This window comes from Pseudomonas sp. FP1762 (assembly GCF_030687105.1).
GTDB lineage: Bacteria > Pseudomonadota > Gammaproteobacteria > Pseudomonadales > Pseudomonadaceae > Aquipseudomonas > Aquipseudomonas siliginis.
The window spans coordinates 3087439-3142451 of sequence record NZ_CP117458.1 but is presented as its reverse complement, the minus strand read 5'-3'; the positions used below and the strand labels follow the sequence as shown (position 1 = coordinate 3142451).

The window sequence follows — 55013 nt, the reverse complement described above, 5'->3', positions numbered from 1 at the left end:
CGGTTCGAAGCGCGGCAGGCCGAAGCCGTCGTTGGCTTGCAGGTAAAAGGAGCGGATCTGCGGACTCTCATCGACCACCCGCGTGACGTGCAGCGCGCGCCATTGATTGCGCAGCGCCTCGGCCTGCAAACGCTCGCGGGTCTGCTCCCAGCTGCCGGTCATTTGCGAATTGGGCGAATCGCCTTGCGGCTGCTCGGCCCAGCGTAGTGGCAATGCGGCCTGACGGTAAACGATGCGCTGCGGCTTGAAGCGCCACAGACGCTCGGCGCCCTGGAACGCGGCGATTTGCGGATCGTCGAGCAGCACTTCTGCGCTGCCGGTCATCTGCAACAGATCGCCGCTTTCAAAATCGATGAAGGTCAGCCCGGCGCGCGGGTTGAGCAGGATGTTGCCCAAGGTGTTGAAGAACAGATTGCCGGAGAAATCCGGGATGGTCAGGGTGCCGTCCTCGTCCATATGGACGAAACCGGATTTGCCGCCGCGATGGGACACATCGACTTGCCGCTCACCGTCGCGCACCACGTAAGTGGCCACGTAGAACGAATCGGCGGCGGTGATCATGTCGCGCACCAAGGGTTCGCTGACAGGCAGGTCGAGCGCGGTGTCGGTGGTTTCGTCGACGAACGCGTAATGGCGCAGATTGATGTAGCGCGGGCAGTTGCCGTAAGCCTGGGTCACGCCGATCTCAAGAATGTTGTCATCGCGGCGGCTGATGTTGCCGTTCATGCGATTGCGCCGACGGGTGTGCAGCTCGATGCCGAGCATGCCGATCGCGTCGCCGGGCTGCAGGCCTTGATTGGCCGGGTCATTGGGCTGGGCGTCAAGTTTGATCTTCAGAACCTGTGGTGACGGCGAATCCATGAACCCCGGTTGACCGGTGCGCAGCGTCGCCCACGGGTCGCCCTGGCCATCAACGGCGCCGAGCACGACGAAGGGCAGTTGCGCATAGAACTCGCGGTGCTGATCCGGCATCCAGTCGCGGGCCAGTTGCCGCTGGCCGACACCGACCATCATCTCCACCGCGCCGACGGCACGTTGCAGGGTCAGCTCACCTTCATGCCAGGGCGAGGGCTGCGGTTTCGACGCTGTGTCCATTTCGATTCTCCTCGGGTGCAAACGGGCCGGTGAGCCGCCAGGGGCTGAAGCTCAAGTGGGCTCATGTTCGCCCTCGGCCGGTTGCGAGGGAATGGCCAGAAACTGCAATCCACTGTTTCACGCGGTGAAATGATCCCTACGCGCGCCTAAGGACGAGGATGATTATTTCACTGGCTGAAATGCTCGATTGTATTTGCTGAGGATTCCGCGATTTGCGGCAGGGGAGCAGGATGAGCCCATCGACACGATCAGCGGGTCGACCTCAAATAATCCAGGAGCACGTCATGTCTCAGTCAGCCGTCAAACTGTATCGCCATCCGTTGTCCGGCCACTCGCATCGCGTCGAGTTGATGCTGTCCCTGCTGAATGTTCCGACCGAACTGGTGTTCGTCGACCTGATGAAGGGCGCACACAAAACCCCTGAATTCCTCGCCCTCAACCGTTTCGGCCAGGTGCCGGTGATTGATGACAACGGCACGGTGCTCGCGGATTCCAACGGCATTCTGGTTTATCTGGCGAGCAAATACGGCAACGGCCAGTGGCTGCCGAGCGATCCGGTCGAGCAAGCCAAGGTGCAACGCTGGTTATCGGTAGCTGCCGGGCAGATCAGCTCCGGCCCGGCCACGGCGCGCTTGATCACGGTGTTCGGCGCCGGTTACGACGCGGCTGATGCGATCAAGCGTTCCCACGCTTTATTGCAAGTGATGGAAGACGAGTTGGCCAACAGCGCATTCCTTGCCGGCGACAAGGCAACCGTCGCCGATGTGGCCGCCTACACTTACGTCGCCCACGCACCGGAAGGCAATGTCTCGCTGGACGAATATCCGAATGTTCGGGCGTGGCTGGAACGGGTCGAGGCGCTGCCGAAATTCGTCGGCATGCAGCGCACAGCGGTGGGCCTGCAAAGCGCTTGATATCAGCACACGCCAAAAAACCTTGTGGGAGCAGGCTTGCCCGCGATAGCGGTGGGTCATTCAACGGTGATGTTGACTGACAGAATGCCTTCGCGAGCAGGCTCGCTCCCACGGGTTTGGCGTCAGCTGTCCCATCCATGCATTGGAAGACACTGTCTCGCTGGAGGAATATCCGAATGTGCGGGCGTACTGGCGGGAGTTGAAGCATTGCCCAAATTTAACTGTGTACACCAAACCCTGTGGGAGCGAGCCTGCTCGCGAAAGCGGTGTGTCATGCAACGGTGATGTTGACTGACGGAAAGCTTTCGCGAGCAGGCTCGCTCCCACATGATTTCACTGTGTTTTCGAGGTTTTTTACAGGTCCCCAGCTATGGATCGTTTTCAGGAAATGCGCATGTTCCTGGCCGTGGCCGAGGAGGGCGGCTTTGCGGCGGCGGCCCGGCGCTTGAACACCTCGCCCCCCAGCGTCACCCGCGCCATTGCCGCGCTGGAACAACGCATCGGCACGCGTCTGTTGTCGCGCACCACGCGCAGCCTGCACCTGACCGAAGCCGGGCATCGTTATCTGGACGATTGCCGAAGAATTCTGTGCGACGTCGACGAAGCCGAAGAGGCCGCTGCCGGCAGTTATCGGGTGCCGTGCGGGCACTTGAGCGTGACCGCGTCGGTGTTGTTTGGCGAGTTGTTCATCGCGCCGTTGCTGGCGCAATACGTCGATGCGTTTCCTTCGGTGCATCTGAAGGCTTTGCTGGTTGATCGCGTGGTGAACATGGCGGAAGAGGGTATCGATGTCGCCGTGCGCATCGGCCATTTGCACGAGAACAATCAGCATGCAATCAAGGTCGGCGAGGTCCGCCAAGTGATCTGCGGCACCCCCGATTACTTCGCCCGCTATGGCCGACCGCAACATCCGAACGAGCTGAGCCGCGCCAATATCGTCATGTCGTCCGCCAGTCATTTGCTCAGCGATTGGCAATTCGCCCATGCCGACGGGCCGTTGAGTTTTCGCTTCGAGCCGCGTCTGGTGGTCACCGCGAATCAGGCGGCGATCAACATCGCCAGTTCCGGTTGGGGCATTACCCGGGTGCTGTCTTATCAAGTCGCCAGCCAGGTTGCGGCCGGTGAACTGGAATTGGTGTTGCAGGCCTATGAGCCGCCGGCGTTACCGGTGCAACTGGTCTATCTGAAACATCCGCGCGTACCGGCGAAGGTTCGCACGTTTGTCGATTTCCTCAGCGAACGTCTACAACATCATCCAGCGCTGAAAGCCGTGAACAGGGTTCACGGCTAAGGCTTCAAGGGTTCAACTCAGCGCTGGATCACTTCGCGGCCGCAGCGGTTTCGATCAGGCTGGCAACGGCTTTCGGGTTCGACACCATCACCACGTGCGACGCGCCTTTGACCACGACGGTCTGCTTGGAGTGCGCGCGCTCGGCCATGAACGCCAGGGCTTGCGCCGGGATGTTCTTGTCCTGGTCCCCGTAGACGAAGTACGACGGCACGGTTTTCCATGCAGGCTCGGTGGCGGCTTCGTTGAGCGCGGCGACGGTCACCGGGCGCTGGGTGGCGGCCATCAACTTCGCATCTGCCGGGGAAACATCAGCTGCGAACTGCTCATGGAATTTGTCCTGCTGGATGTACAAATCCTTGCCACCATCGGCCAGCTCAACCGGGGCCGACAGGGTCGGGCCAAGAGTGCTGCCAGGGAAGCGGCCGGACAATTCGGCTGCGGTTTCACCCTTTTCCGGAGCGAACGCAGCGACGTACACCAGCGCTTTGACATTGGCATTGCCGTAAGCGGCTTCGCTGATCACCGGGCCACCGTAAGAGTGGCCGACCAACACCACCGGAGTTTTCACGCTGGCCAGCACATCCGCCACCGATTGCGCATCACTCTTGACCGAGCGCAGCGGGTTGGCCGCAGCGATCACCGGATAGCCATCCTTCTCGAGAATCTTGACCACGCCGTTCCAGCTGCTCGAATCGGCGAATGCGCCGTGTACCAGCACCACGGTAGGTTTGACCGGTGCGGCGAACGCGGCGGTGGCGCCAAACATGGCAGCGGTGAGGGCGAGGGTAGCGAAGACTTTGTTCATGGTGATGTCCTGTCGATTGATTAAGGTAGGAATGGAAGCGACAGGGGTATTTAGCGCGCTAAATGTGTCAGTTGTGTGTGCGCACGGCCGAACTTCGCATGCGTGTGTATCTGTGTCGGCAAATGCTACACGCTGATACAAAGCGACCCATCCGCTCAGATCGCGCGGCGGATCTTGCCCGGGGTCTCGCCGTAGGTTTCCTTGAATTTCTTGCTGAATGCAGCTTGCGACTGGTAGCCGACCTGCACGGCAATGTCATTCAGGCCCAGATGCGAACGGCTGAGCAGACTGAACGCCAGCTCCATGCGCAACTGGGTCAGCAACACCCACGGCGATACGCCAGCCACCCTGGCGAAGGTGCGCATGAACGTTGCACGGGACATGTTCGCGGTGTCGGCCATGGCTTCGATAGTCCATTCGTGCGCCGGGTCGGCCAATATCGCCTGACAGGTGCGGCCGAGGCGCTGGTCGCCGAGGAGCGCCAGGGTACTTTTGTCGTGATCGGCACGCGCCAGGTGCGCACGCAGGATCAAGGTGAACAACGCTTGGGACAGTGAATCGAGGAGGAACCGCGCGCCCGGCTGTTCGCTGTCGGCTTCGCTGCGCAACAGCGCAATCAGGGCGGTCAGCGGCTGATCGACCGGCAGGCCATCGTTGGCAATCAACAGGTAATCGGGGAGGGCAGCGAACAGCATCGATGCGCGGTTGTAATGAAAGCCACCGCAGAGCATGTCCAGATCGGCGCTCGCGCCACCCAGCCGATAGATCGGCAACACCCCGCCGGGAATCAGCGTTGGCAGCATTGGCGCTACATCTTTACCGCCGCTGTGCAGCACATGCGGCGTGCCCCGTGGCAACAACAGAATATCGCCGGCGCGCATCGCCAGGCGTTGTCCGCTGGCCAGTTCTACCCGGCACTCACCTTTGAGCACGACGTGATAGGGCGCCTTGCCCAAGGCTTCCTGTTGATGATCGCGCGCCCAGTCGCCCTGGAACTGGCAGCGCAGATCAAGACTGCCGCGCACGTTGGCCAGGCTGATGAGCTTATCGAGCGAGTTCATTGGCACCCATCACGAAGGAATCCCCAAAGTTGAGACGATTGAGCAAGACGTTGAGCATGACCGACAAAAGCGCGATTCGATAGCACCGCAGACTGACTCCACTTTCATTGATCTGGAGACGTCGCATGTTCACCTCAATCAACGCCGGACTACAACAGCTCGGCAAACTCGATCGCCTCGGCATCCCGCTGATGCGCGTGGCCATCGCCATCGTATTCCTGTGGATCGGCGCGTTGAAATTCGTCCCGTACGAAGCCGACAGCATTACGCCTTTCGTCGCCAACAGTCCGGTGATGTCGTTCTTCTACGAGCACCCGCAGGAATACAAGGCGCACCTGACCCATGAGGGCGAGCTGAACGCCGACAAGCGCGCCTGGCAGACCGCGAACAACACCTACGGTTTTTCCACCGGGCTTGGCGTGGTGGAAATTCTCATCGGTCTGCTGGTCCTGTCCAACCCGCTTTCCCGCCGCACCGGCCTGCTCGGTGGCGCGCTGGCGTTCGCTACGCCGCTGGTGACCCTGAGCTTTCTGGTCACCACGCCTGAAGCCTGGGTCGCTGCGCTGGGCGATGGTCAGCATGGCTTTCCCTATCTGTCCGGTGCCGGACGACTGGTGCTCAAAGACGTCCTGATGCTCGCCGGAGCGCTGCCGGTCATGGCCGATTCCGCGCGCCAATTGCTGACTGAACGTCAGGCCTGAATTCCTCATCCTTTATAGAGAGATCACACGATGAAAACGTTTATTGCTTTGACCCTGGCCATCCTCGCCGGCAACGTGTTCGCTGCCACCGAAACTGTGCAGACCGGCGTGCCACTGGATATCGCCAAAACCATCAGCATCACCGACACCAGCGCCGCCTGCGGAATTGTTCCGGTGGAGGTCGTCTATGAAGACAGCCACGGTCAGCGGCATGTCGCCACTTACAGCGTTTTAGGCGATGGCTGCGGTGGCGATTAGCTCAGGTTTGGCCCATAACTGCAGCGGACTCGAATTGCTCAGTCCGCTGCAGCGTTTCCGGAACGCCGATCAATAGCAGCAGAAACGCTGCCCCTGCAATTGCGGCAAGGGTCAGGAATGCCGCGCTGTAACCGGCGGCCTCGACGACAAATCCGGCCAGCCCATTGCTCAGCGCCGCGCCAAGGCCAAATGCTGTGGTCAGCGCGCCGAGGCTGACATTGAAATGCCCGGAGCCGAGGGTGAGATCCTTGACCATTACCGGGAACAGCGCGCCGAACAAACCAGCGCCGACACCGTCGAGCAACTGCACGGCGACCAGCCAGTACGGATCATCCGAGAAGGTGTAGAGCAAGCCACGCAGCGGGAGGATCAGAAAACCCGCCAGCAATAACGGTTTGCGCCCCCAGACATCGGCTTTCGCGCCGGCCAGCAACGCCATTGGCACCATGACCAGTTGCGCGGCTACGATGCACGCTGACGTCAGCGGTGTGGCCAGGTGCAAATTGGCTTGGGCGAGTTTCTGGCTCACCAGCGGCAGCATCGCCGCGTTGGCCAAGTGGAACAGCGCGCAGCACAGGGCAAACATCAGAAGCGGGCGATTGCTCAGCAGTACCTTGAAGCCGGACGGCTGATGGCTTCGATCGCCAGGCTGCAAACCGCGCGCGACGTCGTGATCTATCGCTTCTGCCGAGACGAACAGCACGGCAATCACGCTGGCCAGCGCCATGACCGCCATCAGATAAAACACCGCCACCGGACCGAACAAATAGGCAAACAAGCCGGCCAATAACGCCGCGCACGCGTTGCCGGCGTGGTTGAACGTCTCGTTGCGACCGGTACGCCGGGTGAATGCTCGCGGGCCGGTGATGCCCAGGGTGATCGCGGAGATGGCCGGGGCAAAAATAGATGCTGCCGCCGCGCTCAAGGCTTGGGTCAACGCCACCAGACTGAATGAAGTAATGAACGGCAGCACCAGGCAACTCGCCGTCACCAACAGCGCGGCGATGATGATCAGCGCCCGTTTCGCCCGGCTGCTGTCAACCAGCGCACCGGCCGGTGTCTGCGTGACCAGCGCGGCGATACCGGCGAGGGTCATGACTACACCGATGCTGGCCGGGTCCCAGTGGTGCACGGCGAGCAAGTAGATGGCGAGGTACGGCCCGAGGCCGTCGCGGACATCGGCGAGAAAGAAATTCAGACTGTCCAGCGAGCGGTTGTTGCGGCGATCGAGATGGCTGATCACGGGGGGCAGTCTCTTGAAAGTGAGGTCTGCGTAAATGTATCAACCTCGGCAAACCTAATGACCGAAGCGGCGGGGGATTAGTTGCAGGACGGCGGAGCAGTTGCTGCTCCGCAGATATTCAAGCGTCAGGCGTTTGCAGTACTTCGATCCATAACGCGCCTTTGCCGGAGGCCGCTTCACCGACACGCTTCAGCGCGCCATCCTTGCTCACCGCGTACGTACCGACCTTGGCGCTTTTCTCGCCCGTCACCAGCAGCCAGCGGCCATCGGGGGAGAAGGCGATATTGCGTGGTTGTTGTTCCTGCACTGAGTAGTTATCGAGGAACTTCAGTCCTCCGGTTGCCGGATCCACGGTAAATGCCGAAACGCTGCTGCTGGTGCGCTCACTCATCAGCAGCAGTTTTCCATCCGGCGACATGCGCAGGTCGGCAGCCCAGATGCGCGGGGTCGGATCGTCTTTCAAATCGTTGTTGCGCGCATCCCGAACTTCGCCGTGGGCCAGTTGCAAACGCTCGGGAATGCCGTTGGCCACAGCGATTTGCGTTAACGCGCCGCTGGCGTCGTTGATTGAAAACGCAGTCACGGTGCCGCTCATTTCACCGACCACGTAAAGGAATTTGCCGTTCGGCGAGAACGCCAGGTGCCGAGGGCCGGTGTTGTCCGGGACGCTGACCGAGCCGTTGCCGATCGGGCTGAGTTCGCCAGTCTTGGCATCCAGGCGATATTGCAGCACCTTGTCGGTGCCCAGGTTGCCGGCATAGGCAAAGCGATTGCTCGGCTCGGTGCGAATTGAATGGGCGTGCAGGCCGGTCGGATAACGCAGGATGTTGGCGGAAGGTTGCTGATCCTCGCCGATCTTTTGAACGCTGAGCGCATCGGCGCCGTAGGACGCGGCGAGCAGGTACCGACCTTTTCGATCGGTCGACAGGTAGGCCATGCTCTCTGCCAGGGGCGCTTGGGTGAATTTTGTCAGGCGACCGCTTTGGCGATCGATCCGGTAACCCAGCACCTGAAAGGGTTTGACGCGCAAGGCTGCAAACAGCACCTTGCCATCCGGGGAGAGAGCCATGGGATTGACCTGATCACCGGCCTGAATCTGCTCAACGAGGGTGAGCGCGCCATTGCTCTGATCAAGGCGATACTGCGAGATCAGACCGTCACCGGGGCTTGAGATGTAGGCATAGGTGGCGGCATTGGCCGTCACGCTCAACGTGGAGGCGAGCGCAGCAATCAAGAGCGTTCTGTTCATCATTTTAGCCTTATTGTTGTTGTGATCAGTCATCCTATGAGTGATTGGCGAAGGCTTCAATGTCTATTTCATGGAGCTGGAACGTCGCCTAGCCTGGTTTTATAGACGCGTATTAGAGGATGTTGATCAGCAGAAATGATCGAGCAGCACGGTAATCAGCGAGTTGTGAAACATTTTTACATACTCTCCTGTTAGCCTTGTTGTACGACATCCTACCTAATGTGCGCACTGCATCAATTCTCACAAAAACAATAACGGAGATACCCCTATGACGAGCATGGCTCCACTCGATCATCAGGCCGCTGCGAAACCGCAAAACCTGTTCCTGCGAACGCTGAAACTGCTCGGCCCCGGCATTATCGCCGTGCTGTCGTGGCTCGGTGCGGGTGACCTGATCACATCCTCCGTGGCCGGTGCGAACTACGGCTACGCCATGATGTGGGTGCTGGCGGTCTCGCTGTTGCTCAGGTACCTGATCGTCAACATCATTGCCCGGTTCCAGCTGTGCAATAACCAAGGCATGACCATTCTGCAGGGCTACGCCCAGCTCAACCCGGTGTTCGCCTGGTTCATGCTGGTTTATGCCCTGTTGATGGGGCACTTGATGAACGCCTACATGATCAAGGGGGCAGGGGAGTCACTGGCGATGCTGTTCAAGATCGATCAGCCATTGCTGTGCTCGGTGGCGGTGGTGCTGGCGGTCTGGATGCTGGTCGGGCGCAACATCTACACGATGATCGAAGGCGTAATGAAGCTGCTGCTGGCGATCATGACCCTGGCGTTCATCGCTTTGGCGGTGATGTCCGGCCCGGATGTCAGCGGCATCATCAAAGGCACCATCGGCTTCAGCATTCCGCCGGACGAAGGCGTGCATGGCGCGTTGCTGGTGGCGGTCTCGGTAATCGGCGCGGTCGCCGGCTCGATCGCCAACTTCGTGCACCCCTATGTCATGCGCCAGAAAGGCTGGACCGGGCCGCAGCACAAGCGCATTCAGCGTAACGATCTGCTGTTTGCGGTGTTCGTCGGGATCATCATCAACCTGGCGATCTGGATCGTCGGTGCGGAAATCCTGCGGCCCAACGGCATCGAGGTGAAAACCTTGGGCGATCTGGGCAAGGCGCTGGAAATCTTCTTCGGCCCGATCGGCTGGTACGTGTTCTTCATCGGTGTGTTCGCGACCCTGTTTGCCAGTATTTCAGGCAAGACCACGGCGTTTCCGATGCTGATCACCGATGCCTTCCAGCATGTTCGTCCTGAGCGTCGCGAGAAGTACGGCAAAGAGTTTCATCATGACCCGATGCACAAGTGGTTCATGCTGTTCATCCTGGTCACGCCGCTGATCTGGTCGATGCCGGGCATGCCGGATTTCGTCACCCTGACCATTGGTGTCAGCGCATTGAACATCATTGGTTTGCCGGTGATTTCCCTAGGCTTGCTGATCATGTCCAACCAGAAATCGTTGCTGGACAAGCAATATCGCAACAACCTGTTTGAAAACATCGCGCTGCTTTTCGCTACCGGGCTGGCGCTCTGGGTAGCGTTTCAGTTGGGCGTTGATCTGTTCACTTGATGACGAAAAGTCGAGGGGGCACACGCCCCCTCGAATCGCCGCTTACAACGGCACATCCATTTCGATTCTGCGCCAGGCGGCTTCGGAAAAGCTGTATACCGAGAAGGCGATCAGCCCCAAGGCCATCAGCATCAACAGCACGCCGCCTGCCGGCAGATGCTGCAAAGCATCCAGTGCTTCCTTCATGCCGGGTGGATTGGTCGCTTGGTAAACCGAGCCGCTGACCGCCATCAACACTGCAATCTCGATAAACACCACGCCTCGGGCGATCAAGCCAAAGCGCGACACCGGGCGCACGTAACGCATCACTTCGTCATCCGCTTCGAAGTACTTCTCGAACGAGGCCTTCCAGCCTTTGATGATGTGGGCGATACCGACACCGAGCGGGATCAGCGCGATCAGGTAGATCAACAGGTTCGAATGCTCGAATGACAGCAGCTGCGCGAGCAGATCCTTGGTCTTGCCATCGCCGGAACCGCCGGAACTCCTGAGGCCACTCACCAACAGACCCAAGGCAAAGAAGGCCAGCGCCGCGTTGACCAGACCGCCGGCGAGCAAACCTGCGCGAATGACCAGGCCTTTGAACTCGCTGCCGTGGTGGTCGACATCGCGGATCGCTTGCAGCGCACGCCAGGCGGCGAAGGCCAGCAGGCCGGCGACCACAACACCGATCAGCACGTAGCCGAAGGGCTGGCTGAGCAACGCTTCGAGGCTTTTGTGACTGTCTTTCGGTTTGGTGGAGTCGTGCGCCGCCAGCAGCGCGAAGATGCCGATGATCAGATACAGAACGCCGCGCGCGGCGTATCCGCCTCGGGCAAGCAGGACAAGTGTGTGTTGAGTGGACATGGGATTTACTTCCAGGGAATCGATGTGAAGCAGACCCGTGGACGGAGCAGGGGTTCGATAAATGCGTCGCCGGTGGGCGACGCGCGCTTTATCAGCCTGCCATTCAGCGCTCGCCTTGCTTCGGCGTCATAACGGCGTGGTCAGCGAAAACGGAATGCGCAGCTCTTCGACCGGCCCTGAATCCCGGCCGCACATTTCGTCGTGCACGCATTGCTGCACCAGCACGCAGGGAAACGCCGGCACGGTTTGCAGCAAGTCGCGAAGGTGGGTGATTGAACGCAGGTGCATTGGCTTGGCCGCGTCATCGAGCAAGGTGAACTGGCCCTGATCTACGCGAATTCTCGCCAGATAAAATCCACCTTCGAGTGACAGCAGCTCCAGTTCGCGAACTTCACTGTTGGCCGCACGTTCGGTGAGGGTTTGCAGATTCATGCTTCACTCCTTGCCTACCAGGGCAGGCGTTCTCCATCGTAGGCGAAGAAATGGCCGCTATCGGCCGGCGTCAGCGTGTCAATCAGACTCAGTAATTGCGCAGCGGCAATGTCTGCCGGGCGGGCGCTTGCGGCTCCGCGAAAAGGTTGCGACAACGGCGAGACCACCGTGCCCGGGTGCAGGCTGAGCAAGCGACTCTGCGGTCGCGTGCGCGAAAGCTCGATGGCGGCGGTCTTGATCAGCATGTTCAGCGCAGCCTTGGAGGCGCGATAGGCGTACCAGCCGCCCAAACGGTTGTCGCCGATGCTGCCGACTTTTGCCGAAAGCATCGCCATCGCGCCTTGAGGTGCAAGCAATGGCAGAAAGTCGCGCAGCAGCAATGCAGGCCCCAGCGTGTTGACTTGAAACACGGCCTGCAGCGACTCGGCTTCGATTGCGCTGTAGCTTTTTTCCGGCTTGATCCGGTCACGATGGAGGAGGCCGGCCGCGTGAATGATCAGGTGAAAGGGCGCTTCGCCTGCCAGTTCGGCGGCGGCGCTGGCGATCGTTTCGGGCTGCTCGAGGTCGAGCTTCGGCACAGTTTTGCGTCCCAGCGTACGGACGCTGGCGCAGCGTGGATCCTGCTTCAAATGTTGGCAAAACGCCGTGCCGAGGGCGCCACTGGCGCCGATCACCAAGGCGCGATAACCGTCGCCGAACGAGGCCAGGGTCAACCCACTGCTCATGGGTTCGCTCCAGCGTTCTGGCGCCGGAAGAACACCGTCACCTGACCGACTTCGAAACCCCACTTGGACATACGGGTGCGGTTGATCAACGTGTCTTCGTCGACCAGGTACATCCAGTCGTCCATGCTCATCTCGTAGGTCGAATCATCAACTGGCAGGTTCAGGCGATAACGCCAGTGGAAGGTGTTGCCTGCGATCTGGCCCTGAGCAACTCCGACCACATCATGCGCGCGACCGCTCCACTGACCATTGCCCCCGGGAGTGAGGGTCCAGACTCGGCGTTCACGGGTGCCGTCGCTGTAACGGAAGCGCTCGTCGAGGATCAGGTTTTCACCTTCACGACGGCTGGCGATATCAACCTCGAAACGCTTGACCACTTCGCCGTTGCGTTTCTGAAACATCCCCCAGGCTTTGACGGGCTGGCTGAAGAACTGCTCCAGACTCAATGCCGGTTGCTGATCCGCATAACGAGCAACATCGACACTGCCGCAGCTTGCAATGCTGAGCGCCAGTCCTAACAGCAGCAGAAATCGGGTCATCTTCCTACTCCTTGTGCTTGTACAGTTAACAGGCTGTGTATAGGCCTAGCGCCGGCCGATGAGCTGGAGAAATTCCTGCCGCGTCGTCGAGCTGTCGCGAAAGGCACCGAGCATGACCGAGGAGGTCATGATCGAATTCTGCTTCTCGACACCGCGCATCATCATGCACATGTGCCTGGCTTCAATAACCACCGCGACACCGGCAGCATCGGTGATCTGCTGGATCGCCTGAGCAATCTGCCGAGTAAGGTTTTCCTGGATCTGCAGGCGCCGCGCGAACATGTCGACCACCCGCGCCACCTTCGAAAGCCCCAACACCCGGCCAGTGGGGATATACGCCACATGCGCCTTGCCGATAAACGGCAGCATATGGTGCTCACACAGCGAATAGAGCTCGATGTCGCTGACGATCACCATCTCATCGCCCTGCGACTCGAACAGCGCACCGTTGGTGACGTCTTCCAGGCTCATCGCGTAACCGTTGCACAGGTATTGCATCGCCTTGGCGGCGCGCTGGGGCGTGTCCAGCAAACCCTCGCGTTCCGGGTTCTCACCGACGCCAACGAGGATTTCACGGTAATGGCTGGCTAGTAGTGGGCTCATTCGGGTTACTCGTGGCGGTGCGGGTTAAGGACACAGTCGGGTGAAAAGGTTGTACGCATACAGGTTGGCTGTATAGGTTTTATTCAAGATAGGCCGAAAAAAATCAACTGACAATGAATCGGTGATTTTTTTGTGCGGGTTTGGGATTTCAGGCAGGACAAACCTGGGGTCAGGTTTGGTGAGCGGCTTGCGTGGCGCCGATGTGCGGGCGTCTCAGCTCATAGCTGCCGGTGGCGGATGGCAGCTATCGGCCAGAGCGTACGCCCAGCGAACTTTTTTCAACCCAAAGCGCTCGTCATCATGTTCAAGTATTATTGCGTCGATGCTCGGACTATTCATAGGTAGGTTGATGCATGGCCAGAAGCATTAGGCTTCAACAGAAACTTCATTCAAAGTATCTCATTGAGGTAGCGGGAGAGGTGGTGCTTGATGACTGCCTTGTTGAAAAGCTATGGGCGCTCAACAGAGGTGACAGGTTTGAGTTGAACTCACGCTCCATCGGTTTTGGACCTGTTCAAAAATACCGCTTGGAATACGCGATAACGAGAGGCCCCATTCCTGGGCATTGGCTCTACAAAGAATTTGACCCAAAGGAACTGACATTATTTTTTACGGCAAAAGACTTTGCCGGCATTTGCCATGGCTGGACCTTGTTTGACGAGTGACCATTCACGGTTCGCTGCCTGGGAGGCAGCTTCCGGCCAAAAACAGTCATTCAGGTATGCCGATAAAACCATAATCGGCCATACGTAGATGGATGGAAATTTATTGCCTCAGCGAGCTTGCAAGAGCGAGCCAACCAGCGAGCCTTTGACCTATCGAGTACTCGACACGCTAGCTTGTCTGGACGGGTTTTAAGGTTGTCAGAGTTCTTGGGTTGCCATAATCGGATGCACGAGAATCGGCCACGCGAGTGATGAACTCACGTACCCATTTGAAGCCGGCGTGCCCATCCGACCGCTCATGCCAGAACAAGCCAATCGCAAAACCTTCCACCGGCAAGGGAGGGGCTACGCACAGCAGTTGCTCGCTGCGACCGTCTACAAGACGACTTGGAACCAGGGCCACACAATCCGACTGCGCGACCAACTCCGGTACTGGAAGAAATGACGACGCTGAATGAACGACGTTACGCCGCAGCCCGTGCGCTACCAAGGCGTGATCCACCGAGGTAGAGAAGCCTCCGCCGCGCAGTGACACCACGACATGTTCCAGCTGCGCGAACTCATCCACGGTCAGGCCCGCGCGCAGGCTTGGATGCCCACGACGCCCGATCAGCACGTAACTCTCATCATAGAGGTGTTGCGAGTGCAGTGCGGGCGGAACCCCGTTCATGTTTATCACGGCCAGATCCACCTCGCCGCGGGTCATCTGCAGCTCCAGCTGTGGTACGTCCAGGACGCGCAGTGCGATGCGGACACCCGGCGCTTCGCGTCGCATGGCGACAACGAGATGTTTGATCAAAACCGCCTGCACGTAATCCGTGCAGGCGATTGATACCGTCAGGCTCGCCGTCGCGGGCTCGAAATTCAGATGAGTAGTGACGGTCGCCCTTACCTGGTCAAGTGCCTGGCGAAGCGGCACGAGCAGCTCCAAGGCTTTGACGGTGGGCGTCATTCCACGCTGCGCGGGGATCAGAAGAGGGTCGTTGAAGACGTCGCGCAGACGGCTCAACTGAGCGCTGACTGCTGGCTGGCTCAAATGCAGACGAGCGGCAGCCCGGGTCACGTTCTGCTCAATGAGAAGGGCCTCCAACGTCACAAGCAGATTTAGATCAAGGCGTCTGGTATCCATCGATCTTATGTTAGCAGCAAAATTTTGCGATTTCACAGATGGCCCGAGCCCCGCGACACTCCTTCGAAATCACAGCGGAGCCGTCCTTCATGTCGAAAAAAGTACTGATCATCTATGCCCATCCCGAGCCTTCGTCGCTAACGCGGCAACTGGTGGATGTGTCTGTTGAATGCTTGACTGCGCAAGGACACGAGGTCCTGCAATCCGATCTATACGCCATGGGCTGGAAAGCGATATTCGACGAGCACGACTTTCCTCAGCGGGCCAACCCTCAGCGGCTCTCGTTCGGAGCAGAGTCCGCCCACGCCTATCGTCATCGCAGCCAAAGCCCTGACGTGGCGGCGGAGCAAGACAAGGTTCTAGCGGCAGACGTAGTCATCTTCCAGTTTCCGCTCTGGTGGTACGGCATGCCTGCCATCATGAAGGGATGGATAGATCGCGTCTGGGCAGCCGGACTCGCCCACGGCTACAAGGACGCTGGCAACGCCTACCGCTATGGTGACGGCGCTTTCAAAGGCAAGCGGGCCATGTTGTCAGTCGCTGTCGGCGGCCCCGCAGAAGACTACTCGCCGCGCGGCATCAACGGACCACTCGAGCAATTGCTGTTTCCGATCACGCACGGCTCGCTCTACTTTCCTGGGTTCGATGTGCTGCCGACGTTCGCCATATACGGCACTGGCAACTTGACCGCCGCAGATGCCGTCGCAGCTAAAGAGGCTTGGCGCACCCGACTCGAGGATTTGTTCACAGATGCGCCAATACCCTTCCGGCCCCAAAACGGTGGGGACTACACTCCCCGCAATGAGCTTAAACCGAATGTGGCCGTGGGCCAGAGCGGCATAATGGCGCACGTTGCTTATGGTGAAACAATCCAGCGCAAGCAGCTGAAAACGGAGGAGGTGACATGAAAACCTTCGTGATTCTGACTCGCCGTGCTGATGGAGCGGCAGAAGACTTCAAGCGGCTGGCGAAACCGGAGGTAGTGCACGTTTGGCAAGGCTTCGCTGGCGGTATCGTGCGCGCAGTTCATGGGCTGGCCGATGGTCCCGGTGCCGCGTTTGAACTGGAGTCCGTCACCTTCGAAGAGGCGCGTGATTACATCGAGGCGCTGCCTTACGTCAAAGGGAATCTGCTACACGTGCAGTACTGCGCGCTCAAGCCCTTCTCTGATTACGAGAAACTCGTTTCCTCCTGATGAGCGATCAGCGCAGATCAACTCCCGTTTGCACGGCGCTGCATGCTGCAGCCAGATTTTACGCGCAACATGCAGCGTCAGGCCGGGACTCGTTTGATGCGAAGAGGGCTGGCACTGGCGGCTTCTGCCGTTTCCGGCCTGTTGCGAAGGCCTGTAATTGACTCATAGCCACGCTTTGACTCCCGCAGCCTGACTGATTGCAGGTCAAAATTTTACGGAGAATTTACGCAGTCTTTATTGAGGGCATCCGATACTGCGCGGCGCTAATTTGGAACGGTATCGTGATGTCCCTCGCAGCAATTCGGCTTATCGGCTTCATTTTGGGTATTTTTTTGATCACCCTGGCGGTAAGCATGGCTATACCCATGATGACGCTGGTGATCTATGAGCATAGCGACGAACTGTCGGCCTTTCTCTGGTCGAGTCTGATTACCTTCATCTGTGGTCTGCTGTTGATCGTGCGAGGGCGTCCGGAGACTGGCAATCTTCGGCCCAGGGACATGTACCTGTTGACTACCGCTAGCTGGGTTGTTGTGTGCGCCTTCGCAGCGTTACCCATGGTTTTCATCAGTGATATCAGCTACACCGATGCGTTCTTTGAAACGATGTCGGGCATCACCACCACTGGCTCGACGGTACTCACCGGTCTGGATATCGCCTCTCCCGGCTTGTTGATCTGGCGTTCCATGCTGCACTGGTTAGGCGGCATCGGTTTTATCGGAATGGCTGTCGCGATTCTTCCGCTCTTGCGAGTCGGCGGCATGCGTCTTTTTCAGACAGAGTCCTCGGACTGGTCGGAGAAAGTGACACCACGTTCTCATGTCGCAGCCAAGTACATTCTTTTGCTCTATCTGGGCCTGACGGGTATCGGCACTTTGGCGCTCTGGCTCGCAGGAATGACCCCATTCGAAGCGATCAACCACGCAATGTCGTTGATCTCTACCGGCGGGTTCTCGACGTCGGACTCCTCCCTCGGGCACTGGGAGCAGCCAGCAATCCACTGGGTGGCGGTAGTCATCATGATCCTGGGCAGCCTGCCATTCACCTTGTACGTCGCAACCTGTCGGGGCAATCGGCGTGCGCTGATCAGGGACCACCAGGTACGCGGGTTTATTGGATTCCTGCTCGTCACATCGTTGGCAGTAGGTACCTGGCTGTATTTTCACAGCGACTACGGATGGTGGGACGCGTTTCGTATCGTGGCGGTCAATGTGACCTCGGTCGTCACGACCACCGGAATTGCGGTTGGCGACTACACCTTGTGGGGCAGCTTCGCTGTGTTGCTGTTTTTCTATCTGACCTTCGTCGGTGGCTGCTCCGGCTCAACGGCAGGCGGGCTGAAAATCTTCCGTTTTCAGGTGGCTGCCGCGCTTCTGGTCAGCAGCTTGAAGCAGTTGATTCACCCTCGGGCCGTGATTCAGAAAAAATACAACGGCCATCCCATCGACGAGGAGATCGTCCGTTCGCTGCTGACCTTCTCGTTTTTTTTCACCATCACGATTGCCGCCATCGCTTTGGGCCTGGCACTGATCGGGCTTGATTGGATTACCGCTCTGAGCGGTGCCGCTACGGCGGTGTGTAACGTCGGCCCCGGCCTGGGCACAATCATCGGGCCGGCAGGTAATTTCTCGTCACTGCCGGATGCGGCCAAATGGCTACTCACCGTTGGCATGCTGCTAGGCAGGTTGGAAATCCTGACGGTGTTGGTGCTCGTGACCCCGGTCTTCTGGAGATATTGAGCCAGTCAATCGCTGGCAGAGACGCCGATTGTTGCCTGTTACGGTGATAGCACGGCGGTCATGGTTTTACCGCGTGATGATCGTCAGTACGGGGAGCGTCCGTCGGTTTATTCTCCGGTACTGTAAAACTCACTGTCGTACTGGTGATGATCTGGTGCGTCGGGTCGGCCACTTCCAAGAGAACCTTGTGAGGACCGGGCGTTAGCCCGACCAGGATAATCGGGTCTTCACTGGTGTGCGCCCACGTACCTTTCCAGTCATCGACGGTCACGTGAAGGTGACCTAAGCGTGGTGATACCTGCGCAGCCACCTTGCCAAATACCGGCATGATCCTGGCGTGCTCTGTTCGAAACTGGATGATGACCACTCCACGGGCGAGCGGCTCGGCAAGCGGCGGGTAGGCAATGAGTCTCGGCGCACTCTCGGATGCCAAGGGCAGTATCGCCAGCGGAGAATCGCTGTCTGCTGCCCCTTGTCCGAGCACGGATGGGCAAAAGCAGACACCCAAAGCCAGGGCCAATAGACTTCCGGGAGCGAGGGACATGATCGGTTTCTCCGCGTGATTTCATTCAAGCGTAGATCAACCTGGGTATTGCCCGCGGCTCATTTGAAAATGGAATCATCCAACGTATCTCATCGATACTGACTGGCCGCTTCTGGCCGATCTCCGTGTCACGGATCGCCAAATACCCAAAAGCGGCCACCCTTGTGTTTGTGTACTATCTCAATTCGCTAGCGCCAGTGAGCGCGGGTCTCGATACCCGCTTTGTCACGTTTATCTGATGACAGTCCAAGTCGACCTCTGCCGAATAAGCCCCGGGGGAAAACGGGACCACCCAATCAGAAGCTGCTTTCGAACCATAGCTGTCGCTTAACAGCAAATCTGCCAACATGTTTTCTAACAGGCTTGTCCTGAATCCATCGCAAAACCGAACTCACGAGTACTTTGATCATATGGCCACAGGTCTTAGTGATGCCGAGCTTGATTACGTACTGGGGATGATTGAGAAAGCCCCAAACACCGAATTAAATGTTATGTGTGAGCACCTGCAGATCGACAGCCGCGATCTTCTCAATCAGTTGGCGATCTCAGTGGCAAGACTGTTTATCACCGGCGGCCGCGATTTTCACTACTGTGATGAGGTGATGAATATTGTCATCAGCGATATCGTCGATCTGTCCTTGTACGCAGAGATGCCCGAGCCGGCATTTTCGATCTATCAGGCATTTGATGCGGGCGAGTATTGGCACAGCGGCGATGACCGGGAGGTATTCCCTTGGGAGAGGTGGACCCGTCCTGAGCTTGAGAGAATTTTGCGTGAGGTCGGCGGCTAACAACCAAGTCGAAGGTGCCCGCGGTAACGCGGGCACCGTTTTCTGTGTGGGGAAAACGCTGACCCGTCTGCTTACCAGTTGTAGCTCAGCTTGGCGGTAATCTCGCGGCCCGGGTTGTAGAAGTTCGCGGTGCCGGAGCCGACCACGTGCTGCTCATCCAGCAGGTTGCTGACGTTCACCGCCAGGTCGGTGCCCTTGGCGATCTTGTAGTTGAAGGCGGCGTCGAACAGGGTAGTGCCATCGCTTTTGCCGGAGTTGGCTGCATCGAAGTAATAAGCGCCGACGTAGCGCGCACCCAGGCCCACGCTGACATCAGTGGCGGGTACGTCGTAGTAACTCCACAGCGAAGCTGAATGCTTGGGTGCCGTGGCGAATTCGTTACCCTTCAGCGAGCTGCCGTCGTACAACGAACCGCGCAGTACCTCGGACTCCATGTAGGAATAACCACCGATCAGGCTCAGGTTTTGCGTCACCTGCGCCTTGGCCTCCAGGTCGAGGCCACGCGCCCGCGATTCGCCCACTGTCTGCTGCTCGATGATGCCGCTCGGCAGCACCACGGCGATGGTGACGTTTTCCTGGGTCAGGTCATACACGGCGGCGGAGAACAGTGCATCCATTCCCATCGGCGCATACTTCACGCCCACTTCGTACTGCCTGCCTGTCTGCGGTGTCACGCCAACCTGCGGCGGCGAGACGGATTCGACCATGCTCACGTAGGTGGACACCTCATCGTTGACGATATAGGTCAACGCACCTCGGTAGGAGGTTTCGGAGAAGTTGTCTTTTTCAGTGGATTGCAAGCCTTTGCTGGTCAGGTCCATCGAGTCGTTGCGCACGCCTCCGGTGACGATGAAACGCTCGTAGAACGACAGGTTCTGCTGAAGGAAGACGGCCTTGGTGGTCGCCTCTCGCTTGTTGACGGCATACGGCGCGATTGAGCGTGGAACGCCAGTAAACACAGGGTTGGCAATATCGATCGGGGTTGTCAGGGCGTAGACCGAGCTTTCCTTGGTGGTCGAATCGAGATACTCCACGCCCACCAGGCTGCTGCTGTCGATGTTCTCGAAGCGGGCATCGTATTGCAGCATCAGATTGCCGTTGAACTGGTCAGCTTCGGTGTCGGTGCCAAACAGGTATCGATCAACGGTGGTACCGACACGCGCGGCGCTGTCGCTGAGGTACACGTAGCCGAAATCATCGGTCAACTTGCTGTAACGCAGATTGCTGCGCAGCACGAAACCGTTGTCGAAATCATGGGTGACGTTACCGCTGAGGCTGGTGCGCTCGACATCGTGGAAGTTGTAGCTGGGCTCGCCATAAAACTTGCTGCGGTCGTATTCCCGATCCAGCGGATAGCCGCCGCTGTTGGGCGAACTTTCGGTTTTCAGGTAATCCAGAATCATCGTAGCCGACGTGTAATCCGTCGGTGCCCAGGTGAGGCCACCCATAAACAACTGGTTGTCGTCCTGCGAATGATCGTACTCGCGGTCGCTGTTCTGGCCTTTGGCAGTAAAGCGGCCGGCCAGGGTTTTTTCGTCGTTCAGCGCATCGCCGACATCGATGCCGGTCTCGACATGGTCAAACGAACCGTAGGTCACATAGCCTTGGCCAAACTTCTCGAAGCGCGGCTGTTTGGTCACGAAATTTACCGAACCGCCCGGGTCCGCAGGGCCAAACAGGGTGGAGTTGGCGCCCCGCAGAATCTCGATGCGCTCATAGGCGAATGGGTCTTCGCGTACGCCGCGCATTGAGCTGAGGGTCAAGCCGTCACGGTAGGTGGTGGCCTGGAAGCCGCGGATCTGGAAATAGTCGTTGCGATCATCCGTACCATAAAAGTCACTGACCACGCCCGGCGTATATTGCAGCGCTTCTTCCGTGGTGCTGACGCTGCGCTGCTGCATTTCCTTGTTGGTCACCACCGACACCGATGCCGGTGTATTGAGAATGCTGGTTGCCACCTTGCCGCCCACCCAGAGTTCCTTGGCAACCACCGAGTTGGCGTCGTCGTCGGCACTGACCCGAACCTTGGCATTGATGATGAGCGGGGCGAGGCGGTAATCCTCGACGGCCGTTGCGTCGAGCTCCAGCGGGCCGGCGGTTTTTGCTTGAGGGGTCAGCAGGTAAGCATTTGGACCTTGCTGTTCGATCTGCAATTCGCTGCCCTGGAGCAAGGATGACAGCGCTGCCGATGTATCGAGCGTGCCATTCACGCCAGCCGTGGTGCGGTTCGCCACACTCGACGCGTCGAAAGAGAGGCTGATGCCAGCTTCGCGCGCAAAACGGTCAAGCGCTGGCGCCAGTGGGCCGGGGGCGATATTCCACTGTTTGACTTGATTGCTGTGATCAGCGCCCGAGGTTTGCGCCAGCGATGGCAATGCGTAGCTGCTCACGATCAAACCCAGGATCGCACCGTGCATGGCACGACTTAATGGATGGCGCTGTGAAACCGGGGACGAACTCATTTTCTCGCTCCAAGAAAGGACATCGGCAGACTGGCCTGTATTCCGGCCTTCCTTACAGGTCGAACGAGAATGAGAAACCACCTCATTATTTTTCAGGTAGCGAAAAAATATTCGGGTGGAGTCAGGTGGCAGCGGTTACGGTGACCCAATAACGGGTTCGGTAATCAATGTGCAGGCGCAGTGACTGCGCGATCAATGCCAGGACCCGATCGTTGTCGGCGAGCTGGAAAGTGCCGGAAACGCGACGATCAGCGACCTCTTCGGCGCAGCGCAGGACTCCTGGGCGATAACGCGACAACTCTGCGATGAAGTCTCCAAGGCGCATATGGTTCGCACTGATCACTCCGTCACCCCAACCCCATAGATCAAGGCCGTTGTCCCTGAACGTTCGGGCGTCACTTGAGGTGAACAGCAGTTGGTTTCCTGCCAGGACGTTGTGGCTCGCAGACGCTTGGCCGGAACCGGGGAAAACCGTGACTGATCCTTCCTGAGCTGCGACCAGTGTGCCGTCGTCACGCTCGCGGACCAGAAAGCGCGAGCTGTGGGCTCGCATGATCCCGTCGCGTGATTGCACCCACAACGGCCGCGCTTGCGGCGAGTGTTGATCCGCACCGACATTCACGATGATTTCACCACGGCGCAGGATGATCAGGCGTCGCTGGGCGTCGAAATCGCTGTCGACGGCGCTGTCGCTATTGAGCTGGATTAGGCTGCCATCATCGAGTTGGAAACGTCGTTGCTCGCCGGTGCTGCTGCGCTGTTGTGCAAGCATGGAGGGCAGGGGGGTGTAGTCACTGCCGAGCCAGGCTGCCGTGCCGACCGTCGCCAATACGCCCAGCAGCTTCAGGCTTTCCCGCCGGCGCATTCCATGTTGGGCGCCCTTAAGGGTTTGTCGAGCCAGCTGAGCTGGCACGCCTTCAAATTCATCGCCAAGCGTTTCCACACGCTGCCACGCCAATCCATGCTCCGGGCGCTGCTGCAGCCATTGCTCGAACGTGCGCTGTGTCTGTTCATCGGCTTGATTGAAGCGAAGGCGCACCAGCCATTGGATTGCCTGCTCGACAATGGCCGGATCCAGCGCCTCGGGCTCAGGCCTCGACATAACGCAAGCGATAGCAGTGTTGCAGGGCCGTGGCCAGGTCGCGCTCCACCGTCGCGCGGGAAACACCGAGCTTTTCGGCGATTTGTGCGCAGGTCAGACCGTCGAGTCGGGCAAATAAAAACGCCTGGCGAACTCTTGGTTTAAGCGAGTCGAGCAGACGGTCTATGCGCTCGAGGGCATCAAGAATCATCAACCGGCTTTCTTCCGAGGGAACCTCGTGTTGCGGCAGCAAGGTGATGCTTTCCAGGTAGGCACGTTCCAGTTCGCGACGACGATACTGATCAATCATCAACCCGCGGGCAATGCTGCTCAAATAGGCGCGTGGCTCGCGCAGGGCGCCGGACTGATGGCGGTGCTTGAGCACTCGCACAAAGGTGTCCTGCGCCAGATCTGCGGCGTTGTCGCGACAGCCGATGCGCCGAATCAGCCAGCCCTGTAACCACGAGAAGTGGGTGCGATAGAGCAGCCCTGGATCTGCAGTACCTAGTGTTTCGTCGCTACGCATCGGCATCCCGGGACATACATGATTGATAATGAATCGCATTCTACTCAGGCGTTGGGCCATCAGGCAAATACGTCGCGCGTAGTGTCTGATTCGGGCGAAATGACGCCCCGGGTTTCCTGGACAATTGGCCACAGTTCAGGCTGACGCGCCGATCCCGGTAATAGGCCCAGGCTGGGTTGCTGCGTTACTGGTCAGAGGTGCTGTCATTCTAGTTTTTCCCTTCATCGCATTATCTTAGGTTCGAACGTCTGCTCTTGGCCGATTTCTGCCTCACAAGAGGCTTCCCTCCGCTTGCAAAAATCGATCAGGCCGGCATGGGCAAAGGGCACTGGATACCTTGTCATCGATGATCTCCTCGCTGGCCAGACGTCCCACTATCGCCGCCAAAGTAATTCCAGGGTGCATTGCACAAACGTAGACGCCACCTCCTTTGGGGAGATAACCGATGATGGGGATGCCATCGGCAGGCATGGGCCTGAGGCCGACACAAGCCCGTTCCGGTTCTATGGAAACGACACCATGGAGTTCGTTCTGGATTGTCTTGGCCGTGCGAAGCGCTATCGCTGCCGGCTGATTTTCCACGGCATCGTTCAGATAATCTTCCGCCGCGAACAACGCACCATCCGAACTTTGCCGCACTTCCATTTCAGGGCTGGATATGAGGGTGTGTACGAGGTTGGGTTGTGACTTGCAACGGATGAAAATGGCAGGCGAGGCCTCTATTGGCAGGGACACTCCAAGCATGTCTGTCAGTTTCGTGATGCCTGTCCCGGCTGCCAGTACGACAATATCGGCATCGAGGCTGCCTATCGTTGTTTCGACTCCAGTCACCGTTGCACTCTGGGTTACAAAACCGAGCACTCGCGTCTGAGTGAGAATATTCGCCCCATATGCCTGCGCACCTGCGATCAACGCATGCGTAGCTGCCACTGCGTCCAGCGCTCCTTCTTCAGCCGCATACAGAGCAGACTGGGGAGGGTTCTTGAGATTTGGTTCCAAGTCGAGAATCTGCGATCGAGACACCAAGTTTGCCGAAGCCTGGTGACCTGAGATCGGCAGCGCCTCAATCGCCATCGCACTGTAAGACAAGGCACCTGTCCATCTTATCTCCAGACCAGGTAGCTGCGTTTCGAGTCGGTGGTACTCTTTGATGGCAGAACCGCGCAGTTGCGCAATTGGGTCGGGTTCGGGGTGTGAGGCATTGAGCCAAGCGAATGAGCTGCCGGTCACTCCCGAAGCTATACCTTCAGCTTCTATCAAAGTGACATTCGCGCCTTTACCTGCCAAGTGATACGCCAATGACGCGCCAACGATGCCTGCACCAATGACAACGACCCTTTTGCCCTGACCATTTCCCATATCAACCTCCGTTTTGTCGATGTGCCGATGGTACGGCAGCCGGATGATTTCATGACATGAGAACCTGATCGTTGAGCTTTTTAAGTGTCTGCTTCTGGCCGAGTCCGACAACGGTGCCGTGCGACTGATCCACCCCGGTCCTTCACCCACGTGGAGGGCACCACCATATACATACACAATCGCCAAATATCGACATCTGGAAATTGCTGAGCAAACCCGAACTGTGCTGAAGGCCTAGACGCATCAGGCGTGCCTGCGCAGCGAGGACTTCTTATGCTGCAATCACTGTTGACTCACCAATCACTAGCGGATGAGACCGGCTAAGATGACTGGTCGGCGACTGCGTAAATCCAGGGAAACCGCACATGCGCAAATATTTGGTTTTGCTACTGATTGGCGTCACAGGCGTTGCCAAGGCGCAATCTCAATGCTCAAACACGTGGTATCAATCGGTCGATAAGGTTATGCATACGGCTGATATGCAAGGGCACGGACCGGATCTAGGTTCTGACGAATGGAAGTCAGTGATCGAGATAAAGCTGGGGGTTCAAGAGGGGTCAGATGTCCCTGAGCGAAGCTCCGAACAGTGGTGCAATTACATTGATCAGCAAATCAGTGCGATACAGTCGACCGGGGCGCGCACGGGAACATCGTCGGCTATCAATTCGTCACCTGGTCCATCTTACGATTGCTCAAAGGCGGAGCCTGGCGGTGTCGAAGCATTGATATGTGAAGACAAGGAATTATCTGCCCTCGATCGCAAACTCTCGGCAGTGTATGCCAGTGCGAGTATCAAGGCTGGCAACGAGCATCCTCCAATGCTCAAAGCAGAGCAGCGGGGGTGGATCAAGGGGCGGGACGATTGCTGGAAGAGTGATGACGTCGGTGCATGCCTGCGCATGGAATACCAGAACCGCATCGCTGAGTTGCAAGCACGGTACCGACTGATCTCTGGCACTGGGCCTGTCATTTACGAATGCGACGGCAACCCTGCAAACGAGGTAACTGTCAGGTTCTTCGAAACTGATCCGCCGACATTAATAGCCGAGCGTGGCGACAGCGTATCGCTGATGTACCAGCAACTCAGTGGCATTGGCATCAAGTACGTTGGGCGTAATGAATCGCTTTGGGAACATAAGGCCGAAGCCATCATCACTTGGGGATATGGTGCGCCCGAAGAGCAATGCAAAAGAAAACCTTGAGCAGCGGTTTGTTCAGGCCAGGTAATTACAAATGGGTGAGAGGCCAGCTCTCATAGAAAGAGCCGCCTACAGGGATCGGGTTGCCATCCATATGGTGTGCGGCCCATGCCAATAGGTGTGCCATACGTTCGGCAGCAACTGGCGACAGCGTTTTGGGCTGGAGAAGACCATGGGGGCGGCAGCTCTTGGCCGAAAGCGGTTGCCCTTGTGTGGCAACTAACGGCCAAAGGCGGACGCTTTTGGCCGTTAGCGCTATGAAGAGATTACAAGAAGCTATGCACCCACAAACTCGATCACCGTCTTGCCCTTGCCGCGGCCTTCGGCGACTTGGCGAAACGCCTCGTTGACGTCCTGCGGCGCAAAGTGCTGTTGATCCACGCGGATCGTCAGTTGATCCGCGTTGGCCAGCGCAGCGGCCTCGCGCAGGATAGCACCGTGATGTTCGCGTCCTTTGCCGGTGAGCAGCGGAGCCAGAGTGAAGACGCCCGAGTAGGTGGCACTTTTGAACGATAACGGTGCCAGGCTGTGCTGGCCCCAGCCCAGGCAGCTCAGCACGTGCCCGGTATAGGCTTTCACGGCTTTGAATGATGCATCCAGCGTGCTGCCGCCGACGGTGTCGTAGACAATGTCGAACCCTTCGCCGGCGGTGTAGTGCTCGACATAATCCTCAACGCTCTGTGCCTGATAGTCGATCGCCGTCGCCCCCAGCGAGCGTATGAAGTCCAGACTGCCCGCCGAACCGGTGGCGTAGACATCGGCACCGCGAGCCTTGGCCAGTTGCACAGCCACTTGGCCGACCCCACCCGCGCCCCCATGAATCAGGACACGCTGGCCGGAGCGGACATTGGCGTGATCGACCAGACCTTCCCACGCGGTGATGAATACCAAAGGCAATGCAGCCGCCTCACGCATGCTTAGGGTGTGTGGCTTGACCGCGATCAGCCGGGCATCCACGGCAATGTACTCGGCCATGGTGCCTTGGGCACCGCCGATCCCGCCGGGCATGCCGAAGACTTCCTGGCCCGGGGTGAACCCGTCGACCGCTTCGCCCACTTCGACGACCGTACCGGCGAGGTCAAGGCCGAGCACGGCCGGCAGCGGTTGGCGGGCGTGAGCCCCTGCGCCGGCGGCAATTTTGGTATCGAGCGGATTGACCCCTGCGGCGTGAACCTTGACCAATACTTGCCCCTTACCGGCAACAGGGCGATCGATGTGACGGATGGCCAGAGGGGATTGAGCGGACTCGGCGATGGCGGCAAGCATGGAATGTTTCATGACGGGAACCTGTGTTGGGATGGACGCTTACAGATTGCCGCGCTTTAATCATTCCGATAAGAAACCCAATGTGCATATGACTTATTCCCCAAAGAGAACCAATCGTCGATGGATCTGTTCGACAGCATGCATGTCTTTGTCCGCGTCGTGGAGCGCGGGTCTTTCTCGGCGGTCGCTCGTGAACTGAACATGGGGCAGCCGGCAGTTAGCAAGCAAGTGCGCGCGCTGGAGCAGTACCTGGGTGGGCCATTGTTCGCACGCAGCACTCGGCATTTGGCCCTGACCGACCAAGGTCAACGCTTCTACGACCACTGCCAGGAAATTCTCGGCCACGTCGAAACTGCTACACGGAGCTTTACCAGTGGCCAGGAGCAGATCGCCGGCCCTTTACGAGTCGCCGCCCCGGTCAGTTATGGAAGGTTATGCATCGCACCGCTCATAGGGACTTTCCTGCAACGCCATCCTGATGTGCGGATTGACCTGCGGCTGAGTGACCACAATGAAGACCTGCTCAAGGAAAACATCGATCTGGCGATCCGCATTGGCGTAGTGAAGAGCGAGGGATTGGTGGCACTGCCACTGGGCAATAGCCCACGGCGTGTCTATGCGGCGCCCGGTTATCTGGCTCTGCACGGCGTGCCACGTGAGCCCAGCGAACTGTCAGGACACAACTGCATCGGCTTCACGTTGCTGGAGCATTACGACCGTTGGCACTTTACGCACCTCGGCCAGGCGTTCGATGTAGGTATCCAGGGCAACGTCACCAGCAACAGCAGCGAGGCCATCCGCGAAATGGTGCTCTCCGGCCTGGGTATTTCCCTCTCACCGCAATGGCTGTTCACAGCTGACGTCGAGCAGGGCAGGGTGAGTACCGTACTCGACAACTATCAAACCAGCGCGCTGCCTGTCCGCGCCGTACTCAGCCGCGAGCGACGACGTTCAGCGCGGACGATGGCGTTTATCGATTTTCTACGCGAGCAATTGTTGTAGAAGCGCCTTGTGATACGCCGTACGCTGCTTTCTTCTCCGGGACCCTGAAACTGTCTGATGACAGTCCCAAGTCATTACTGCCGTATTTTTCCATCTACCAGACATTTGATGCGGCCGAGTATTGGCACGGCAGCACGTGCCGGGGAGATCAGCTCATGAGCGTACGCCTGCGGCCTGCTGCAACCGCCGCACCGCGTCTCGGGCCTGGGCGCCGAGTTCGGCCAGGTCGAAGTCAGGCAACTGGTCGTCGTGTACGGTCAACCGGCCACCGACCAGCAAGGCGCGCAAGGTCGGGCGTCCTCCGCCCACCACCGGCCCGATCGCCGGGTCATGCAGGCCGAAGTATCGCGGCTGGTCCAGGCGGTAGATCGCCAGGTCGGCCGCCATGCCCACTTGCACGCCGCCCACGGCGTCCAGCCCCAGCACCCGAGCCCCGCCAGACGTACCCCAGCGCACCACGTCTTCCACCGTGGCCGCGCTGGCACCGCCTTCCTCGTCACCGCCGGCATAACGCGGGCGGGCCCGTTCGCCAAGTCTGGCCCGTTGCATCAGCCAGGCGGCGTGGGTTTCGCTGATCATGTCGCAGGCCTCGTTGGAGGCGGCGCCATCCACGCCAATCGACACCGGCATTCCCGCAGCCTCCATGGCCACCACATCGGCAATGCCACTGCCCAGGCGGCCATTGCTTTGCGGGCAATGCGCAATGCCCGTACTGCTGGTCCCGAGCATGTGGATTTCCTCGGCGTCGAGTTTCACTAAATGCGCGAACCACACGTCCGGGCCGAGCCACTCGTGTTCGGCACAGAACGCCACTGGCGACATGCCGTGGCGTTGCTGCACCTCATTTTGATATTCGACGGTTTCGCTCAGATGGCTGTGCAGGCGAATGCCCAGTCGCCGGGCGACCCGGGCGGTTTCGCGCAGGTGTTCGGCAGGCATGGAGTAGGGCGGGCTGGTGGGCGCCATCACCACCCGCCGCCAGGCATCGGCGGCCGGGTCGTGGTAGCGCCGCACCAGACGCTCGACGTCGTCCAGGTATTGCTCCAGGGTCTCCGGCCCGGCCACGGACTTGCCTTCGGCTTGCCGTGCTTGCGTGGCTCCGCCACGGCAGAGAACAAACCGCAACCCCAGCCGTTCGGCTTCCTCGAACAGCACCTCGGCACTGTCAAAGTCCATGCCCGGCAAGTACAGGTAATGATGGTCCGCGACGGTGGCGCAGCCGGATCGTGCCAATTCGACCAGGCCAATGCGCGCGGCGAGGCGAAAGCTTTGCTCGTCAAACGCGCCGCGATAGCGATAGGGCACGGCACCCAGCCAGGCTCCCAGGCTCTGGTCGATACCTGCGGGAATGCCTTTGAGCAGCGACTGAAACAGGTGATGGTGGGTATTGACCCACGCCGGGTAGACCACACAGTCGGTGGCATCCAGCACTCGCTCGCCGGGCTGGGGTTGCAGGGCGCCGATGGCGCTGATGCGGCCGTCGACGATACGGATATCAGGCCCGGCGTGGCGCGCCGCTGCACCGGACAAACCGGTGAGGATGGCGCTGGCGTTACGTACCAGCCAGCTATTTTGAATCTTCATGTGAGGCTCCATACGCCGCATCTGCGGCGGATTCAAAGGGTCAGCCGAGTTCGCTTTCGTGCCAGTTGCGCAGGCTCAACCGGGCCAGCACGGCCATCAGGCTGAATAACGCGACACCGGTCAAGGCGATCAGCAGCAGGGCAGCGAACAGCCTTGGAATATTCAGTTGAAAGCCGGCCTGGAGGATCTGATACGCCAGCCCTGCACCGGTGCCCCCGGTGCCGGCGACGAACTCCGCCACCACCGCGCCGATCAACGCCAGCCCGCTGGCAATGCGCAGCCCGGCAAAAAAACACGGCAGGGCGCTGGGAATGCGCAGGCGCAACAGCACCTGCCAGCGGCTGGCGCGGTTCAGGCGGAACAGATTGAGCAGGCCGGGGTTGACGCTGCGCAAGCCGAGTACGGTGTTGGCGATGATCGGGAAAATCGCCACCAAAGTCGCGCAAATAATCAACGCCAGCGTGGTATTGCTGCACCAGATGATGATCAGCGGCGCGACGGCCACCACCGGCGTCACCTGCAACAGAATGGCGTAGGGAAACAGGCTGGCTTCCAGCACGCGGCTCTGCACAAACACAAACGCCGCCAGGGTGCCGATAAGCACCGCCAGGGCAAACGAGAAAAAAGTGATCTTCAAGGTCATCCACAATGCACCGAACAGCATCGGGCCATCGCTGATCAGCGTTCGGCCGATATCGACCGGGGAGGGCACCAGATACACCGGCACCTTCCAGGCCACACATGCCAATTGCCACAGACCCAGCAATACCGCGCCGAGCAGCAGCGGCGAGACGATGCGCAACACCGCGGGATGACGTAACCAGGGAGTAAAGGACGGGTTCATGAGCGGGCTCTCAATAAAGTCAGCAAGGATCGCCATTGGCCTGGGCCAGGAGCTGGGACAGACGTGCGCACTGCGCGATAAAGGCCGCAGAGGTGCGGTAGGCCTCGTCTCGTTCCAACGGGCCGTCGATTTCGATGTCGGCGATTACTCGGCCCGGGCGCGCACCCATCACCACCACCCGCGATGACAGGTAGACGGCCTCGAAAATGCTGTGGGTGACGAACACCACGGTCAGGTCGCGGCTAGCCCACAGCTGACGCAGGTCGCTGTCGAGCTTGTTGCGGGTGAACTCATCCAGGGCGCCGAAGGGCTCGTCCATCAACAGCAGATTGGGCTCGGTGGCCAAGGCCCGGGCGATGGACGCGCGCATTTGCATGCCGCCGGACAGTTCCCGCGGGTACACCTGGCTGAAGCGGTCCAAGCCGACAAGAGCAAGGGCTGCGTCGACCTTTGGCTGGCTCTGGGCTTTGGGCACATTGGCCAGATCCAGCGGCAGGCGCACGTTGTCGCTGACCTTCGCCCAAGGCATCAGGGTCGCCTCCTGGAACACCATCGCCAGGCTTTGCCCTTGGGTCGGGCTGGCCGGGCTGTCTTTGCCCCACCAGCGCACGTGGCCGGCGGAAGGCTCTTCGAGGCCGGCGAACATTTTCAGCAGGGTGCTCTTGCCGCAGCCCGAAGGGCCGAGCAATGAAACGAACTCGCCGCGCTGAATGGCCAGCTTCACCCGGCTCAAGGCCTGGGTACCGTTGCTGTAGGTTTTTTCCACCTGATTGGCGAACAGCGGTGTTTGCACGCCGACGCTGTCGCCCCGTGGCAACGCCTGTGGCAGGGCGTTGGCCCCAGTTATGGTTTGCATCAACATAGCGCTCTCCCCTTGGGTCATGAGCGTCCGGTAAAGCCCCGGCACACCGGGGCGCTGACTTCAATGGCTGAGGAACACTTCACTTTCACCGTGGGCTTCGAGCAGGCCCAGCAATTGCCGGCGAATCACCAGGCCAGGCTTGTCCGACGGCATGTGCAGTTCCACTCGCCGGCGAGTATCGACACAGGCGTCGTAATCGGTGGCTTCGAGGATGTCGCGGTCTTCGGCGGTGATCGCTGCGTCCCAGTCGATCAGTTCCTGGGTCGAGCATTGCTCTTCGCTGTCATTGCGGTACAGCCACTGGACCAGCATCAGGCGCCCGTCTTCCATGGGTGTCGCGCAGTTGTAGATGATGTGATGGATGCCGCTGTCCGGGTACATGCAGCCAAAGCGCCGGGAGAATGGCAGGTAGTAGCGGTTGATCAGATGGCGCTGGGTGATCGGCTCGCGGGTGCCGGTGATGCGATAGCTCTCCTCAGGATTGCGGATCGGCACACGGGTCTCCGCCTCGAAGCCATAGTCGGTTTCGCGAAACTCGTAGCCGGCCGGCGCGGGCTGGTCGAAAAGGCCGAAATTGGCTTTGTGGACGAAGGAAAAATGCGAGTTGTCAAAGGAGTTTTCCATGACCCGCAGCGGGCTGGTTTTCCACTCTTCATAAAACTGGAAGATGCGCCGGTAGCCCGGGGCGCCATCCTCGGGAAACTCAGGGATTGGTTGCAGAGGATCGTCGAGGGCAACCCAGGCGTAGCCGTATTTTTCCTGGCAGTGAAAGGCCTGGACCGAGGCGCCCGGCGGAATCATGCCCGCGGGGTTTTGCGGGATCTTCACGCAGGTGCCGGTGCAGTCATATTCCCAGCCGTGATAGCCGCAGGCGATGTTGCCGTCCTCGCTGACAAAACCTTTCGATAGCCTGGCGGTGCGGTGGCAGCAACGGTCGCGCATGGCCACCGGGGTGCCGTCGGGGCGCTTCCACAGCACCAGCGCCTCACCGAGTAAAGTGAAGGGCTGCGGGCCGGCATCCAGCGCGGTCATGGGCAGCAGGGCATACCAGAAACGGCGCAATACAGGTTGTTTGGTGACCAACATAACAAGTGTCCTCACGGTATTCGTTCAGCCGGCTCTTGGGCTCGGGCTCTGGGTTCAGCAGTCTTGCAATCAGGCTCAGCGGCTGGCGGACTGTTCGGCGCCAGGCAGTACCTTCAAGTCCTCGACGAAGCGCGTGGTGTAGGCCTTCTGCCAAGGCGCATCGGCACCGAGCAGGCCGGCTTCGACCATGAAATTTCGGGTGGCCTGCCAGCGCGCATCGCTCATCACGCCGATGCCTTGGGTGGCGGCATCACCGCCGGTGACCAAGCGATATTGCTTGAGCGTCGACAAGCCCCAGGCGAGCAATTCATCGCTCATGTTCGGGTTGTCGGCCTTGATCAGGTGGTTGGCGCTCGGGTTGTCGAGGTAGCGCTTCCAGCCCTCCATCGAGGCGCGAACAAAGCGCTGGACTCGCTCAGGATGCTGATCGATCACGTCCTGGCGAGTGGCCAGCGTCGAGCCGTAGGGTGGGTAACCGGCGTCGGCGAACAGGAAGAAGTTGGCTTTCTCCCCGGTCTTCAACGCCTGGAACAACTCGGAGCTGGCATAGGCCTGCTGCGTGGTGTTGGCGTTCGCGAGGAAGGGTTGCAGGTTGAAGGTGTAGGGGCGGGCCTGGCTGTCCTTGAGCTGGTATTTTTCCTTGAGCCACGGCCACCACGTTTGCTGGCCGGAGGTGGACACCAGCACCTGTTTGTTCTGCAACGCATCCAGGCCGCTCACATCGGCATGGGTCAGCAGACCCTGAGGATCACCTTGAAAGGGTGCGGCCACGGCCACCACCGGCAGGCCTTGCTCCACACTCTTGAGAATCTGCAAGTCGTAGTTGACGATGAAATCGGCCTGCTTGTTGAGCAGCAACTGCATGCCATTGACCTGCGGCCCACCCATGCGGATGGTCACGTCCAGGCCTTCTTTTTCATACAGCCCATCCGCCAGGGCCTGGTAGAAACCGCCCTGTTCAGCTTGGGCATACCAGGAAGTAAGCAGCACCACCTTGTCATTGGCCGAAGCCAGTGGAGACGCGATCAGGGCGGCGGGCACAAGCGCCGTGGCCAGTAGCGAGCGAAGCGGTTGACCCAAGGCAAAGCGAATTTTCATGATGTGTTCTCCACAACGATTCGAAAACCGCCGCGCGCCAATCGGCACGCCAGCGAGGGACCGATTGGAGAGAACAAGGGGAGGAGAGAGGGCGTATATGCGTAGTTACACGGCTGACACTTCTCTCTTGCCCGGGGCGCTGGCGCCGCGTTCAAGCATCCAATCGGACGTACGCCCACAGGGAAGGGCGCAAGAGCAATGCCCGGTGCCATTGCTGGCACTGACCGCTTCTACTCGAAAGTGGTAATAGCCAAAAGTGTGCCAAGCCGTCGCAGGCCCGCCTTCACGGGATCCGGCGGGCGAGGCAATCACCAGGAGGTGGGCAGGCGAATCGCAACAGTGCGAATTCAAGTGGGCGCGCCTCAATCTGGTGCGCAACCGATGGCTGCAAAGTATTCAGTTTTACGCATCGATTGTGCTGAATGAGGGTTGAAGATTGTATTCGCTCAGTTGGCACAACCCCTGCTTAGTCCGGAATCGAGTAGAAGCGGTCAGCACAGAGGGCTCTCAACAGAACCCGAGGTGCAGGGCATTGCTCTGGCGGCATTACGCCGCGCACCCGGCAAGGGTCGCCCCTCGTTAATTTGAGGGCCAGAGCAGCTGCTTGATCCGCAGCTCGGGCATGCCTTGCCGGTGATATCCGCCAATCACCTGACAAGGGCAGCCCATGACAGCATCGCGTATTCCATTACTTGCACCTTCACTGCTGCGTCGCAGCCTGGCGCCGCTGTTAGCTCTGGCCAGCGCCGGCGCCGAAGCTGGCCCGCTGTTGTGGAACGACAACAGCTTGAGCTACCTCTACGGCCAGCATTTCAAAGTCGACGGCACTGGCGACGATACTCAGCAAACGCTCAGCTTCGAACACGCCAGCGGCTGGACGTGGGGCGATATCTTCATGTTCGTCGACAACAAATGGTCCAGCGGACTCTCGGGTGCCGACGGCCATTCCTACTACGGTGAATTCTCCCCACGGCTGTCGCTGGGCAAAATCACTGACCGCTCCCTGAGCTATGGCATCGTCAAGGACGTCCTCATCGCCGCCACCTACGAGCGCGGTGAGAACCGCAATCGCAAATACCTGCTGGGTCCCGCTGTCGACCTCGTGCTTCCAGGCTTCGATCGCTTTTCCCTGAATACCTACTACCGCAAACCCGACGGCATCACCGGTAAGGCCTCAGGTCAATGGCAGATCAACCCGACCTGGTCCATGACCCTCCCGGTGGGTCGCTCCGACATTCTTTTCGACGGTTATCTGGAGTGGTACGTCAACGACGTCGGCAGCAAAGGCACCTCCAACTATGTGGCCAGGAGCTTTCACTTCAACCCACAAGTCAAATACGACGTGGGCAAGGCGCTGGGGCAACAGCAAAAACGTTTTTATGCGGGACTTGAGTGGGATTACTGGTCGAATAAATACGGGATTGAAGACACGAGCGGATTCCCTACCGACCAGAACGCGTTGAGTCTCTTGCTCAAGGTGCATTTTTGACGGGGGCCGATCGCCAATTGCAAAAAGCGGCCTTGACGCACCACCTCGGCAAACTGGCGAAATCGGTGTTCATCGCCGCTACTCCTGCGCTGCAAGCGCCTCAATCAATTCCTGGGTGGTGACGATTGAATGAGCGAAAGTCGGCCCGTTCAACTCGTGGGCGGCGTGCATCATTTCCGCACGGAAAGCGGCGGTCGCATCGCGCACCAGCGTGACGTGGTAGCCCAGTTCCGAGGCGTAGCGGGCGGTCGCTTCGATGCAGGTGTTGGCGAGCAGGCCGACGATGATGACGTGGGTGATGCCTTTCTGCTTCAAACGAAAATCAAGGTCGGTATTGGCAAAGCCGCTGGAGCCCCAATGTTCCTGCACGACAATGTCGCCGTCCTTCGGCGCGAAATCGGGATGCCATTCGCCGCCCCATTCACCGCGTGCGAAGTGGTGCATGTGCATGATTTTGCATTGGGTCGGTGTTGGATGATCCCAGCCGTCGTAGTCGCCATGTTCCCAGCGGTGGTGCGGCACGATGACCACCGGAATGTTCTGCGCCCGTACGGCGCGATCGAGGGCTCGCAGGTTGTCGAGCAGCCCGACCTGCTCGGCAATCGGCTTGATCAAGGGGAAGACCTTGCCGTTTTCCGAAAGAAAATCGTTGTACGGATCGACCAGCAGATAAGCGGTGCGGTTCAGCGGGTAAGAGGCGTTCGACATGACGATGTACTCCACGCAAGTTGAGTGACCGATGCCGTGGGCTCGCCCGGGCATCAGTTTTTTATGACGACTAAAAAGCTCAAGTCAGTTGAAGGCGCTGCGGTAGGCAAAGAGGCCAGGCAAGCCGCCGGTCATCACAAACAGTAGATTGCTTCCTGGCGGGTAGTCACCCCGGCGCACGGCAGCGAGCAACCCGGCGAAGGCCTTGCCACCGTAGACCGGATCCGTCAGCAAGCCCTCAACGGAGGCCAGCAGTCGAACCGCTTCGAGCATCGATTCGGTGGGTGCGCCATAGGCGTCGCCACGTTGCCTGCCATCCACAGTGATTGCGCTTTCCACAAGGGTTGCGGACGGCTCCAGGAGCTGCAAGGTTTCCCGAGTTTTGCTCAGGGTCGCCGCCGTGGCCTGCTCCTCAGTTGCCAATACCGAATAGCCGATAACTTCGGTTGATGATCGAGCCAGTGCCAGACCTGCTTGCAGTCCTGAATGGGTCCCTGCGCTGCCGTTGGGGATGATGATCCGCTCGAAGTGAACGCCGAGCGCGTCCGCCTGACGGAGAATCTCTCCCGCACAAGCGGCGTAGCCCAGACTGCCCCTGGGGCTGGAGCCGCCCAATGGTATGAGGAAGGGTTTTTTGCCCTGGCTTTTGAGCGCGCTAAGCAATTCACCAGCGTAGCTATCGGGCGTCAAACCGCGCGGCAGTCGATGGACCTTTGCGCCAAACAGGCCATCGAGCAATACGTTGCCGTTATGACAAAAATCATCATCGCTGCGCACCGCAGACGGGGTCAGGATAAGCTCGCAGGCCAAACCTTGGCGGGCCGCGACGGCGGCGGTCAGCCTGGCGTGATTGGATTGAAAGCCGCCCCAGGTAACCAGTGTGTCCGCGCCTTCGGCCAATGCTTCGCCAAGCAAAAATTCGAGTTTGCGCAGTTTGTTGCCACCGCCGCCGAGGCCCATCAGGTCATCGCGTTTGACGTAGAGATCGCAGCCATGCAGCTCGGCGGCCCGGCTCAGGCGGGACAGCTTCTGTATCGGTGTCGGGCCTTCCAGCAGCGCCACTCGGGGGTAAGCAGCCAGCGCAGTTTCCAGTTGATTCAAGTCGTGAGGCATGACGGTTCACTTGACGTTGATGGAAGGAAGTGGGGCGGTCACTTCAACAAGCCCCGGCGAAATGCTTAATAACTGAGATTGCAGTTAAGTCGCTTTGTCAGGCAGTGGCGGACTCTCGTGCGACTTGCCTGAGGATTTGTTCGTATTCCTTGACGGATAGCGATCCGGACACCAACTGACGACCGTTCAGCACCATGGCCGGGACCGAGTTAATCCCGCGCTCAAGATAAAAACCTTCAAGTTCACGGACCTCGAGAGCGAATGCCTCGCTAGTCAAAATCTCGCGGGCGCGGGTGGTTGAAAGTCCAGCTTCACCGGCCAGGCGCACCAGTGTTTCGTGGTCGCTGGGGTTCTCGCCATTGGTGAAATAAGCCTCGATCAGGATTTTCTTCAGCGCGACCTGGCGGCCTTCCTGCACGGCCCAGAGCAGAAGGCGATGGGCATCGAAGGTGTTGTAGAAATGGCTGCGCTTGTCCAGGTCGAACTGAAAACCGATGGCATTGCCACGCGCGACGATCATTTCATTGCGCGAGGCGACTTCTTCGGCGCTGCGCCCGTATTTGCGCATCATGTGCTTGATGGCGTGCTCGCCCTCGGCCGGCATGTCCGGGTTCAGTTCGAACGGCTTGAAGGTCAGTTCTACGGCAACCTCGCCGGCAACGTTCGCGATGGCTTGTTCCAGCGCTGTGGCGCCGAGTGCGCACCAGGGGCACACCACATCCGACACAAAGTCGATACGGACGGGGAAAGTCATTTCTTCGACTCCGCCAGCTGTTGGCGGTACTCGGTGGTGGTAATTCCGGCATAGCCCCAGTTATCGGTGTCGACCTCTTCAATGACGATATGGGTGAGGTGCGGGTCCTTGTTGAGGACGGTTTGCATGGTTTTGGTGATCTCGGCGATGACTTGGGATTTCTGTTCTTTGGTAACGCCGTCGCGAGTGATACGAACGCTGATGAAAGGCATGGGATAAGTCTCCTGTAGGCACCCCATCGATATGAAGGGGAGCAGTGGGATCGACTTTAGAGTGTTGCGTTCAGGGGATAAATCAGGGGCGGAGAACATCACTTATAACGCTGTGTAATCAATCCGCATTTAACATTGAGCGCTTTGCAGAAAGTAGATCGCCCTCCCTGGCTGCAGGCGCGGGGAGGGCGAATGCTACGGCGGGAGGAATCAGTTCTGCGCTTTGCTCATGCGGGTAAATAGCTCGGTTGGGACTTTTTTGCCATTGGAGATGTACTGGTTGGTTCTGAACTTGTAGACCTCACCTTCCGAAAGAAAACCATCGTGGTTGGTGTCCATCGCTTTGAATTCTTCACCGCCCTGAGGTGCCACAGCCAGCAGCTCTTTAAGAGAGACGAGGCCATCATGGTCGGTATCTGTGCGGGCGAAAGAGTCGTCCCCACATTTGCCTTCACCGCACTTGCCTTCGGCAGTAGCGGACTTGTCGCTGGCTTCGCTGGCGCCGCATTTGCCTTCGCCACACTTGCCTTCGCCGGTTTTATCGGCCGATGCCAGTTGGTAGCCTTGGGGCAATGGCTCTACAGCGAATGCCGCAGACGATGCCAGGCTCATGCCACCGGCTAAAGCAATTGCGGCCAGGCCGAGACTGGTTTTGTTCGACATTGGTTTACGGTACATAGTGCTTCTCCAGATGCTTTGCGCGGCGACGCCGCGATTCATGCCACAGGGCGGATAGACCCTCAAGGAAGCTCGAGGCGAAGGGCGCAAGCGTCGTCCACTTCGACAGAGCGACCCTATTCGGGCAGGCCTATTTAGCGGGAGTCATGTATCGGTGATGTATCGGCGAGCGGAGCATTTGTAAGCCAATCCCAAGACTTCGCGTTTGGGTACATAGAGATACAAAAACTGACCTCAGCCTTTGCGCGTCAGTCAGGACAACAGCTTTAAAACGGGTGTCGCTGCTACCCCGACGACAGCTTGCGCATGCAGCTGGCGCAGCAGCACCAGTGCGTCAGCGACGAAGCTGGTCACGTCTGATGCACCAGCCTCCGCAGCCAAAGCGTGCAACTGCGCTCGTCCATCCATGTCAGGGAAGTGCTCGATCCGCTGCAACAAACGGAACGCGAGAGGGCTGACCTGGGAGAATTGCACCTGGCCACTCGGCACACGGCTGATCAGCAGCAACGTCGGTTGTTCTGGCGGTTCAGAAGGCAAGTGGCCTGGGCCGAGACGATGTACGGCCCAGGTGTAAGCCAGCGGCCAGACGAGCGGGGAAAGCCTGAGGGGACGATCGAGTAAATGCGCCGCATCACTGGGCTTTAAAGGCGCAGCGTCCAACTGTTGCAGCGCCATTTCCACCCATTCGTAATGAGCCAATTCAGGCAAGAACGGGTACCAGGGGTGTTCGTGACCGGGCGGGTCTTCCAGGCTCGCTACGAAGTCTACAAACTCACGAGCTATTTCTCCGAAGCGTGGCGTTTGCGCGCGGTAGTCACGCAAAAAACGCCGTACCAGCGCACGCCAACCGGCATCACCCAGCACGGCAACCAGCACCGGAAACGTCCCACCCAGCAACCCCAACAGATTGTTCAACACCAGGTTGAGATAGACCTGCGCTCTCTCGGGATTCATCTGCGCAGGCGGCGCATAACTGTCCGGGTCACGCAGGTACCGGGTCAGCGCGAGCTGCTGACTGTGCAAACTTGAAGGGGAGTCAGCCATCGACGGTCACCCGCACCAAAGCATTGGCGTCGCGTTGCAAGCGCCTGATGGTGTTCAGCTCAGCCACCAGTTCGTCGTAGGACGGAAAGTTGAAATCGCGCTCCAGCAGGGTTGGCTTCACGCCGAAAAGGCCATAAGCCTGCCCCAGCAATGACCAGACTACCGGTTTGACCGACGCACCATGGGTGTCGATGATCAGGTCCTCGGCTTCGTCGTAATGCCCAGCCACGTGCATGGCGACTACGCGTTCGGGTTCCAGGCCGGCGAGGAAAACCGCTGGATCAAAGCGGTGGTTGACTGAGTTGACGTACACATTGTTAACGTCGAGCAACAGGTCGCAATCGGCCTCGCGAAGCACTGCATTGGTAAAAGCAAGTTCGTCCATGTCCTGATGAGCAGCGGCGTAGTAGGAGACGTTTTCTACAGCAAGACGACGACCGAGAATGTCCTGTGCACGGCGGATGCGCGCAGCAACGTGATGAACTGCCTCCTCAGTGAATGGCAACGGCAGCAGGTCGTAGAGATGGCCATCGTCACTGCAGTAACTCAGGTGTTCGCTATAGAACGGCACGTTGAAGCGATCGAGAAACCCGCGGACTTGCTCAAGAAAAGATTCGTCCAGCGGCGCACTGCCACCCAGCGAAAGTGACAAGCCGTGGCATGACAGCGGATAACGTTCAGCTAGCATCTGCAGGGCCGCTCCATGCGCGCCGCCGATGCCGATCCAGTTCTCTGGAGCAACCTCTAGAAAATCGAAATCACCGACTGGAGCGTCACGAAGCGTGTTGAGCAGCGCACGGCGCAACCCGAGCCCGACGGTCGCCGCAGGGGGAAGCTGTGGATCTAAATGCGTTGATGATGAAGTGTTCGTTTGCATGAGCTAAATACTCCGATTCGACGTCTGAAACGCCCGATCCACGCCACCTCCACGGTCACCTATGGCAGCCGGGCGGGCATGGATCGGGCGGTTGAAACCCGCCACGGTTCTGCTCAAACGAGGTTGATCACCACGTTGATGTTGTTCCGCGTCGCTTTGGAGTACGGGCATGTCTGGTGTGCGGTATCGATCAGGTCTTGGGCGACGTTGCGATCCAGCCCGGGAAGGAAGACGTTGAGGCGAGCCTGGAGGAAATACGCAGCATCTGTTGTGCCTAGATCCACTTCGGCGTCGACGGTAAGGTCACCCGGGAGGGTGACTTTCAGCTTGCTCGCCGCTAGTCCCATTGCACCGATAAAACAAGCCGACCAACCTGCGGCGAACAACTGCTCTGGGTTGGTACCGGCGCCAGAGGTGCCAGGCGATGACAGCTTTATATCCAGTCGGCCATCGTCACTGAGGGCGGTGCCATTGCGTCCACCCGAAGAGGTATGGACTTTGCCGGTGTACAGCACTTTATCAATGTGGGTCATGGTGAAACTCCTGATTAACTAGCGGGGGTTGAGAGCGATAACCTTGGTGACGCGATAACACTCAGCGTGCATTCAAACGCTTGAGATACCGACCGATGCATGCATCCAGGCTCAGCTTGCCGGCGCCTGTGAACACCAGTGGCAGAAGGGCTACGAGGTAGATCAAAGGGAGTTTGAAATTGCCGTAGCCTTTGTTGGTGATGGAGTAGCCCATAGCCAGTTCGCTCAACGTCGACCACTCTGCTGGCCAGTGAACTGCGGCAGTTGCCACGACGGTTACCACTATGAGGATCAGTGCAGAGAGGCGTGTTCCCAGGCCTACAAGCAAAGCAATGGAACAGAGCAGTTCTGCCCACATGGATAACTGCCAATTGAACGTAGCCGGCAGCTGATTGAAGGGAAAAGGAAAGGCCCCTTGAATGCTCGGGAACCAGTTCTCACCGTTCCACTTTTCCCATCCCGCTTCAAAAAACTCCCAGGCCAGAAAAACGCGCAGGCTCACAGGGGCGATCCAGTCTCCAGCGCGATCGAGGTTAAGTTGCAGCCGATTCAAGACCGATAACGCGTTTGTTTGCATGGGTTTAATCCTCCGACTTGTCGTCAAGAAAGTGGAAGCCCTTCAGGTGCTCCCAATGACAGGTGTCAGGCACAGGAGCACTGCGCTGGCCGTGGGCGCATTTCATCCTGTTGGTGTATCTCGCTTGTGTCTTGAGGGGCGGGAAGATCAATGTTGTGTAACGTGTTTGCGTCCGTACACACTTGGATACAGAGCAGTGCCTGTCGAAGGCGCTATTTTGGAGTTGGGCTATACGATCGGCTGCGTTCTGCCGGTGACTGGCAGGAGGATTTCACAGGGCGAATGAAAGTCGCAGATGTGGGGGGCGAGGGCGTGGAAATTACTGTTGAATGAGGGGGCACGCCAGGTGCCCACCTTATCAGTCTGGAACCGCCTAGGGGATCAAGCGCATCTCCCGCAGTTTGTCGAACACGTCGAAAAATGCCTGATCGCTCGCCTGGTAGGCAGTGAAGCCCATCAGTCGGCTTTTCGACATATCCGTGACCACTTCGATCGGCCGGCCAAGGTCTGCATCGGTATGCCATGGGGAAATCAGACGTCCAATGTCGGACTCTTTCAAACCGTGCTCGGCGACTATTTGCGCCCATACGGCTTGATCGTCCGCCATCTGCTTCTCTAGAGGAGAAGGTGACGCGGGATAGTCAGCAGCAGGCAGGTCGAAGTATTCGGCAATTCGGCTCCACATCCATTTCCACCGGAATACATCGCCATTAGTGACGTTGAACGCCTGGTTGGCCGCAGCCGGGGTGGTGGCCGCCCACAGTTGTTGTTTCGCCAACTGCCGCGCATCGGTCATGTCAGTGAGACTGTCCCATTGCACCCTGGAACCGGGAAACACAAAGGGGCGATTGATGTGTTTGCAAATCGAGGCATAGACGGCGAGGGTGGTTGCCATGTTCATCGCGTTGCCCACGGCCACCCCAGTGACGGTATGCGGGCGATGCACGCTCCAGGTGAAACCGTCCTTTTCCGCAGCGGCGAAGAGTTCGTCTTCCTGAGCGTAATAGAAATTCTCGATATCCAGACGACCCTGTTCTTCGCGGAACGGTGTCTGTGGCAGGCTGCCCTTACCATAGGCTTCGAACGGGCCGAGGTAGTGTTTCAGGCCGGTAACCAGTGCTACGTGTTTGACGCTTTTCGCTGGGCGAATGGCGGCGAGGACGTTGCGCACCATGGCGGCATTGACGCGAATGTTCTCGGCCTCCGTGGCTTGCCGCGACCATGTGGTAATGAACACATGCGTGGGTTTCACATCCCTCAGCGCCTGTTCCAGAGAAGCAGTATCCTGAAGGTCTGCCGCGACAGGCATCACGCCTTGAACTTGAGATGGATGCCTCGACAGCGCGGCGACCTGCCACTGGTTGTCGATAAGTAACTGGGTGATGGCGCTGCCGACAATGCCGCTGGCGCCCACGACTAGAGCTGTCTGGGTCATAGGTTTCTCCTGAATTCAGGTTTGGGAGTCCGCCTGAGCAGAAGAGGTTCAACCTGAAAATCCGTTAGAGTGCGCGCTACTCCCCGTTAAAGCCTGTGAGAAAAATGACTCGTCCGCTGTTTGTCGCTCTGGATGGCCCCAAAGGCGTCGGCAAAACCTCGCTGTTGGAGGCCATCACTGAAGTCCTGAGGGCAGACAACCAGAAAGTCATCCGACTCTGCGAGAAAAAAAGCGACCCGTTCAGGGGCGAGACAATGCACTTGGTGAACCGGCTCGTCCGCCATCCTGACAGGAATCTGGAACTGGAAGTTTGCCAACGCCTGGCTGACAGCCGCCGCTGGATTTCCCGAAACGTGCTGACCAGACAACCCACCGACAGCATCATCCTGATCGATCGCTGGTATCCATCCGATGCGGCGTTTCGCCGGATAGTCCCGTTTGCTGAAATCCTGCAATTAAACCGTGATCGCAACGTTCAGGTGCCCGACCTGCATGTTGGCGTGGTCACGGCGGCGGAGATTTCGTGGGCGAGGGCGGGGGCGCGACGGCGTGGCTTGAGCAGTACTGTGCTTCGCGGTCTGGAGGAGCATGTCGACTGTACCCAGGCTTTTGAACAAGTCGCTGCCGATCAGGGTTGGTTTATTTGCCGCAATGAGGGAACGATCGAGGAGGCGACGGGGCGGGTGGTAGGGGAGATTAATCGGGTGATGAGCCGCCTGCGCGTTCCTTAGCGCCAGTCCCTCAAGGCAGATCACGGTCGACTAAGACAGGCAGCGCGGAAAGTGCCATTGCACAAAAAAACGGGGCTCCAGCGTTGCGAATATGTGCTGGAGCCCCGTATTTATGGGCTATCAGTCGAAACTCAGTTCCTGAGTCTTGATGTGATTGGCCACTGCGCCAGAGATGGCGTCGAAGATTGCTTTTTCATTGTTGCTGTAGACCTCCATGTCGAGATCCAGGGTAATGGCAGCGCTGCGGATCAATACACCTTCATGGTGGTAGCTGACAAACAATGAGTGCCAGTCTGTGAATTCCACATCCAACACGAGGTAAACCACCGTCACCGAAGCCATGCCCTGATCGTTCTTGATGGGGCCAAAGGCGACAGTCGTGCGGCCGTCCTTAGTGCTGGCCTTGTTCCACCAGAAGGTCATGAAGTCGTGGGTGCCCGAATCGTTGGGATCCTTGGCCAAGAGCGTCGCGAGCTGCTTGAAACTCTCGAGTTCCGTCGCTCCCAGATACGTGCCAACGATGGTGGTCAGCAAACTACCGATGTCCACGTTACCTGAAGAGACATCCTGCCTGACCTGGCCGCCACTCGCTGCCTTTACGGTAAAGCCCAGATCGGTCAGTTGGTAAACCACAGCATCGAACCATTGCTTCGTCTGCAGATAGTCCGTATTGGTGATGTCCACGCCCTTGCTTTTCAGGACCGCACGCGCAGCCCCCTGTGCGTAGAGGTTCAGGTGGGAGTATGCGCTGACCTGCTCCGGGGTAGCATCGGTCATGGCATAAACCAACTGCGAGTCGATGGCTGTGGCGTCGATTGTCGTCGTAGTTCCACCGGTTACCACGCTGCCCAGCTTAGGCGGCGCAAGGGCAGGCCATGCGCAGGTGATGATCCTGCTCGTAAATCCCACACCATCGCGAAGATAGGCTTGACGAGAGCGCCAGTCGGGATGGGAAGTGCGGTCGATAGTGAAAGGGACGTCACGCAAGCCTTCGGGAGGGTTACCTATGGACTTGTCGATTGCCACGTTGAGTCTCTTCAGAAGCCCGTCGCACTCGCATTTCGCGAAAACATTCAGATGGTAGTTCAGGCCTTCTGTGTTGGTGACTTGCACGTGAGCACCAGCCCCCAGGGCCGCTTGGCAAGTTGAGATGTTCCGACCGAAAAGGCTGAACGTTTTCTGGGACTCGAACTTCACTTCTACATCAGCTTTTGCAGATTCCTTAGTGCACATGATGATCTCCAGCTCATACCCAGGCGTCATTGCTCGGGCATCTAGAAGTTATCAAATCGGACCCTTCGTGAAGCTCAGTCGGTTGAGCATTGCTCACGAATTGCCCTGAAAATATTGCGTGGCGCTCAAGTTGCTGGAGTGGTTACTTCATCAAGAAACTTGGCGAGGTTACGAACGTCGTTGTCGGCCATTCTTTCAATCACGTCCGCGAGCGCTTTGCGATGCGGCGCGTCATGCATGGCGCCGAGCGAGTGCTGTCCACGGCCGAGCAGAAGCCAATCGGCATTGACGTTCAGCTCGACGCACAGCTTGGCGAAGTTCTCCATACTGATTGGCTCTGAACGAAACCACCGACTGAGGGCGCTGTCCGTCACACCGATTCGGTGTGACAGCGCGTAGAGTTTTGGAAACCCACGAAGGGTATATGCGAACTGAAGTCTCTCGCCGTAGCTTTTGATGCCATGCATTTCCATATCTTTCTTCGTCCTTTACTCGGAGAGGCATCGAAAGCTTCAGAAGTCCGCAGCCTCTCCGGGTTTAAGGCGGGTGAAGCCCCCAAGAGCGAATCGAGTGTGGTGAGAGGCACATGGCAGCGCGCCAACGATTGCTCTCGTCCATGCTAAAGACGAACTCATGTGCAGTGATATGAACTTTGCCGACTGAGAGCTCAGGTAGGTGTCCGGCCAAGGTGATTTTCTGGTTCGAGCGATTATGGCCTGAGCGCCAGCCAACGACTTGGTTTGCGAGGCTGAGGCGCTATGGGGATCGGTTTCACCGCGCGCTCAAACAGATATCTCAGCGGCCGTTAACAACCTTGAAGAGTGATCGCACGTCGGTGAGTGCGCACACGGTCAAGCGGTTGGACTCCGCATCCGTCTGCATACGCGCGAGCTTATCGGTTTGGTTGGTACGCGTTGCGTTCAGGTTGGCTGGGAAAGGATCCTGATGAGACGCTGTGGGTCAGCCCAACATGGGAGGTTTATGAGCGGTGGTGCTTTGTAACTGTAGTCTCACAGCTGCAACGTCAGTTTCCTGAACTCGTCTGGAGTCGTGAATATCGATCGGTGGGTTTAAAAGAAATCGTGTGGCGGGGAATAGCGGCTTGTGACCGTTGAGGCATGTTACCAAGTCCGATGCCCAGCGAGTGATCAACCTGCGCATCGCGGTTTTCAAAGCTTATCGCGAGAGCGATATCTGGACATCGTCGTGACGTTGGACTCGCCTTCGACGAAGCGCTTCTTGGTTTTCGACGCGAAGTATCGCAGCGCCCGCGCCAGCGTCCTGGATGCAATGGAGTCAGCGCACATTTATCACGACAGTCTCCAGTGGAAGGGCATCAAGCCTGACGTTTCATTGCTGCTGATACCTAGGGCAGACAAAGTAACGGCGCTTATCAGCCCGACTTATCATGCGGACTATGGGGTCGGAGCCTGGCAAATCAGTGCAGAATCAGAAGGGGAGGCACTGGGGATCGAACTCAAACGAATTCTGAGTGCAATACCAATTGCGGCCGCTCCAGCCCCTACAATTGCTATTGGAACGGCGAAGTAATCGATTACGCACAGTAGCGCTAAACTCGCTGACAATCCCGCAACCCGAAATAAAGTCGTCGGGCTCCAGGCGTATTGGTTCGCGACGCCGGTGCAAAGGACTCGATCGAACTGCGCTGGTCTTGACGACTCTTCCCGAGATCACCTGATTACGTTCAGGTTCACAAGCGGCAATGTTTTCGATCTTCACAATCGTTCAGCGCTGGTGGACAATCCGCGCTCTGTTCCGGGGTAGTTCAGCGGTAGAACACTCGGCTCTTAACCGGGTGGGCGCTGGTTCGAATCCAGCCCCCGGACCCACAACATCGCAGGCTCGGAAGGACTCATGCTCAGGCACGATAGGGAATCGAATGCGAATGCCGGCATAGGTGCCGGCTATGCAGCCTTTCAACTGTCTCGGGCACTCGCTGCATCGGGCCTCGACGATAACGGACAGACGAGCAAGCGCATCGAGCGCTGGCGCAATGTAATCGAGCACATATTGCAGGGATCTGCGTCGTATGGCTCACGAACTCCATTCGCGGATGTGCCTGAGTGGGTCACGCTGGAAGTCGCCACGGGTGGTTTTGCCACTGGGCAGTACATGGCCGGTGGCGCACTGACCGAGTACGAGCGACATTTGGCTGCTTCGATTCCTGGTATCCGTCCTGGCTTCGAGCGATTCGATCTCAACACTTGGCACCTTACGGAGGAGGGGATCGAGGTACTGCAAACGAAGCTGGCGAGCGGGGATTATCGAATCGAGGTGCCAGAAGAAGCTGCACTGCTGACGGTGGCCTGGTTGCTGGGCCAACAACGTACAGAGAACGCATGGGATCTGGTTGAAGCGATAGCGCCTTTCTTTGAACAGCTGCGATTCTTTCCGATGGCTTCTGACGGTTCGCCGCTTTCAGCAGGGCAAGTGCAGGTTTTTACTGTCGGTGATGTCAGAACCGTGCTTTCAAACCGCCCAGCACAGACGCGTCTGGCAGCGCAAAAACATGTCGTCGAGACTCGCTTGCCGCTCTACGATGCGGCGGTGTCGCTTTTCCTTTTGACGTATCAGGATGATTGGCCTTGCCGCCGGTATCCCCAAGGCTGGTTTGAGCAGGCGAATACTCTGAAGCGGCAGTTCGATGCTTCTTGCCCCAGCGCTTCAGGTGAAGCTGAAAGCTCAAGGGATCGGGCAGGGGAGTTGTTTGCATTGCTGGGGAGTTGCGCTAGCGATGCGGCGTCGCTTACGGGACGGCAAGTCGGACGAATTCGCAGGATCGTCGACGATTTCGTACGCAAGCATGGTCATCCCGAATCCGAATCTCATCAAAAGCACAGAGAGTCTCAACGCAGTCACGTGTCCTCACCCGGGCACCATCTATTTGCTAAAGCGGTTGCCGCACGTCTGAGCAGGTATCCCGGTTCGGACGGAGTTTCCGACTTTTCATCTCTGCTGCAACCCGTTACCTGCGAAGAAGCGACCGCATATTCGCTGTTAACAGGTATCGGCATTCCTACTGATATTCGTCGACGCGTCGAGCGGTGTCGAAAGGGCACAATTGCCGAGTTGATCGATAAGGGATTGATTACATCCGGGGATACCGTGGCGCGGCTGCTGCCAGCGATAACGGCTGAGATCTGCAGTGCAGGATTTCGCGATATGTCGCTGCGGATGCTCTCTGTAGCAACCTATCGCGCCTTTCGACAACGCCGATCATTGTTGCTGTTGGATCTGCAAAGTCAGGTCAGGATGAATGAATTGCCGTGGGTGGCGGCTGTTGAGGACCAGCGAGAAACGGACGCGGTGGTCGCTGACGCAGCCAGACAGGTCCTGATCGAATGCGCAGCGATGACTCTTTGCGCTTTTCCTCAAGCGATCCTGCCCAACAAACTCATTCAGGAATTTGCTGCGCTTGGTGCGATGGCCAAGCTGGATCTGCCTTTTGTCGAAGAAGTCGCCTCGGACATTTTCATGGGCGCTTTCTCGAACAAGTACATAAGAGCTGCCAGGCAGGCGGCATCTTTGACAGGTGGCACGCTATACGCCAATTACTACGACATTGATGCAAGCCAATTGGCGATGCTTCCTGATCAACCGAAATCCAGGCGGAAAAGGTTCTCCAGACCTGACGCGAGTTCCAGGGACGCATTGGCCAGATTGTGCTCCCAGCGGGCTGATGCGGACCTGGGGACATGGCGACCGGCGACTAACGGGAAAATCATCGAGCAACAACAGATCCTGACGACGCAAAACCTTGCGCTGTTGTTTGGTGAGCTCGGGTTGAAGGCGCTGTTGCAGCATCGCCTGGCTTCGATGGCCGAGGAATGCTTCAGATGGATATGCGTACGCCAGCAGATGAAGTTGCGGTTTTATCACTCCAGCCTGGTGGTGATCAAAAATACGGCTTATGCCTGGCGGCAAATGGTCTTTTATCTAGCGATGCTAGATGAGGCAGAAATGCGTTTCGCGATTGAACGTATCGAAGCTCATTTCGCGATTCAGCCTAGTGCATTTCGTGAAAGGTTTCTGCCGGCGATTAGAGGATTGCGAGTAGCGGCTTCTGGCGCACCGTTGACCGAGGCTCGCCAAGCAAGCGAAGGTGCTCAGGTTTTTATCGGATGGACTACCGAGAGACATTGGTTGTTGAAGCTGCAAACGAATGGCGTTGCTTAGACTGAGAGGTTGGGAGTGGTGGATCTGATATCTAAAGCCTGAGGCCGTTCGCATCCACGATTTAACATAATATACATTACACGTAACAAGATATTACAGGGTTAGCGTGGTTGCCCGAGAGATTTGAATCTGCGCGGTCGCTTCAAAACCAGCTTTCCCTGCAAACTGCATTTGTCCCAATCTACAACTCTCAATCTTCACCGCGCGTAAGCATTTCAATCAGCGCTCCATGCTGCGGATACTGTGCGGTCAATTTTGCTCGATCACCTATTTCCATATCGGCAAAATCAAATCCTGGCGAAACCGCTTCGCTGATCAAGCCAAAGCCATTCGAGCCTTCCAGCAATCGAGAGGCTTTCCAAATTCCACCCGGTACGTGCAACTGCAGTTGCTGACCAGCCAAAACATCGCTGCCCATTACCAGCGTTTGCAATGAGCCGTCGGCGTGGATCAGGTTGTATTCGATGGCGTCGCCCAACTGGAAATAATGCAGGATGTCGGACTGATTGAAATGAAACTGGCCCACTGGCGATTGCTCAGTAAGCAGATAGTAGATCGAGGTCAGCAGATATCGCGTGCCTTGCTGCGTTTCGAGGCCGGCACGGTGATCGGCTTGATAGGTTCTGCGGTAATAACCGCCCTCGACATGAGGCTGTAGATTCAGCGCAGCAATCACATCTGTAGCATTCGGCTTGCGCTGAATCATGGCCTTCTCCGTTGCAGGTACGGTTTTTTGTTAGCTCAACTAAACGGTCATTTAGCGTAGTTAACGTGTTTTCGAAGACAATCGACGCACTTACCCTGCTCCATTAGAAATCTACCGTCGCCGACAGCAGATACGTTCGCGGCGTCGAAAGCGTCAATCCCGGCTCACTATCATCCGAAGCACCCGCTGAGCTCCAATAGCGTTTATCCAGAACGTTTTCGACATTGGCGCGCAAGGTGATCGTTTTCTCGTCCAGCTTGAAAGCATAGCGTGTACCTACGTCGAACCGCTCCCAGGAGTCGATTTCCTTATCATTCGCCTGATCCAGATACTGCGAACTCGAATAGATTCCACGACTGGTCAACGTCAAACCCTGCACAGTCGGCACGTCCCACTCTGCACCAAGGTTAACGTTGTATTTCGGTGTCGCCGGTGCGCGGTTGCCGTCGAATGTACCGTTGGTGGTATCGGTCAGTTCGCTGTCGATATACATCACCCCGCCGAGCAATCGGAAGCCCTTCAGCGGTTCGCCAAACACGCTCAGTTCTACGCCGTTGTTTTCGCGTTTGCCGTTCGGGCCGAAGACTCGTGTGGTCGCATTGGTTTCGTAGGCAGGTTGTTTGATGCGGAACACCGCTGCCGTCAGCGCGTATGCACCCGCGTCGTACTTGGCGCCGACTTCGACCTGGCGGCTGATGAATGGCGGGAAGATTTCGTCTTCGTTGATCGACGTCGATGGCGCGATCTTGCCTTGGCTCAGACCTTCCATGTAGTTGGCGTACAGCGAAAGTTTGTCCGTCGCCTTGAACAGAATCCCGCCCGACGGCGAGACCTTTTCTTCATCGTAGGCCGTATCGCCCTTGATGCCGTCGCTCCAGTCATCGACTTTGACCCGCTGCCAGCGCGCGCCCAAAGTCAGCAGCAGTCGATCCTCGAAGAAACCGAGCGTGTCGGACAAGGCCACGCCGCTGAAGCGATTTTCGGTGTAGACCTCGGCGTCATTGCGGGTCGGCGTGCCGGGTCTGGCTATTTCCACCGGGTTGTAGAGATTGCTGCGCCCGGCCGCGTAACGGGCGCCGCCGTTTTCGAAGTCCATATAAAAGTAGTTGGCCGCCAGATTCACTTCATGGCTGACCGGTCCGGTCTGGAACCAGTTACGCACCCCAGCGGTAGCCGTGCGAACGTTTTCGTCGCGAGTGAAGTCGCGCGGCTGGACGCTGAAGTCGCCGGCGTCATTGGTCACCGACACCGCGTGGCGCAAGAAGTCGTGATTGCTTTTGCGTGCGCCGACGCCGCCATACAGCATGACTGAATCGCTGACATCGAACTCGCCGTTGAGCGTGCCGAAAGTGTCTTTGGTTCGCGCCCGGCTCCAGGGTTGCGCATAGTTGTCGCGCACATCATGGGCGTTCGGCACCTTGGCATTGGCGGCGACTTGCACGCGTTCCTGCGGTGCGTCGGTGTCGCGCTCGGTGTGGCCGATATCGGTGGAAAGTCGCAAGCGTTCACCACGGAAATCCAGACCGAGTACCGCCATGTCGCGATCGACGCTCTGATGATCCCATTCGGTATCGCCGGACTGTTTGACCCCGTTGAAGCGCACCCCGAATTGATTGTCTTCGCCAAAACGCCGTCCGACATCCACCGCGCCGCCGACTTGATTGTTCGAGGCGTAATTGGCTGTCAGCGAGGTGATCGGCTTGTCGGTCGCGCGTTTCGGCACGACGTTGATCCCCCCTCCTACACTGCCCCGTGGCGAAATCCCGTTGATCAATTGGCTCGGGCCTTTGAGGATGTCGACGCGATCGGCCATTTCCATGTCGATGGTGTAAGTCGGCAACACACCGTAGAGGCCGTTGTAGGCAACATCACTGTTGAACAGGCTGAAACCACGGATGGTGAATTGCTCATAGCGGCCACCGGCAGGGTTGGTGGCGCGTACCGAAGGGTCGGTACTGATCAGATCGCCGAGCGTGCGCGCCTGTTGGTTTTTCACCGTTTCGCTGGTGTAGGTGGTCATGCTGAACGGGGTTTCCATGAAATCCCTGGAACCCAACAACCCTTGCGAGCCACGCCGCGCGACCTGACCGCCAGCAAACACGTCGGCATCCGCTGAACCGCTCGCGCCGAGAATCGATGTCGGTGCCAGTTGCAAGGTGCTGCCTTGCGCTGCGGGCACCAGCGTATAAGCCTGATCGCCGACCGGTTGCAGCTGCAAACCCGAACCCAGCAACAACCGGCTGAACCCCTCCTCCACGCCATATTCACCGGACAAACCATTGCTGTTGCGGCCGCTGACCAGCGCCGGATCCACCGACAGATTGACTCCAGCGAGACCGGCGAAGCGCGTCAGCGCGGCACTCAGACTACCGGCCGGCACCTGATAACTGCGGCGACTGCCATCGTCGGCCCAGCTCGATTGGATCAACACGGGGCTGGCACTCAGGCTCAGCAAAAGGCTCAACTGCAACAACGGACGCAAACGACCTGGAAATACTGCGGGCATTGGAAGAAGCTCTCGATTTTGTTCACTTGCCTGGAATGACCAGTGAGGCGAAAAAAAAGGGACAGGCTTCAGCCAGTTTTTTCTGCACGCGGTACCAGTGACACCCAAAATCGCGTTCGCGTATGCACATCGACGGGCAAACTGGCTGCCAGCAGTGCCAGCACTTGATCGGTATCGTCGACGCGAAAGCTGCCAGTGACGCGCAGCGATTCCAGCGCCGGATCCCAGCGCAGCACGCCCGAGCGGTAGCGACTCAGCTCGCGGAGGAAATCACCCAGCGGCTGGTTTTGCGCCATCACCACACCGTCGCGCCAACCGGGCATCAACGCTTCGAATGCCGTCACCGCTCCCGCGCCCGAAGCTTGCAGGCTGACTTGCTGGCCCTGCTGCAATACCAGCGTCGGGCCGTGCAGTGGCTGCAATTGCACCGAACCACGCAGCACGCAGACCTGGCAATCGCGCGCATTGAGGCGCACCGAGATGTCGCTGTGATTGACGATCATCCGCCCATAAGGCGCGTTGACGATAAAGGCTGAATCGCCCGCGACGTTGAGCGCCATCTCGCCACGGATCAGCGTCAGCTGACGTGCAGGCAGATCGACATTAACCGCGCTGTCGGTGTTGAGTTGCAATGAAGAATCCTGGGCCAACTGCACTTTGCGCCGCTCGCCAGTGCTGGTGTGCAGGTCGGCGCGCCAGACCTCCAGCGGCAGCTCCCGACTGATCAACCACGCCGCCGGCACCAGCGCCGCCACGCCCAAGGCACGCTTGAGAGCAGCGCGCCGCGCCGGATCCGGCCGATCCAGCGTGGCCATGGCCAGCGTCGGCGGCAAACCTGCGAAACGCTGGCGAAGCTGCTGGATTTTCTGCCACGCGTTCTCGTGGCGACTGTCACTGGCGCGCCAATGCTGCAATCGGGCGTGATCTTCCTCGCTGGCACCACCGGACTCGAGCAGTGCCAGCCAGTGCGCCGCTGCCCGCGCCACTTCCCGCATTTCATCATTGGGTGCAACGCGCATCACAGATCCGCCAGCAAGCAATGCTCGTACGCTTGGGCCATGTAACGTTTCACCGTGCGCTCGGAAACCTGCAAGCGCTCGGCAATCTCGCGGTAGCCAAGGCCCTCGAGTTGACTCCAAAGAAATGCCCGGCGCACCGGGCGCGGCAAGCCATCGAGCAATTCATCCAGCGCCTGCAAGGTTTCCAGCAGCAACCAGCGCTGCTCCGGCGACGGTGCGCACGCTTCCGGCAATTGCGCCAAGGCATCGAGGTAGGCTTTTTCCAGATGGCGCCGCGTGTAGAAATTGCTCAGTAGCCGTTTGCCGACGGTGAGCAGATACGCGCGCGGCTCGCGCAATTCAGCCAGTGGCGGCGCGTTGCACAGGACGCGGACAAAGGTGTCTTGACTGAGGTCCGCCGCATCCCACGCATTGCCCATGCGCCGGCGCAGCCAGGTTTCCAGCCAGCCGCGATGCTCGCGGTACAACTGCTGCAGGCTCTGCTCCGACGGTGACGTAGCTTCAATCATCTCAAGAGACCCTGCGCGAAGGTAGATTCAAATGAGACTGATTCTATTTAACTTCTGCGAGGACACAAAGCCTTTTTCTGCTCAGCGCTTGAGCGTTTCGCTCGGCAGCTCCTTGAAAAGCGCGCGGTAACTGCTGGAAAACCGCCCCAGATGCCAGAACGACCAGCGCATCGCCACTTCGGCAACGGTGGTTTCGCAAGGTCGGCGCTTGAGCAATTCACGGTGTGCACTGTTCAGCCGCCTCAGGCGTAACCAATGGCTCGGGGTCATCCCGGTGTAGGCCTTGAAAGCCTGCTGCAACTGGCGCAGCGGTACGCCGGCAACGTTGGAAAGCTCGAGCAGATTGACCGTGTCTTCCGGCGAATCAGCTGCCCACTCCCCTACTCGCTTCATGATTTGGCGTTCGTTGTTACGCTGCTGCAATCCTCCACGATCAAGACGGGTTTGAGCGTTGTCGAGGATGAACAGGCAGTCCTCGAGCAGTTGCCGAGTCAGGCGATCTTTATCAAGTGGATCAGAGGCTTGCGACAACTTCGTGAGAATCGAGCTTAACCAGCCGCTGAACAAAGCGTTCTGTCCGCAGTTCAGCGGCGCCATGAACAGACCTTCGAGCTTTGCCACTTGCAAACCGTGCTCGCGGACGAAATCCGGACCGAACACCACAGCGATTTCACGGTAGTTCTCCGGGGTGATCCAGATGTTGCGGCTTTCTTCGTTGAGCAGATACAGCGCGTTGTCACTGCGATCAAAACAGAACGCCAGAGCCCCGGATGGCGCGCTGAAATTCTGTTCGACCCGGGTGTTCATCTGTTCTTCGTAAACCTCCACGCCCTGCAGATCCAGATAGCGAATCTGCCCAGCGAAATGCCCCGGCGACATCTGTTGGTAATGCTGGACCCAGCCCGGTGTAGCGCGGATTTGCTCGGCC

General features: G+C 58.5%; 56 protein-coding genes and 1 tRNA gene (2 of these 57 only partly in view). 18 read left to right on the top strand and 39 right to left on the bottom strand.

Features of this window, described 5'->3' with window-relative positions; all coding sequences use genetic code 11:
* Positions 1-1095, bottom strand: the 5' portion of a protein-coding gene (locus PSH90_RS14050; protein ID WP_305380809.1) for a pyridoxamine 5'-phosphate oxidase family protein. It extends 957 nt beyond the left edge of the window; only the first 1095 of its 2052 coding nucleotides appear in the window; it begins with the start codon at positions 1093-1095; its stop codon lies beyond the left edge, outside the window.
* Positions 1096-1379: 284 nt separating this feature from the next.
* On the opposite strand from PSH90_RS14050, the gene PSH90_RS14045 reads away from it, so the two are divergent.
* Together PSH90_RS14045 and PSH90_RS14035 are read left to right on the top strand one after the other, a co-directional pair.
* On the top strand, positions 1380-2009 hold the full coding sequence (locus tag PSH90_RS14045; protein WP_056786106.1) for a glutathione S-transferase family protein: 630 nt from the start codon (positions 1380-1382) through the stop codon (positions 2007-2009).
* A gap of 370 nt (positions 2010-2379) precedes the next feature.
* Positions 2380-3300 carry a LysR family transcriptional regulator gene (locus PSH90_RS14035; protein ID WP_122610581.1) on the top strand — a complete coding sequence of 307 codons (921 nt, stop codon included), beginning with the start codon at positions 2380-2382 and terminating at the stop codon, positions 3298-3300.
* A gap of 28 nt (positions 3301-3328) precedes the next feature.
* Here PSH90_RS14035 and PSH90_RS14030 read toward each other — a convergent pair whose 3' ends face one another.
* On the bottom strand, positions 3329-4105 hold the full coding sequence (locus PSH90_RS14030; RefSeq protein ID WP_073476253.1) for an alpha/beta fold hydrolase: 777 nt from the start codon (positions 4103-4105) through the stop codon (positions 3329-3331).
* Positions 4106-4260: 155 nt separating this feature from the next.
* Entirely contained in the window at positions 4261-5166 is a 906-nt protein-coding gene (locus tag PSH90_RS14025) for an AraC family transcriptional regulator (protein ID WP_305380808.1), read from the bottom strand.
* Between the two features lie 125 nt (positions 5167-5291).
* On the opposite strand from PSH90_RS14025, the gene rclC reads away from it, so the two are divergent.
* Both rclC and PSH90_RS14015 read left to right on the top strand, forming a co-directional pair.
* Complete coding sequence (rclC, locus tag PSH90_RS14020; RefSeq protein WP_056786098.1) at positions 5292-5867, top strand: reactive chlorine resistance membrane protein RclC; 576 nt, start codon at positions 5292-5294, stop codon at positions 5865-5867.
* A gap of 30 nt (positions 5868-5897) precedes the next feature.
* Positions 5898-6125 (top strand): DUF2790 domain-containing protein, encoded by a 228-nt coding sequence (locus PSH90_RS14015; protein WP_056786095.1) that lies wholly within the window; start codon positions 5898-5900, stop codon positions 6123-6125.
* A gap of 1 nt (position 6126) precedes the next feature.
* Here PSH90_RS14015 and PSH90_RS14010 read toward each other — a convergent pair whose 3' ends face one another.
* A complete protein-coding gene (locus tag PSH90_RS14010) occupies positions 6127-7368 on the bottom strand; it encodes an MFS transporter (protein WP_056786093.1) in 1242 nt (413 codons plus the stop codon).
* Between the two features lie 118 nt (positions 7369-7486).
* Positions 7487-8620, bottom strand: a complete 1134-nt coding sequence (locus PSH90_RS14005; RefSeq protein ID WP_056786865.1) for a lactonase family protein — start codon at positions 8618-8620, stop codon at positions 7487-7489.
* Positions 8621-8894: 274 nt separating this feature from the next.
* On the opposite strand from PSH90_RS14005, the gene PSH90_RS14000 reads away from it, so the two are divergent.
* Entirely contained in the window at positions 8895-10187 is a 1293-nt protein-coding gene (locus tag PSH90_RS14000; RefSeq protein WP_370695140.1) for an Nramp family divalent metal transporter, read from the top strand.
* 42 nt (positions 10188-10229) lie between these two features.
* On the opposite strand, the gene PSH90_RS13995 is transcribed toward PSH90_RS14000, so the two are convergent.
* From PSH90_RS13995 to folE, 5 genes are all read right to left on the bottom strand, one after another.
* Entirely contained in the window at positions 10230-11033 is an 804-nt protein-coding gene (locus PSH90_RS13995) for a DUF1206 domain-containing protein (protein WP_305380807.1), read from the bottom strand.
* A 126-nt stretch (positions 11034-11159) separates the two neighbouring features.
* The gene (locus PSH90_RS13990; protein ID WP_016774774.1) at positions 11160-11465 is read right to left on the bottom strand and encodes a DUF6482 family protein; all 306 of its coding nucleotides are present in this window, start codon (positions 11463-11465) and stop codon (positions 11160-11162) included.
* Positions 11466-11479: 14 nt separating this feature from the next.
* Positions 11480-12190, bottom strand: a complete 711-nt coding sequence (locus tag PSH90_RS13985; protein ID WP_125927069.1) for an SDR family oxidoreductase — start codon at positions 12188-12190, stop codon at positions 11480-11482.
* Positions 12187-12729, bottom strand: coding sequence for a DUF3833 domain-containing protein (locus PSH90_RS13980; protein ID WP_122746185.1), 543 nt, complete (start codon positions 12727-12729; stop codon positions 12187-12189). The genes PSH90_RS13985 and PSH90_RS13980 overlap by 4 nt, the downstream gene beginning before the upstream one ends.
* 45 nt (positions 12730-12774) lie before the next feature.
* Positions 12775-13332, bottom strand: a complete 558-nt coding sequence (gene folE, locus PSH90_RS13975) for a GTP cyclohydrolase I FolE (RefSeq protein WP_136493318.1) — start codon at positions 13330-13332, stop codon at positions 12775-12777.
* 353 nt (positions 13333-13685) lie between these two features.
* Between folE and PSH90_RS13970 the strand changes: the two genes are divergently transcribed.
* The gene (locus PSH90_RS13970) at positions 13686-13997 is read left to right on the top strand and encodes a hypothetical protein (RefSeq protein ID WP_130927275.1); all 312 of its coding nucleotides are present in this window, start codon (positions 13686-13688) and stop codon (positions 13995-13997) included.
* Positions 13998-14166: 169 nt separating this feature from the next.
* On the opposite strand, the gene PSH90_RS13965 is transcribed toward PSH90_RS13970, so the two are convergent.
* A complete protein-coding gene (locus tag PSH90_RS13965; protein ID WP_050977893.1) occupies positions 14167-15126 on the bottom strand; it encodes a LysR family transcriptional regulator in 960 nt (319 codons plus the stop codon).
* An 89-nt stretch (positions 15127-15215) separates the two neighbouring features.
* On the opposite strand from PSH90_RS13965, the gene PSH90_RS13960 reads away from it, so the two are divergent.
* From PSH90_RS13960 to PSH90_RS13950, 3 genes are all read left to right on the top strand, one after another.
* On the top strand, positions 15216-16034 hold the full coding sequence (locus PSH90_RS13960) for an NAD(P)H-dependent oxidoreductase (RefSeq protein WP_252867631.1): 819 nt from the start codon (positions 15216-15218) through the stop codon (positions 16032-16034).
* The gene (locus PSH90_RS13955; RefSeq protein WP_122706234.1) at positions 16031-16321 is read left to right on the top strand and encodes a hypothetical protein; all 291 of its coding nucleotides are present in this window, start codon (positions 16031-16033) and stop codon (positions 16319-16321) included. The genes PSH90_RS13960 and PSH90_RS13955 overlap by 4 nt, the downstream gene beginning before the upstream one ends.
* A 284-nt stretch (positions 16322-16605) precedes the next feature.
* A complete protein-coding gene (locus PSH90_RS13950; RefSeq protein WP_252867630.1) occupies positions 16606-18060 on the top strand; it encodes a TrkH family potassium uptake protein in 1455 nt (484 codons plus the stop codon).
* Positions 18061-18118: 58 nt separating this feature from the next.
* On the opposite strand, the gene PSH90_RS13945 is transcribed toward PSH90_RS13950, so the two are convergent.
* Positions 18119-18604, bottom strand: a complete 486-nt coding sequence (locus PSH90_RS13945) for a DUF6130 family protein (protein ID WP_252867629.1) — start codon at positions 18602-18604, stop codon at positions 18119-18121.
* A 410-nt stretch (positions 18605-19014) separates the two neighbouring features.
* Between PSH90_RS13945 and PSH90_RS13940 the strand changes: the two genes are divergently transcribed.
* Positions 19015-19395, top strand: a complete 381-nt coding sequence (locus tag PSH90_RS13940; RefSeq protein WP_122507382.1) for a hypothetical protein — start codon at positions 19015-19017, stop codon at positions 19393-19395.
* 71 nt (positions 19396-19466) lie between these two features.
* Here PSH90_RS13940 and PSH90_RS13935 read toward each other — a convergent pair whose 3' ends face one another.
* The 4 genes from PSH90_RS13935 to PSH90_RS13920 form a co-directional block, all read right to left on the bottom strand.
* Positions 19467-21857: a TonB-dependent siderophore receptor gene (locus PSH90_RS13935; protein ID WP_252867628.1), complete on the bottom strand. Its 2391-nt coding sequence runs from the start codon at positions 21855-21857 to the stop codon at positions 19467-19469.
* Between the two features lie 121 nt (positions 21858-21978).
* Positions 21979-22959: a FecR domain-containing protein gene (locus PSH90_RS13930; protein ID WP_305380806.1), complete on the bottom strand. Its 981-nt coding sequence runs from the start codon at positions 22957-22959 to the stop codon at positions 21979-21981.
* Entirely contained in the window at positions 22946-23464 is a 519-nt protein-coding gene (locus PSH90_RS13925; RefSeq protein WP_051600722.1) for a sigma-70 family RNA polymerase sigma factor, read from the bottom strand. Before PSH90_RS13925 ends, PSH90_RS13930 begins: the two co-directional genes overlap by 14 nt.
* A gap of 270 nt (positions 23465-23734) precedes the next feature.
* Positions 23735-24823: an FAD-binding oxidoreductase gene (locus PSH90_RS13920; protein WP_305380805.1), complete on the bottom strand. Its 1089-nt coding sequence runs from the start codon at positions 24821-24823 to the stop codon at positions 23735-23737.
* Between the two features lie 365 nt (positions 24824-25188).
* Between PSH90_RS13920 and PSH90_RS13915 the strand changes: the two genes are divergently transcribed.
* A complete protein-coding gene (locus tag PSH90_RS13915) occupies positions 25189-26025 on the top strand; it encodes an MliC family protein (protein ID WP_305380804.1) in 837 nt (278 codons plus the stop codon).
* A 273-nt stretch (positions 26026-26298) separates the two neighbouring features.
* Here the strand turns inward: PSH90_RS13915 and PSH90_RS13910 are convergent, their stop codons facing one another.
* Positions 26299-27300 (bottom strand): zinc-dependent alcohol dehydrogenase family protein, encoded by a 1002-nt coding sequence (locus PSH90_RS13910; protein WP_305380803.1) that lies wholly within the window; start codon positions 27298-27300, stop codon positions 26299-26301.
* A gap of 108 nt (positions 27301-27408) precedes the next feature.
* Here PSH90_RS13910 and PSH90_RS13905 point away from each other — a divergent pair, with 108 nt between their 5' ends.
* Positions 27409-28290, top strand: a complete 882-nt coding sequence (locus PSH90_RS13905) for a LysR family transcriptional regulator (RefSeq protein ID WP_305380802.1) — start codon at positions 27409-27411, stop codon at positions 28288-28290.
* A 153-nt stretch (positions 28291-28443) separates the two neighbouring features.
* Here PSH90_RS13905 and PSH90_RS13900 read toward each other — a convergent pair whose 3' ends face one another.
* From PSH90_RS13900 to PSH90_RS13880, 5 genes are all read right to left on the bottom strand, one after another.
* Complete coding sequence (locus tag PSH90_RS13900) at positions 28444-29874, bottom strand: amidohydrolase family protein (RefSeq protein WP_305380801.1); 1431 nt, start codon at positions 29872-29874, stop codon at positions 28444-28446.
* A gap of 40 nt (positions 29875-29914) precedes the next feature.
* Positions 29915-30718 (bottom strand): ABC transporter permease, encoded by an 804-nt coding sequence (locus tag PSH90_RS13895; protein ID WP_252867622.1) that lies wholly within the window; start codon positions 30716-30718, stop codon positions 29915-29917.
* 19 nt (positions 30719-30737) lie between these two features.
* Entirely contained in the window at positions 30738-31580 is an 843-nt protein-coding gene (locus PSH90_RS13890) for an ABC transporter ATP-binding protein (RefSeq protein WP_305380800.1), read from the bottom strand.
* A 60-nt stretch (positions 31581-31640) separates the two neighbouring features.
* Positions 31641-32666 carry an aromatic ring-hydroxylating dioxygenase subunit alpha gene (locus PSH90_RS13885; protein WP_133337697.1) on the bottom strand — a complete coding sequence of 342 codons (1026 nt, stop codon included), beginning with the start codon at positions 32664-32666 and terminating at the stop codon, positions 31641-31643.
* Positions 32667-32741: 75 nt separating this feature from the next.
* A complete protein-coding gene (locus tag PSH90_RS13880; protein ID WP_305380799.1) occupies positions 32742-33764 on the bottom strand; it encodes an ABC transporter substrate-binding protein in 1023 nt (340 codons plus the stop codon).
* Between the two features lie 706 nt (positions 33765-34470).
* Here PSH90_RS13880 and PSH90_RS13875 point away from each other — a divergent pair.
* Complete coding sequence (locus PSH90_RS13875; RefSeq protein WP_370695139.1) at positions 34471-35253, top strand: outer membrane protein OmpK; 783 nt, start codon at positions 34471-34473, stop codon at positions 35251-35253.
* Between the two features lie 78 nt (positions 35254-35331).
* On the opposite strand, the gene PSH90_RS13870 is transcribed toward PSH90_RS13875, so the two are convergent.
* The 10 genes from PSH90_RS13870 to PSH90_RS13825 all read right to left on the bottom strand — a co-directional run bounded on the left by PSH90_RS13870 (position 35332) and on the right by PSH90_RS13825 (position 43184).
* Positions 35332-35961: an isochorismatase family cysteine hydrolase gene (locus PSH90_RS13870; RefSeq protein ID WP_305380797.1), complete on the bottom strand. Its 630-nt coding sequence runs from the start codon at positions 35959-35961 to the stop codon at positions 35332-35334.
* 84 nt (positions 35962-36045) lie between these two features.
* Positions 36046-37074 carry a D-cysteine desulfhydrase family protein gene (locus PSH90_RS13865; RefSeq protein ID WP_305380796.1) on the bottom strand — a complete coding sequence of 343 codons (1029 nt, stop codon included), beginning with the start codon at positions 37072-37074 and terminating at the stop codon, positions 36046-36048.
* A 97-nt stretch (positions 37075-37171) separates the two neighbouring features.
* Positions 37172-37828, bottom strand: a complete 657-nt coding sequence (locus PSH90_RS13860; RefSeq protein ID WP_150742177.1) for a DsbA family oxidoreductase — start codon at positions 37826-37828, stop codon at positions 37172-37174.
* Positions 37825-38040, bottom strand: coding sequence for a 4-oxalocrotonate tautomerase family protein (locus PSH90_RS13855; protein WP_024012974.1), 216 nt, complete (start codon positions 38038-38040; stop codon positions 37825-37827). Before PSH90_RS13855 ends, PSH90_RS13860 begins: the two co-directional genes overlap by 4 nt.
* Before the next feature lie 210 nt (positions 38041-38250).
* Complete coding sequence (locus PSH90_RS13850) at positions 38251-38718, bottom strand: hypothetical protein (protein WP_041480354.1); 468 nt, start codon at positions 38716-38718, stop codon at positions 38251-38253.
* Between the two features lie 252 nt (positions 38719-38970).
* Positions 38971-39762: a DUF2063 domain-containing protein gene (locus PSH90_RS13845; RefSeq protein WP_305380795.1), complete on the bottom strand. Its 792-nt coding sequence runs from the start codon at positions 39760-39762 to the stop codon at positions 38971-38973.
* Complete coding sequence (locus PSH90_RS13840; protein WP_150742175.1) at positions 39755-40639, bottom strand: DUF692 domain-containing protein; 885 nt, start codon at positions 40637-40639, stop codon at positions 39755-39757. Before PSH90_RS13840 ends, PSH90_RS13845 begins: the two co-directional genes overlap by 8 nt.
* 113 nt (positions 40640-40752) lie before the next feature.
* The gene (locus tag PSH90_RS13835; RefSeq protein WP_305380794.1) at positions 40753-41172 is read right to left on the bottom strand and encodes an organic hydroperoxide resistance protein; all 420 of its coding nucleotides are present in this window, start codon (positions 41170-41172) and stop codon (positions 40753-40755) included.
* A 61-nt stretch (positions 41173-41233) separates the two neighbouring features.
* The gene (locus tag PSH90_RS13830; protein WP_252882037.1) at positions 41234-41749 is read right to left on the bottom strand and encodes a DoxX family protein; all 516 of its coding nucleotides are present in this window, start codon (positions 41747-41749) and stop codon (positions 41234-41236) included.
* Between the two features lie 373 nt (positions 41750-42122).
* On the bottom strand, positions 42123-43184 hold the full coding sequence (locus PSH90_RS13825; protein WP_305380793.1) for an SDR family oxidoreductase: 1062 nt from the start codon (positions 43182-43184) through the stop codon (positions 42123-42125).
* A gap of 104 nt (positions 43185-43288) precedes the next feature.
* Between PSH90_RS13825 and PSH90_RS13820 the strand changes: the two genes are divergently transcribed.
* Positions 43289-43915 carry a dTMP kinase gene (locus tag PSH90_RS13820; RefSeq protein ID WP_305380792.1) on the top strand — a complete coding sequence of 209 codons (627 nt, stop codon included), beginning with the start codon at positions 43289-43291 and terminating at the stop codon, positions 43913-43915.
* Between the two features lie 120 nt (positions 43916-44035).
* On the opposite strand, the gene PSH90_RS13815 is transcribed toward PSH90_RS13820, so the two are convergent.
* Together PSH90_RS13815 and PSH90_RS13810 are read right to left on the bottom strand one after the other, a co-directional pair.
* Positions 44036-45148 (bottom strand): hypothetical protein, encoded by a 1113-nt coding sequence (locus tag PSH90_RS13815; protein ID WP_305380791.1) that lies wholly within the window; start codon positions 45146-45148, stop codon positions 44036-44038.
* 125 nt (positions 45149-45273) lie between these two features.
* A complete protein-coding gene (locus PSH90_RS13810) occupies positions 45274-45615 on the bottom strand; it encodes a helix-turn-helix domain-containing protein (RefSeq protein WP_305380790.1) in 342 nt (113 codons plus the stop codon).
* 221 nt (positions 45616-45836) lie between these two features.
* Here PSH90_RS13810 and PSH90_RS27515 point away from each other — a divergent pair, with 221 nt between their 5' ends.
* The 4 genes from PSH90_RS27515 to PSH90_RS13795 all read left to right on the top strand — a co-directional run bounded on the left by PSH90_RS27515 (position 45837) and on the right by PSH90_RS13795 (position 49345).
* On the top strand, positions 45837-46094 hold the full coding sequence (locus tag PSH90_RS27515; protein WP_370695100.1) for a DUF2357 domain-containing protein: 258 nt from the start codon (positions 45837-45839) through the stop codon (positions 46092-46094).
* Positions 46095-46252: 158 nt separating this feature from the next.
* Positions 46253-46699, top strand: a complete 447-nt coding sequence (locus PSH90_RS13805; protein WP_305380789.1) for a nuclease domain-containing protein — start codon at positions 46253-46255, stop codon at positions 46697-46699.
* A gap of 224 nt (positions 46700-46923) precedes the next feature.
* A tRNA-Lys gene (locus PSH90_RS13800) sits at positions 46924-46998 on the top strand.
* A gap of 25 nt (positions 46999-47023) precedes the next feature.
* Positions 47024-49345 (top strand): hypothetical protein, encoded by a 2322-nt coding sequence (locus PSH90_RS13795; protein ID WP_305380788.1) that lies wholly within the window; start codon positions 47024-47026, stop codon positions 49343-49345.
* Positions 49346-49535: 190 nt separating this feature from the next.
* On the opposite strand, the gene PSH90_RS13790 is transcribed toward PSH90_RS13795, so the two are convergent.
* From PSH90_RS13790 to PSH90_RS13770, 5 genes are all read right to left on the bottom strand, one after another.
* Positions 49536-50051, bottom strand: a complete 516-nt coding sequence (locus PSH90_RS13790) for a cupin domain-containing protein (RefSeq protein ID WP_252884220.1) — start codon at positions 50049-50051, stop codon at positions 49536-49538.
* A 103-nt stretch (positions 50052-50154) separates the two neighbouring features.
* On the bottom strand, positions 50155-52557 hold the full coding sequence (locus tag PSH90_RS13785) for a TonB-dependent receptor (RefSeq protein ID WP_305380787.1): 2403 nt from the start codon (positions 52555-52557) through the stop codon (positions 50155-50157).
* Positions 52558-52625: 68 nt separating this feature from the next.
* Positions 52626-53576, bottom strand: a complete 951-nt coding sequence (locus PSH90_RS13780) for a FecR domain-containing protein (protein ID WP_305380786.1) — start codon at positions 53574-53576, stop codon at positions 52626-52628.
* Positions 53576-54085 (bottom strand): sigma-70 family RNA polymerase sigma factor, encoded by a 510-nt coding sequence (locus PSH90_RS13775; RefSeq protein WP_095180023.1) that lies wholly within the window; start codon positions 54083-54085, stop codon positions 53576-53578. The genes PSH90_RS13780 and PSH90_RS13775 overlap by 1 nt, the downstream gene beginning before the upstream one ends.
* Positions 54086-54166: 81 nt before the next feature.
* A protein-coding gene (locus tag PSH90_RS13770; protein ID WP_305380785.1) for a helix-turn-helix domain-containing protein crosses the window boundary here: on the bottom strand, positions 54167-55013 show its 3' portion. The gene runs 50 nt beyond the window's last position; only the last 847 of its 897 coding nucleotides appear in the window; its start codon lies beyond the right edge, outside the window — the gene reads right to left on this strand; its stop codon occupies positions 54167-54169.

What these genes read in the sequence shown, in the direction of transcription:
- rclC (WP_056786098.1), top strand. Translation starts at nt 5,292, where the DNA reads ATGTTCACCTCAATCAACGCCGGACTACAACAGCTCGGCAAACTCGAT.
- PSH90_RS13965 (WP_050977893.1), bottom strand. Translation starts at nt 15,126, where the DNA reads ATGGATACCAGACGCCTTGATCTAAATCTGCTTGTGACGTTGGAGGCC.
- PSH90_RS13950 (WP_252867630.1), top strand. Translation starts at nt 16,606, where the DNA reads ATGTCCCTCGCAGCAATTCGGCTTATCGGCTTCATTTTGGGTATTTTT.
- PSH90_RS13885 (WP_133337697.1), bottom strand. Translation starts at nt 32,666, where the DNA reads ATGTTGGTCACCAAACAACCTGTATTGCGCCGTTTCTGGTATGCCCTG.
- PSH90_RS13935 (WP_252867628.1), bottom strand. Translation starts at nt 21,857, where the DNA reads ATGAGTTCGTCCCCGGTTTCACAGCGCCATCCATTAAGTCGTGCCATG.
- PSH90_RS14000 (WP_370695140.1), top strand. Translation starts at nt 8,895, where the DNA reads ATGGCTCCACTCGATCATCAGGCCGCTGCGAAACCGCAAAACCTGTTC.
- PSH90_RS13925 (WP_051600722.1), bottom strand. Translation starts at nt 23,464, where the DNA reads ATGCGTAGCGACGAAACACTAGGTACTGCAGATCCAGGGCTGCTCTAT.
- PSH90_RS13825 (WP_305380793.1), bottom strand. Translation starts at nt 43,184, where the DNA reads ATGACCCAGACAGCTCTAGTCGTGGGCGCCAGCGGCATTGTCGGCAGC.
- PSH90_RS13815 (WP_305380791.1), bottom strand. Translation starts at nt 45,148, where the DNA reads ATGTGCACTAAGGAATCTGCAAAAGCTGATGTAGAAGTGAAGTTCGAG.
- PSH90_RS13835 (WP_305380794.1), bottom strand. Translation starts at nt 41,172, where the DNA reads ATGACCCACATTGATAAAGTGCTGTACACCGGCAAAGTCCATACCTCT.
- PSH90_RS13830 (WP_252882037.1), bottom strand. Translation starts at nt 41,749, where the DNA reads ATGCAAACAAACGCGTTATCGGTCTTGAATCGGCTGCAACTTAACCTC.
- PSH90_RS13960 (WP_252867631.1), top strand. Translation starts at nt 15,216, where the DNA reads ATGTCGAAAAAAGTACTGATCATCTATGCCCATCCCGAGCCTTCGTCG.
- PSH90_RS13995 (WP_305380807.1), bottom strand. Translation starts at nt 11,033, where the DNA reads ATGTCCACTCAACACACACTTGTCCTGCTTGCCCGAGGCGGATACGCC.
- PSH90_RS13860 (WP_150742177.1), bottom strand. Translation starts at nt 37,828, where the DNA reads ATGACTTTCCCCGTCCGTATCGACTTTGTGTCGGATGTGGTGTGCCCC.
- PSH90_RS13905 (WP_305380802.1), top strand. Translation starts at nt 27,409, where the DNA reads ATGGATCTGTTCGACAGCATGCATGTCTTTGTCCGCGTCGTGGAGCGC.
- PSH90_RS13970 (WP_130927275.1), top strand. Translation starts at nt 13,686, where the DNA reads ATGGCCAGAAGCATTAGGCTTCAACAGAAACTTCATTCAAAGTATCTC.
- PSH90_RS13845 (WP_305380795.1), bottom strand. Translation starts at nt 39,762, where the DNA reads ATGGCTGACTCCCCTTCAAGTTTGCACAGTCAGCAGCTCGCGCTGACC.
- folE (WP_136493318.1), bottom strand. Translation starts at nt 13,332, where the DNA reads ATGAGCCCACTACTAGCCAGCCATTACCGTGAAATCCTCGTTGGCGTC.
- PSH90_RS13900 (WP_305380801.1), bottom strand. Translation starts at nt 29,874, where the DNA reads ATGAAGATTCAAAATAGCTGGCTGGTACGTAACGCCAGCGCCATCCTC.
- PSH90_RS13855 (WP_024012974.1), bottom strand. Translation starts at nt 38,040, where the DNA reads ATGCCTTTCATCAGCGTTCGTATCACTCGCGACGGCGTTACCAAAGAA.
- PSH90_RS14030 (WP_073476253.1), bottom strand. Translation starts at nt 4,105, where the DNA reads ATGAACAAAGTCTTCGCTACCCTCGCCCTCACCGCTGCCATGTTTGGC.
- PSH90_RS13850 (WP_041480354.1), bottom strand. Translation starts at nt 38,718, where the DNA reads ATGTACCGTAAACCAATGTCGAACAAAACCAGTCTCGGCCTGGCCGCA.
- PSH90_RS13820 (WP_305380792.1), top strand. Translation starts at nt 43,289, where the DNA reads ATGACTCGTCCGCTGTTTGTCGCTCTGGATGGCCCCAAAGGCGTCGGC.
- PSH90_RS13990 (WP_016774774.1), bottom strand. Translation starts at nt 11,465, where the DNA reads ATGAATCTGCAAACCCTCACCGAACGTGCGGCCAACAGTGAAGTTCGC.
- PSH90_RS13890 (WP_305380800.1), bottom strand. Translation starts at nt 31,580, where the DNA reads ATGTTGATGCAAACCATAACTGGGGCCAACGCCCTGCCACAGGCGTTG.
- PSH90_RS14015 (WP_056786095.1), top strand. Translation starts at nt 5,898, where the DNA reads ATGAAAACGTTTATTGCTTTGACCCTGGCCATCCTCGCCGGCAACGTG.
- PSH90_RS13880 (WP_305380799.1), bottom strand. Translation starts at nt 33,764, where the DNA reads ATGAAAATTCGCTTTGCCTTGGGTCAACCGCTTCGCTCGCTACTGGCC.
- PSH90_RS14025 (WP_305380808.1), bottom strand. Translation starts at nt 5,166, where the DNA reads ATGAACTCGCTCGATAAGCTCATCAGCCTGGCCAACGTGCGCGGCAGT.
- PSH90_RS13780 (WP_305380786.1), bottom strand. Translation starts at nt 53,576, where the DNA reads ATGCGCGTTGCACCCAATGATGAAATGCGGGAAGTGGCGCGGGCAGCG.
- PSH90_RS14045 (WP_056786106.1), top strand. Translation starts at nt 1,380, where the DNA reads ATGTCTCAGTCAGCCGTCAAACTGTATCGCCATCCGTTGTCCGGCCAC.
- PSH90_RS13775 (WP_095180023.1), bottom strand. Translation starts at nt 54,085, where the DNA reads ATGATTGAAGCTACGTCACCGTCGGAGCAGAGCCTGCAGCAGTTGTAC.
- PSH90_RS13930 (WP_305380806.1), bottom strand. Translation starts at nt 22,959, where the DNA reads ATGTCGAGGCCTGAGCCCGAGGCGCTGGATCCGGCCATTGTCGAGCAG.
- PSH90_RS13915 (WP_305380804.1), top strand. Translation starts at nt 25,189, where the DNA reads ATGCGCAAATATTTGGTTTTGCTACTGATTGGCGTCACAGGCGTTGCC.
- PSH90_RS14005 (WP_056786865.1), bottom strand. Translation starts at nt 8,620, where the DNA reads ATGATGAACAGAACGCTCTTGATTGCTGCGCTCGCCTCCACGTTGAGC.
- PSH90_RS13840 (WP_150742175.1), bottom strand. Translation starts at nt 40,639, where the DNA reads ATGCAAACGAACACTTCATCATCAACGCATTTAGATCCACAGCTTCCC.
- PSH90_RS13785 (WP_305380787.1), bottom strand. Translation starts at nt 52,557, where the DNA reads ATGCCCGCAGTATTTCCAGGTCGTTTGCGTCCGTTGTTGCAGTTGAGC.
- PSH90_RS13870 (WP_305380797.1), bottom strand. Translation starts at nt 35,961, where the DNA reads ATGTCGAACGCCTCTTACCCGCTGAACCGCACCGCTTATCTGCTGGTC.
- PSH90_RS13955 (WP_122706234.1), top strand. Translation starts at nt 16,031, where the DNA reads ATGAAAACCTTCGTGATTCTGACTCGCCGTGCTGATGGAGCGGCAGAA.
- PSH90_RS13790 (WP_252884220.1), bottom strand. Translation starts at nt 50,051, where the DNA reads ATGATTCAGCGCAAGCCGAATGCTACAGATGTGATTGCTGCGCTGAAT.
- PSH90_RS13895 (WP_252867622.1), bottom strand. Translation starts at nt 30,718, where the DNA reads ATGAACCCGTCCTTTACTCCCTGGTTACGTCATCCCGCGGTGTTGCGC.
- PSH90_RS13945 (WP_252867629.1), bottom strand. Translation starts at nt 18,604, where the DNA reads ATGTCCCTCGCTCCCGGAAGTCTATTGGCCCTGGCTTTGGGTGTCTGC.
- PSH90_RS13980 (WP_122746185.1), bottom strand. Translation starts at nt 12,729, where the DNA reads ATGACCCGATTTCTGCTGCTGTTAGGACTGGCGCTCAGCATTGCAAGC.
- PSH90_RS13810 (WP_305380790.1), bottom strand. Translation starts at nt 45,615, where the DNA reads ATGCATGGCATCAAAAGCTACGGCGAGAGACTTCAGTTCGCATATACC.
- PSH90_RS13795 (WP_305380788.1), top strand. Translation starts at nt 47,024, where the DNA reads ATGCTCAGGCACGATAGGGAATCGAATGCGAATGCCGGCATAGGTGCC.
- PSH90_RS13985 (WP_125927069.1), bottom strand. Translation starts at nt 12,190, where the DNA reads ATGAGCAGTGGGTTGACCCTGGCCTCGTTCGGCGACGGTTATCGCGCC.
- PSH90_RS13910 (WP_305380803.1), bottom strand. Translation starts at nt 27,300, where the DNA reads ATGAAACATTCCATGCTTGCCGCCATCGCCGAGTCCGCTCAATCCCCT.
- PSH90_RS13865 (WP_305380796.1), bottom strand. Translation starts at nt 37,074, where the DNA reads ATGCCTCACGACTTGAATCAACTGGAAACTGCGCTGGCTGCTTACCCC.
- PSH90_RS14035 (WP_122610581.1), top strand. Translation starts at nt 2,380, where the DNA reads ATGGATCGTTTTCAGGAAATGCGCATGTTCCTGGCCGTGGCCGAGGAG.
- PSH90_RS13920 (WP_305380805.1), bottom strand. Translation starts at nt 24,823, where the DNA reads ATGGGAAATGGTCAGGGCAAAAGGGTCGTTGTCATTGGTGCAGGCATC.
- PSH90_RS13940 (WP_122507382.1), top strand. Translation starts at nt 19,015, where the DNA reads ATGGCCACAGGTCTTAGTGATGCCGAGCTTGATTACGTACTGGGGATG.